Below are 57671 nucleotides of genomic sequence, written 5' to 3'. Positions count from 1 at the left end.
TGCAGGGGGGAAAGGGTCAGCTTTGCCACCAACGAGTCCAATTTTTAATGGGGAAACCATTTTTTCAGCAAGCATATAACGACTCATAGGTTTGTCGTTTAGATCGAATGTTCTGAATTGGCGCGCGTTAAATAGGTGTGTGATGTTTGCATCGCAATAAAAAGCTACGCTTGCGTTTTCGTTGCGTGAGCGCCATATGAGAGCATGGCTGGTGATATGTGCGCCAAATTCCCAATGGCCGCCGTTGCCAACAATGGGCTCAAATAACAATTGCCCGTTTGGGCGATTGCCGCTTGGAGCAGCTGCTTTGAGGCCGATACCAAGGTGATAATCTTTTTTATTAATAAAATTGTAACCAAAAATTATATTGAGATCTGCCACACGTGTTGCACTGTGGCTGCAGTTATCAATCTGTGCATAAAAAAGACCATTAAAAGTCACATCAGTGCCGGTGAAGGTGGGGTCATAGAATGTCGCCGGCGCTTGGCCTGATGCATACTCAGAGAAATTATTGAGTAATAAGTCGTTGGGCATTGCTGATGCGGTAAAATAGCCTTGGTCATAGGCATTGACACCATGAGTCACCTTTTTTTCTTTAAAATTTAAATCCCATTTTGTCCAGGTGATGGGTGCATGAGCTTTGAAAAAGAATCCGTCAATCCATTCATCCATGTTGAGGTAGAAGCTGAGATCGCCTATTACATTTTGAATTTCAGGTTTAAAATGTAAGGTGCTTGAAAAATCGGTGGGTAAGTAAAAATAATCAGCGAGCCAGTCAGAGGGATCTCTATTGATGGTGCGAGATCCAGATATTGTTATTTTTGCGCCATTATTGGTTGTTTGCGTATCTGCGTCATCACCAAATAGCGATCGAGCAATTACTTGTGAATCAAATGAGCGGGAGTACTGTATTGCGGCTGAAAAACGGCAGTAGAGTTGTTTGATGCCAAATAAATTTATTTCGTGCATGTCTCCTGCAAGTTCACGGGCGAGGTCAACTGCTTGTGAGCGGATGTTGTAGTAGGGTAATACGGGCGTTGTTCCGCACCAGGCAGATGCACTGAGTAGTGCAAGAAAACTAAAAAATAGTGTTATGCTGTACTTCATACTAGGCTTCCTTTTTGAGAATAGGCATTTTTGCCGTAATCATTATTTCAGGACAACCTACTATTTTTTAATCTCATCGTCTAGGATTAGTGCGCGCTATTAAAAAGGTTGGGAAAGCTCCGGAATCTTTTTAGTAAGTTTGGTATAGACGATCCTTATTTACCTTACGATTCAACAACTAATCGTGGTCTATATTTTAGTATGAGTTTGAGGACGCAGGGAGTTACTATGGGAGCAGGTGGGACAGGTTGATCTCCATTGAATCGTGCAACACCAAATTTAAAGATACTGTTAGTAGACATATATCCTGCGATAACTATTTTGCCATCGATTTGTAGCGCTACTGCTTGACCAAAATTAGTGATGCTATTATCAATTCTGGTGGATGTGGTACCAGGTTGGGGGCCTGCTGTATTAAAAGTTGCATCCAGTCTACCATTGGTATTAAATTGTGCTACGGCGAATTTAGTTATAAGAATAGTAGCTTCTCCTGCGACAACTATTTTGCCATCGCTTTGTAATGCTACTGAGTATCCATCAGCATTCGTACTTATACCATCAATACCAGTTGATACCGTGCCAGGTTGTACGCCTCCAGCATTGAATGTTGTTGTATCAAGTGTGCCATTGGTATTAAATCGTGCTACAGCGAATTTATTTGAGCCATCCACCGTGCTGCTTCCCGCTACCACTATTTTGTCATCGCTTTGTATTGCTACCGATCGAGCCAAATTACTGGTTCCATTATCGACAGTGGTTGATACGGTTCCGGGTTGCACGCCTCCGGTATTGAATGTTGTTGTATCAAGCGTGCCATCGGTGTTGAACCGTGCTACGGCAAATCCATTAACTCCCCCATCTCCCGCTACCACTATTTTGCCATTGCTTTGTAATGCTACCGATCTACCAAAGCTGGAGGTTTGATTGTCGATGGTGGTCGATACGGTCCCTGCCTGTGGTCCGGCTGTATTAAATGTTGTTGTATCGAGTGTGCCATCGGTGTTAAGGCGTGCTACAGCAAATTTATACCCAAATACAGTCGCTGAAGTAAAGGCAAATCCAGCGACAACTATTTTGTCATCGTTTTGTATAGTCACCGATTGGCCGACCGCATCAAAATTATCACCATCTATAGTGGTTGTTAAGGTGCCTGGTTGCGCTCCTGTTGTATTAAAAGTTGCATCCAGCGTACCATTGGTGTTAAATCGAGCTACGGCAAATTGTCTGACGCCACTGACATTGGCATATCCTGCTACCACTATTTTGCCATCGCTTTGTAATGCTACTGACTGTCCAAAACTATTTTCGACTACATTGTTATTGATGGTGGTTGACACCGTGCCCGGCTGAGGTCCAGCGGTATTAAAGGTGGTGTCAAGTGAGCCATCGGTGTTAAATCGTGCTACGGCAAATCTAAATATGCCTCCGATAGAGGTGAACCCTGCTACCACTATTTTGCCATCATTCTGCACCACTACCGATTGTCCAAAATTGTCGAGTAAGGTATTGTCAATGTTGGTTGATACGGTACCGGGCCTAATACCCGTAGGATTAAAGGTGACATCCAGTGTGCCAGAATCAGCAGTGAAAATTTGTGTAGTTGGACTACATAGTGTCATCATCAGTGCTATAAAAATTTTTTTATACATTACAATCCTCCCTAGTTTTTTTTCAAGATCTTTACAAAATCAATCCTAATGTTTTAACGTTATGGTGTGGTACGTAGTATAAGATAGGCTGATAATGATATTTTAAAACAAGGAATTCCGTGAAAAAAATATTTAACATCATACTATCCCTTCTCATGGTAAGTTTATACAGCACAAGTAGTGGTAAATGCAATAGCTGTTTTCTTTCTTCTTCAATATTTGTTCCTCGTCAATTATCGTATAATCCTATTTTAGAAAATGCATACACCCTTGATGAAACACTCAGTGATATTGGTGATTTTAAAATTTCCGTAAAGCCGTTTTATACACAAAGTGTCGGATCAACATTAAGTCAGTATTTTACTATTAATCGTGACAACCCACTTGTTGTGCAAGAAAATGGTGCGGGCAACATAAGTTCGTTATGGTTCAATGTTATATCTTCGGACAGTAATTTTTATAATTCTCTCTTGTCGTTTAGCCCAAGAAGACAAGCATATGGTGCCGTATTGTATTGCGCCATTCCATTTCGCTGTAATGTTCATCTGGCTGTCACTACAGCAGTGATGTCTGTACGTCATGATATGCATCTTTGTGAGCAAACCAATGGTAATTTAGGCATGTGTGTGGGTTACCGTACGGTCACTGAGTCGTTTGCAAATAGTGAGCGTTTATTTGGCAAAATTGATGGTGCACAGAAAAAATCTGGTTTTGATGACATACAACTCAAGGTGCTCTATAACGCATATAAAGATTACCACCTCTATTGGGATCTGTATGGATTGGTTGGTATGCCAACCGGCAGGGGATCAAAAGCTCGCTATTTGTTTGAACCATTAGTTGGCTCAAAGCATGTGCAACTTGGGTGTGGTACTGCTCTTAATTGGCGCATTAAAGAAAATGATTGTAATGCATTGTCGTTACTGGCAGAAGCAAAGTATCGTTACGCATGTGCTGCCAAAGAGTGGCGGTCCTTTGATTTAAAGAGCAATGGCCAGTGGTCGCGCTATATGTTGGCTGTTTCTGAATCGGATAAATATGCAGTGCATCCACTTATTAATGATTTAACGCTCAAAACACGGGTTACCCCAGGCAGCTCATTTGATTTGTATCTTGCAACACATATACGCCATCGGTCATTGCATTTTGAAGTAGGCTACGACTTGTGGTACCGTGGTGCTGAGAATCTTTCATTTTGTTGCAAAGAATTACCGAATGTTGGCATAGCGGACTTGAAAGGGATTGTTCTGGAAGATCCGCAAAGCGCAAGTACGGCAAATATTTGCCAGGGGTTACAGCCGGGTATTAATCAAATGACCAGCGATTTGACCTTTCAGCCGGTGAGCATTAGGAATCTGGACGTTGTTTCTGGTGCTCAGAGGGCATCATTATCAAATTCTTTATATGCTTCTATGGCCTGTGAATTTGCGGTGCGACGTTATCCTACGCTTGTTGGTCTTAATATTATGTATGAGCATGGCGAGTTCTTTAATACGCCTGATAATGTTACGCTATGGTTTAATGTTGATTTGTACTTTTAGTCCTATCTATTATTGTTCATTTAAAAAGGCCCGGGGTTTTACTCCCGGGCCTTTTTAGTACTTAGTTTGTTTGCTTAACCACATTGTTATTATGTAATTACGCTATCTGTATGGTGGACCTGTCCGACCGTAGCTTGCCGAGCCTGGAGGCCCGGATAAGCGAAGACGGATTAGTTAAATGAAACACCAGCTTTGATCCAAACTCCCCATTGTGACAATGCACATTTGTGGCAATTTGAACTTGTGTTGCAGTCAGAGCTGCTGCTTGCGCAAGTCGTCTTGCAATCAGAGCTTGAGCTTGAGCTGCAGCCTGTGTTGCAATCAGAGCTTGAGCTGCAACCTGTGTTGCATGAGCCGCTGTTGCTGCCGAATTCGCCGAATCCGCCGATGCCGACATAAGGAGCCCAATCTTCGCAATCAAGCCAGTTATAGCTCAAGTGGCCATAAACTTTGTTTGAAATGCCGCGTGTACCAACTAAATCTAGATCGCATTCTGTGATGAATTCGGTAGGAACGGATATTTGAGCATCTAATAGTGAATTAGCGCCATTGTAGCCGTTAGCTGCATGGTTAACTTCTAAATTTGCAGAGCTTGTAACAGTTCCGGAATTTATAGTTGCATTGCTATCGCTGACGGTTAATGCATCTGCATCACCAGCAGGGTTTAGATGGAATCCGAATACATGAGCTTCACCTTTAAGTGCCCAGGTGTTTTCAGCAAATGTTGCTGCGCATGCTGTTTTGCAATCGCTGCTGCTGCTGCATGATGATCTGCAATCGCTGCTGCAATCTTTTCTTGAGAACTTCTCGCAGCTACGGCCCCAGAAGTTGTAACCAAGGTCAACATTCCATCCGCGGTTAGCGTAGGTCAATTGAGCAGCTACATCGCCTTGTACGCCAATGCTTACAGACACATCGCGTGTTGTTAAGTTAGCAACAGGGCTGAATTCTCTAGCAAATTGAGTTGCAGCTAGAGTTGTAGCGGCAGCGTCGGTGAATAAACCAACAGCAGGAGCTGTGTGTTTAGCAGCGAGCATATAACGACTTAAAGGTTTGCCTTTAAGATCGAATGTTCTTGTTTGGTTATCGTTGAACAAGTGGGTGATGTTTGCATCAAGATAGAAGCCTAAGCTTGAATCTTCATCTTCGCATCTCCATAACATTGCGTGACTGGTTATGTGAGCGCCAAGTTCCCAGTGGTGGCCGTTACCAGATACAGCATCAAAAAGATGTGTTGCGCTTGGACGGTTACCTGTTGGAGCAGCAACTTTGATGCCAACGCCAAGGTGGTAATCTTCATCATTCACAAAGTTATAACCAAGGATCCATGATAGATCAGCGAGGCGTGTCTTGGTGCGACAGCATCTGTCGAACTTCGCATAGCAAAGACCATCGAAGGTAACATCAGCAGTGCCGGTTGATGAAGCATCGGTATCATTGAATACTGCAGGAGCTTTACCCGCTGCAAATTCTGAGAAGTTGTTTAGTAAATTACTACGAGGGTCTACTGAAACAGTGAAGTAACCTTCTTGATAATCAGCTACGCCTGCATCGGTTACTGTTTCACAGTAGTTTAAGCACCACTTTGTCCAGTTGATTGGCGCATGCATACGGAAGAATAATCCGCAAGCCCATTCATCTAAACCTAGGTAGAAATTCAAATCTGCTACCACGTTTTGGATTTTTGGGCTGAAATGCAAGGTGCTTTGGAAATCAGTTGGCAAGTAGAAGTAATCTGCCAACCAATCATTCGCGCCTCTTTCTGCAACGTCGCTACCAGATACTTTTATGGTTGCGCCGCAATCGTTGTTGCATGAATTGGTTCCAAATAAGCACTCAGCTATACGGCTCGATCTGAATGATTGAGAGTATTCAACTGTTGCAGATAGGCTGCCGTAGATTTTGTCTTGATCGAATAAATTAACGTGATGTGCCCATCCTGCTAATTCGCGTGCAGCATCAACTGCTTGTGAACGAAAAAGTAATTGGGGGGCTACTGCACAAGGCGTATTAGCCGGTTGTGAGCAAAATGCAGGCGTGCTTAATAACACTGCCGCGCTAAAAAGTTTTTTTAGCATTTGATTCATAAGGGAACTCCTTAAATTGTACATACTTACTGAGATTTTCGTAGAGCCGACTCTACGGTTGGTGTTTCTGCTACGGATGTGCGCTAAGAGGGGTTTGCTTTATTACCAGGTGCCTCCTTTCGTTTTTTATTTTTCTTATATTCTTTCAAATATAAGCATATTCGTTGAGAATATCATTACCAATCATGTCTAAAAATCATGCATTTATAGTAATTGTTTCACATCGACGTATTTGATAAAATGCATTATACTCACTCATCTAAAAAAAAGTAAAGAAAAATGTACGGCGATTCATCTGTGAGTGATTGTTGTGATGTTTTCATACGTTAGAAAGTGCTGTTGAATGCTGTATTTTTACTGTTGGTTGATTGTACAAATTTTGTTGGAAAGTTTTCCCATTAGTAGTTCGGGCCATTGTTATTTGGTTGAACGCATTGCGCAACAATATGGTTATGTTATTGATCATTATCATGATGTTGTTTCATATACTCATGGCATTGGGTGGGTACGTGTTGCGCTGGTGGACCATTTTGTGCATGGGGTTACAGTATTTGTTGTTGCATGGTTCTTTTTTTCACGATGGTCATTCTTGTTGTTGCATGTGCGTAGATGTTGGCGCATTATACTCAACATTATTGGCCTCACGTTTGTTGCTGATTGTATTACGGCCGCATGTTATTTTTTGATACGTGCGTATTCTATTGCCATTCCATTGAGTGTTGGTTTTATAGTAACCGCGTTAGCATTGCTTTCGTTGCGTTTTGTGTCAAGGCGTAGAAAGCCTTCTTTTAATGTTGCGCATGCCTGTCTGCTTGGTTTTGTGCAAGGATGCGCTTTGTTGCCGGGAATTTCTCGCTTTGCAACAACCTACGTGTGCGCTCGTTGGCTTGGGTTTCCTTCTCATAAATCTTTTGAATTATCATGGTTGGTGGTCTGGCCACTCATTACTGTTGCATTTTTGCATAGTGCTAGTGTAATCATGATTTCTGGTGTTCAATCACCTTTGCTGCAACCTATTACTCTGCTGGTTATGGCGAGTGCGGGCGTTGTTTCTTTTTATGCGTTACGCTGTGTTGCAAGACGTGCTGATGCACACACAATGTGGTGGTTTGGCTTGTATATGCTGGTGCCGATTCTTATCTCATTGATGATTTGATTTCTCCATATCCTGCAAATTCTTGCATCACTTCATGCGCATTATCTACACTCAACATTAAAGTATGAGAATGAATCATTAATGAGGGGTAATGCCATGTTTAAATTTCGTTCAAAAACAGTAGGTGCGCTGTCCTACAAACAAGATCTTATTGCATGTTTGCTGATAGCTGCTGCATTGTTTGTAGCAGTAGCCGTATTTTCGCACAATGCACATGACAGCTCATGGTTTTATTATACCAATATGCCAAATCCAACACGTAATTTAGGTGGCATTCTTGGCGCGCATGTGTCTGCATTCCTTTTATATTTGTTTGGGGCATCCGCATTATTATTGGCAGGGTTGTTGTTTTTTATTGCCTATCTCGTGCTTACGCGCATCTCTTATAAGCAAGAATGGGAGAGGCTTGGTGCGAGTGGGTTATTACTATTTGTGTGTGCTGCGTTGTGCAGTTTGTATCACATTGATTTTTTTGGTGCGCAATTTCCTGGTGGTTTGTTGGGCGACATGGTGCGCAAACATATGGCTACGGTCTTTGGTGTTGTTGGTGGCGGAATATTCCTCCACATGCTTTTGTTGATTTGCTTTATTTTGTTAACGCGATTTTCTTTCATGTTGCTGGTGCAAGCTCTCATGCGTGGCGTACGGGTTGTTTTGAGCAAAAGCTTTTTGCTGCCGGTTGGTCGATTTTTGTATAAACTTGGGGTGGTAGTGGTAATGCCGATTGCAGCAGCAGCTCGGTTTATAAAAAAAATGTACGATGGCGCTGTGTTAACTGATGATGACTATTCTGTGACTGATTTTGAACGAGATTTGCTTGCGTCAGCAGACTATGGCGCGATCGATTCTTCTTTCTTTGATGAGCAGGCAACCGAAAATCATAGCATGCAGACTATGGAGCATGTCTACACTGCCGGATCAATGAAGGCAGAAGTTCAGCATGATATAATGAGTGATATTGTTTATCATGTGCCGACTGAAACTCATTTATTTGATGATGTTGCTTTTGAAGAACCAGCAGCTGATCTCGTGGCGGAAGAAGATGATGGTATGCTCGAGCCGATACGAAAAGATGTTACGTCTAAGCCGTATCGTCTCCCGCAAGATGGAATTTTTACCACCGCACGCACGGACCAGCAGGACACCCGTTCAAATAGAGACGATCAACGTTCAAAAATATTAGAAGAAAAATTAGAACGTTTTGGTGTGTACGGCACCGTGACCTCTATTAAATCTGGTCCGGTGGTTACGTTGTTTGAATATCAACCAAACATTGATACTAAGGTGAGCAAGATTGTGGCGCTTGAAGACGACCTTGCCATGGCTTTGCAAGCACTGAGTATTCGCATTATTGCTCCTATACCTGGTCGTTCGGTGGTTGGGTTTGAGGTAGCCAACAAACAGCGGCATGATGTGTTATTAGCCCATACTATTTATTCATCGGCGTATAAAGATTTTAAAGGTGCATTGCCCGTGATTTTGGGACAAGATACGGTTGGTAACCATGTGGTGGTTGACTTGGTTCGCATGCCGCATCTGCTTGTTGCTGGTTCTACCGGATCAGGTAAATCTGTTGCCCTTAATACCATGCTCATTAGCCTTTTGTGTAAATGCAAGCCAGCTGAATTGCGCCTCATGCTCATTGACCCTAAGCGCCTTGAATTTGCCAGTTATGCTGACATTCCTCATTTAATATTCCCTATTATTACTGATGCCAAACGGGCGACGATGGCTCTGCGCTGGGTGGTCAAACAAATGGAAGAGCGGTACGAATTAATGGCTGGTTGCGGCGCGCGTAATATTTTTGACTATAACGCCATGGTTGGCTTGCATGAAAAGGCGACAGAGCCAATGCCGTATATTGTGGTGATCATTGATGAATTGGCCGATTTAATGATGACAGCCGGCAGGGATATTGAGGATTTGATTGCCCGCATTACCCAAATGGCTCGTGCGGCAGGTATTCACATGGTGGTTGCAACGCAACGACCTTCGGTTGATGTGATTACGGGGTTAATCAAGGTTAACTTCCCCAGCAGAATTTCATTTCGCGTAACTTCAAAAATCGATTCGCGTACTATATTGGACTGTGGAGGAGCGGATAAGTTGTTGGGTCGTGGTGATATGCTCTTTTTGGACGCAGCAGGGTCGCTATTGCGCCGTGTCCATGGCGCTTATGTGTCAGACAAGGAGATTAATGACGTGGTAGCCCATGCACGGGCTGAGCAACCACCACACTACCTTCATTTAGCCGAGCAAGTCAGCACAGGCTATGGTAATGCCGATGAGTCCCTTGACCAAATTTATCACGATGTTTTGATATTTTTGAAAGAAATTGACGAAGTTTCTATTTCGTTGTTGCAACGCAAATTTCGCATAGGTTTTAACCGATCAGCACGAATCATTGAGCAACTTGAACAGCAGGGGTTAATTATGAGCGCAGATGGCGGCAAAACAAGAAAAGTGATTCATTAGTTTTTTTTTGCTATACTTGACAAATGTACAAAAAAAAGACATTTTTTGTGTTCATATATAGATGTAGAATGCTACTCTAAAAACGAGTGTAAATAATATTAAAATTCCTGGATAGTGAGATGTCAATGCATTTTGATGAACAATTTATACGTAAAACGTTGCCTGATGTTTCTTTAATAGCCAATGCGGCGCCAAAGAGACTTTCTTTTGCCGTTGATACTCGCATGTTGCAAGAAGGTGATATATTTGTTGCTGTGCAAGGGGTTCATATTGATGGTCACGCTTTTATTGATGAAGCAATTAAAAAGGGCGCATCAGGATTGATGATTGCCGCAAGCAAACAAGAGTTATTAAAGAAAATAGATCCTAAAAAACGTGAGACATTGTTTGTGCTCGTGGTGCAGGACACCTTGCAAGCATTGTTTGATTTAGCAAAAGCATGGCGTGCTCAATTCACCTATCCTGTTGTAGGGATAACTGGGTCGGTCGGCAAAACATCAACTAAAGAAATGTTGGCTAATATCCTAACATTAAATGATATGAAGTTTATCGCATCACAGGGTAATCAAAACACCAAAATTGGTGTTGCTATTACGATCTTCAAGATGCATCCAGAATGCCAAGCCGCTATTTTTGAGGTTGGTATTAACAAGCGTGGCGAAATGGCAGACATCGTTGATATGCTGCGTCCAACAACAGCTATTGTTACCAATGTAGGGCATTGCCATATGGAAGGCCTTGGATCATTGGCTGACATTGCCTTAGAAAAGCGAGATATATTCAAATATTTCACCGAACAAAGCATTGGTATTATCAATGGCGATCAAGCATTGTTGTCGCATGTTGCCTACACTCATCCAGTGATTAAGTTTGGTGCTAAAACAACCAATCAAATTCAAGCGCGTAAAATTCGTGCTACAGGAACTGCGGTTACCTGTGTCATGAAGATTTATCGCGAAAAATACACTGTGACCTTGCCGCAACCACACGCTGGCGTTGTATTCAATGCGCTAGCAGCAACAGCAGCAGCTCTTTGGTTAGGTGTTTCCAATAAAGTCATTTTACAGGCGATTGAACAACCATTGCAGGTTGCCGGCCGCTTTGAGCAAAAACAGCTCAAAGATTTTAAAGGCGTCATGATTAATGATTGTTATAATGCCAACCCAGAAAGCATGAAAGCGGCATTATTAGCCTTCCAAAACATTGAGACGAGCTCCCAAAAGATTGCTATACTTGGTGATATGCTTGAGCTAGGCGTCAATTCTCCTTTTTGGCATAGACAGTTGGGTAGATTCTTGCGCAAGGTGTCTTCATTAAAACAGGTGATTTTAGTTGGCGATCTGGTAAAATGGACTAAGAAAACAGCTCCTATTGGATTGCATGTTGAAGTAGTTCCTACTTGGACGGCAGCAGTTGAAGCATTGCAGGGTAAACTTAAGGAAGAATCGGTTGTCTTGGTAAAAGGTTCACGCGGCATGGCGTTGAATAATCTGATTGATACTTTTACCGAAAAACAAAGTTAGAATTCCACATCACATTTCAAATCGATGGTTTTAGATGACTCATAATGATAATGACGATATAGAAATAATAGAGCCCAAGAGATTTCATAAACCAGTGTTGGTTCAAGAGGTTTTGACCTACCTCGATCTTAAACCTGGCAAGGTGTACTTGGATGTTACTTTTGGTACTGGCGGGCACACGAGGGCAATTCTTGAGCGCGAGCCTGGATGCCGGGTTATTGCCATGGATTGGGATCAAGAAATTTTGGACACCTATGGCGTGCCTATGGTAGAAGAGTTTGGCGATCGCTTACGTCTTATTTGGGGTAATTTTGCATTACTCTATAAAATCTTAAAGCAATCAAACATTAAATCTGTTGACGGTATTTTGGCCGATTTTGGTACATCCCAAATTCAGTTGATGGATCGTCCTGGTTTTTCAATGTTCAAAGACACGCCGCTTGATATGCGGATGTCCCCAGCGCACCAACAAATAACTGCTTATCAAGTTATTAATAAGAGTTCTGATACTAAATTGCGAGAAATTTTCTGGCAACTTGGCGAAGAATCTCAAGCTAAGCAGATTACTCAGGCAATTATGGATGCGCGTAAAAAGGGATGGATTTCAACAACCAAACAGCTTGTTGAAATTATTGAACGTGTTGTGCCACGACAAAAAAAATCAAGAACGCATCCAGCAACCAAAGTGTTTCAAGCATTGCGGTTGTATGTTAACAGAGAGTTGAATAACATTACTGCGTTTATGCCTATGGCATTACCTGCACTCAGCAAGGGTGGCCACTTGGTATGCATTAGCTTTCATTCACTTGAAGATCGTTTGGTTAAGACGTTCTTTAGGGAGCAAGAAGAAAAGGGTGCTGTGAAAGTTTTAACGCACAGAGTTGTGTCTGGAACGCCTGAGGAGATCCAAGAAAATCCGTCCGCACGCTCTGCTAAATTACGAGCCGTAGAAAAAATTTGAAAAAGTGAAATGATTGTTTGACAAAACCCTCAGATACCATTAAATTAAGCTTCAATTGGTTAATTTAACTAGTAAAAAAAAAGATAGTAATTCAACTTTCTCTAAGGGTTATACACATGACAATAACTGAAGTAAAAGTTTATCCAGCTAAAGAGAGTGGAAGATTGAAAGCGTACGCGACAGTGGTTTTTGATAATTGCTTCATTGTCCGTGATTTGAAAATTATTGAAGGACATAAAGGTTTTTTTGTTTCGATGCCTTCACGGCGCAGAAATGATGGCACCTTTAGAGATATAGTCCACCCTTTGAATGCTGACACTCGTAAACTTATCGAAGACAGCATCGTAAACGAATATCAACGAGTTATAGTACTCGAACAGGATCAACAACCTGACTACAACGAAGCAGAGTAGTTGATTTTTCCTTTCACATCGATCTAAGAAATTTCTTTTCTATTGGGGCGTAGCCAAGCGGTAAGGCACCGGTTTTTGGTACCGGCACGCGGAGGTTCGAATCCTCCCGCCCCAGCCAATCAGGTTGATCTGACATTTTTGTCATGCTTAAAAATGGCTCTCGCAGCTCTGCAAGCAGTTTCCCATCATCCAGTTTCAAGTTCGAATATACAAAATTCAAAAGTTGTCGTTTTTCATCAAAATTCGAACTCTCAAAAATCTCCCTAGCGTTTTTAGCTAATCCCAGCACGGTTTCTGCAGTCATTAGGCATGTTTCATCGCCGCTTACATGAGCTTGCATTTCAGAAGTGATTTCTCGTTGTCGTTTTTTATACTCATCCATTTTCGTGCGATATGATTCTTGATCTATACTTCCATCCAGATGCATATCGATTAATTTTGATGATCTGTTTTGAATGTGGTCAAATTCTTTGCGGAGCGTTTCTTGAGAGTTCTTAAAGAATGCTTGTTCATGAGCGTACGATTGCTTCAAGTACGTGATAACCTCTTGTATTTGGGTATCAGTAAGTTTAATGCGATCAAAGTGCTCAAGCAGGACTTCAAGCAGCTCCTTCTCATTCACCCATACTTTTTTACAGATTTTTTTTGAGTTTCCACAGGTGTAATATACATATCTTTCTTTTTTGATATCGCCTGAAACGGTACATCCACAATACTGACATTTTATCAGGCCGCGCAGGAGTATTAGTTTTCCTGCATATTGAACAGGCGCTTTGTTATGACCCGTCATGACCTTCTGTGCTTGGTAGAATAATTCTTCAGCAATGAGTGGCGGATACTTATGTGAATGCAATTCACCTTTTATGCGCATGACACCATAATAAAAAGGATTTTTGAGAGTTGCTTCTATTCTGCTGGGTAGTATTTTTCGACCATGAGCATTTTTGACGCCAACTCTATCCATTTCATTGGCAACTGTCTGAAATGAATGGAGCCCCGTAGCATAGAGCTCAAACATTTTTATCACGTAGGGAGCATTTTGTGGATCGACCTCGATGCTTTTTTTGCCTGAAGGTAGATCAATGTTTTTATAACCAAAAGGTGCCTTTGCGCTCCATTCTCCATTCTTGATACTTTGCTCTTTGCTTCTTTTTACATTGTCGCTGAGTTGTCTTACATAGCTTGAGGCAAACAGTACACCCATGTCCCATTGCATGAGCTGAGAGCTGTTGGCGTGTTGATTTACAATAAGATTCTCGCGTAAGAAATGTAGTTCCAATTTTCCTTCTTTACGCAGTTCATCAAATAGTGGTGTTTCGCGAAAGCTTCGTTGTAAGCGATCAACCGTATCGGTAACCAGAGCTACTGGTTCTTTTGATTGCTTGATAAGTGTAATGATGTGATCGAATTGTTTGCGTGTGTCTTTAGTTGAAGATTCGGCTATTTGGAAAACGTGCTCAACGTGCAGCTTTTTTTTAGCAGCATATTCTGTGAGCCTTCTGACTTGCGCTGGAATTGATTGTCCTTCTTCTTGTTGTTCCTTGGTTGATACCCGGGCAAGTATGATTGCTTTCATAAGTTTAAATCCTTATTTTACGGTTAATGTATGATAATTACGGTTAAATACTACATTAATTATGCGCGAAAGCAATATGATTTTGAATAATTTATGCGCGAAAGATTGAAAATATTAAACAATGGGCTTGCATTGGAAAAAAATCTGGGTTAGTATGCTTCTCGTCAGGTTCGTTTATTAATGATTATGATAGAAGGTTTCCCCTAGTGGAAGATAAAAATAAAAAAGATATTTTAAGAAACTTAACTGAGGATGAACTTGTTGAACGACAAGAACAAAATCTTGATGTTGTAATTCCTCCCATGAGCGACAAGCAGTTTGAGGCTGGGCGAGAGCACTTTAGAAAGCTTCGTGAAGAAGAAAAAGAAGAAGAAAAATTTTCAATTCTTAGGCGTACTGAAGAAAGTAAAAAGTTATTTGCTCTTAAAGAAAAGTTGCGTAGCCATTACCGTGATATTGTTAATGAACTAGAATATTTACCTTTGTCGGCAGCAATTAATGATTGGTTATTGGAATTCGAGCATAGCACGCGCCTCAAATATGCTGAGTATATGACTGACATGATTAAGCGCAAAATAATTCACGAATATTTTGCGGACGGTAAAATTTTTACTGTCGGTGGTTTTCGTCATATGCGTCATGAACAAGCGCTTGAGTATATAAAAAGCGTGCAAGATTGGACTGAGGGCTCACGGCAAGCACGGGCTGCTTGTTACATCTCATTTACCTCATATCTTCATTGGATTAGTGATAGATGGTTCAGGCGCGCTGTTCCCTCCAAAATGGACGAAGGTAAGACGTTTTATCGTCTGAGTTCTAAGACCATTACTCAAGCTCTTAGCTTGGAAGACTGGCACCATTTTCTAGATGTTCTTGATGCAAATAACCAAAGGGATTCCCTAATTGCACGTTGCATGTTGTATGGTGGACACCGTGTTTCAGAGATATTAAATATCAAAGTTGCTCAGCTTGATCTTGAAAAAAATATTATACGATTTGCGCGAGGAAAAAATAAGAAGTTGGAGCTTCCGGTTGTTTATCCAGCGCCTTTTATTGATGAGCTGAGAGCGTATATTCAAGCTACTGAAAAACAAAGAGAAGATTCAGATTTTGTTTTTATTACCAGAAAAGGAAAGTCATTGACGCGATCACGTTTAAATTATTCCTTTGCGCATGCTAGTGCTCAAGCGGATATAGAGAAAGTGACGCCTGAAATTTTACGGGCAACATGGATCAGATTTAATAAGGAAGATGTTGTTGATGAGAAAATTTTACAAGTTAAACGTTATAATTTTAAACCAGGTTCCAAGGGGAATCAAGAATGACAGAATGGATTAAGAAAGTGAAACCGGAAAGCGCGAACTCCCCGGTTTCGTAAAGAAAATTGAGAATAACGACCCTCAACTCATCTTTAATCTTAATACTTTTTATGGATTTGTATACCCTTCAAAAAAAGGTACATAAATTCATAAGTCTATCATATGACCCTATGGGATCTCCTTACATAAGGAGACTCTATGTCACAAAATTTACATAACACCTTGAGTGATTTGCCCCAATTTCTAAGCTCTCACCATCTGGTTGAGCTTGGTCTATATCCAAGCCTAGATGCTGTGTATTTGGCCCGCGTCCGGGGTCATAGTCCTGATTTTATAAAACTTAAGCGTAAAGTGCTGTATCCCAAAAATAGTGTGCTTCAGTTCATTGAACAGCGCATGAAAAAGGGAGGCTCCTCCGGATCCGATAGTGATAGTCCACAACAAGGACAATAAATCGCTTTAAGGAGAGCATGATGCACAAACAAGAACAACGTGGCAGTGAAGTAAAATCAATCTGCCCCAATGATGACATGAAGCAACTGTCGGGGTTCTTCCTAGTTCTTTTTAAAGTCTTTCTAAGAACGAGACAAAAAGACACAGAGGGGCTCAAAGGACAGCCAAGTTTTGATACTCATAAATAATTAAATGTAAAAAAAGGCCATCGAAGCATTTTCTGTATTTCGATGGCTCAAATTAAATAGGAATTTATATGGATAATCATATCACAAATATCAAGGATGAGCAAAAAAATCAAACTTCAAAACATCTATCCTATCAGGATATCCGCAATGAAGATCTTGAGGGCTTAGAAAAAGAAGAAAAAGAACTTAATGAAAAAAAATCAGGGCTTGACCATGCCGATACTCCATGGAAAAACTTCCTAGAAATATCAATTGAAGACTTGGATCAAGCAGAGGCATCGCAAATCCTTGCTTTACAAGAGTCTTATAAGGCATTTCAGATACAACAACAATTGTTTGAAAATACGATATATCTTGAGCCTTCAAAGTTACCGGAGTCTGTGGATGCCGCAGAAAAATTACTCCTCAGGAGGTTGGATCATATCTATCAACGATCGGGAAAATTGGTTCGTGTGACAAAAATCTCCAACTCACCGAACGATAAAAACACTTTGATAAAAAGATCCCCTGATGCGATAGTTATCAAGGAAATCGATCAGTCATTTTTAACAGTCTATCTGACCAAAGCCGGAAGCTTTATAAGTATGGAGGGACGCTCAGGTAATCCTAAGAAAATCGATTGCCCAGAAAGAATTTCTAAATATTTGATTGCAAAGCAGGAATGGAATATACCGGTCTTGGTAGGCATAATTAACGCACCAACATTACGAATTGATGGTAGCATTTTAGATTGTCCGGGCTATGACGCTATTTCGGGTCTTTTGTTTTTTCCGGGTGAACATACTTTTGAGAAGATTCCTCAACAACCAACATTCGAAGATGCTATACATGCTAAAGATGAGTTGCTGGAGCTCTTAAAAGATTTTCCTTTTGAAGATGAAGCAAGTAGATCAGTTGCTTTGGCAGCAATTCTTACAGCCCTTATTAGAAAATCCATAGAAACAGCACCTTTATTTGGTTTTACTGCTCCTAAAATGGCAAGTGGAAAAACTCTTTTGGCAGATGTCGTTGCGCTCATTGGTACTGGAAAATCTAATAGCGTTATTTCCCAAGCTGAAAATGAAACTGAGGAAAAGAAACGCATCCTAGCGGTGTTAATTGAAGGTGATTCTATCATCTGTTTTGACAACATAGAAAAGACTTTTAAGAGTGCATGCTTGTGCTCTATTTTAACACAGCGCGAATATAAAGATCGTTTGCTGGGGGGAAATGAAACAAGAACAGTATTGACCAATGCAACTTTTTTAGTGACGGGCAATAATTTGATTTTCATGGGTGACATCTCAACCAGGTCATTGCTGTGCAAGCTTGATGCACAAGTTGAGCGTCCCGAAGAGCGATCTTTTGCCTTGGATTTACGAAAACATATACCTCAGAATCGTAGTAAGCTTGTGAGGGCTGGATTAACTATTCTTCGTGCTTATTATCTCGCTGGAAAACCAACACAGGACATTAAACAATTTGGACGATTTGAAGAATGGAGCGATTGGGTTAGATCTGCAATCGTATGGATTGGTATGGCTGACCCATGCGAAAGTAGAAAAGATATAGAAAATTCAGATCCGGTAAGGATATTGCTCAGTTCATTATTTACTGCATGGCACGTACTTGTTGGAAGCAAAGAGGTTAAGATAAAAGACCTTGTAGAAGAAGTGGCTCCCTTAAGCGCCAATACGGAAGCAAGCACCAATACGGAAGCACATGAAACACTGCGAGAAATTTTTCTTGAGTGGGCTCCTGACAACAGAGGAGGTATTAATCAACGTAGTTTAGGCAAGAAGCTTGCTTACTATAAAAATCGCATTGAAAGCGGCTTTCGCTTAGAACAAAGTGGTACCCATCAAGGAACTTCTTTGTGGCGCATGAAAAAAATAACCGTGTAAATGGTGGGGTTGGTGGATATGGTGGATTTGTTTTTGTTTGTTCCTAAAAATGTTGTTGCTTGTTTTCTTGCCACCTTTTGCACAGAGCGCAAATGAAATCCACCATATCCACCATATCCACGACCTATAAAAATAGAAGGATAGCAATGATACTTCTTAATCTTGTTCATGAAAAAGGACTTACTCCAAAATGGGTTGCCAGCACAGAAGGTGGCGAATATCATTCATCGTGCCCGTCCTGTGTCGGCACTGACAGATTTGTTATACAGCCAAGCAAGCAAATGAAAAAATGTGTAGGCTCCTATTTTTGTCGTCGATGTGGTGCAAAAGGTGATTCTATCCAGTTTTGTTTGGAGTATCTCGGTTTAAGTTTTAAAGAGGCAGTAGATCGCGTAGGAGCAAAGATGCCTGAGAAAATCCCAAATATTTTTGCCAAGAAAAAAAGCAACTCAGCCGGTGCGACTATTAATAAGCCTTCTGCTATGTGGAGTCAACAAGCACGCAAACTCGTTGATGAAGCGCATGAAAATCTACTATCTCAGAAAGGTATTTTAGCCCTTCTCAATAAACGAGGCTTGCCTATTGATGCCATCCAACAGTACAAAATTGGATGGATAGAGCAGAGTAAAAATATGGAAGGTCATCTTTGGGGATTAGAAAAAGAAACAATCTGGCTCCCTGCGGGAATACTTATACCGACAATTGAGAAAAGCCAGTCTGTTATTAGATTCAAGATCAGGCGTAAAGATTGGCAGCCCAATGATCAGTATCCTAAATATATTGCACTATCTGGAAGCATGAGCGGTCTTAATATAATTGGCGATAAGAATAATCCCATCATGATAGTCGTCGAGTCTGAGTTGGATGCATATGCGTTGCATCATGCTGTACGTGATTTTGCAGTTGTTGTAGCTGTTGGCGGCTGTACAAAAAATCCTGACTCAGTAACCGATTATCTTGCCAAAAATAAAACTGTTTTACTGATTTGCCATGACAACGATGACGCTGGCAAAAATATGCTTACCAAGTGGAAGGGGCTCTATAGCCGTGCTCAGGGCTATCCAACTCCAATCGGCAAAGATATTGGAGAAGCCATAGAACAAGGGCTTGATCTTAGAACTTGGATTATCGAAAAGTTACCAGTGCAGATGCAATATGACTTACATTTAATAAATCAGCCTTGGAGCCAAGAAGATCAGTCTTTGACTGACTGGGTGCTGCATTACATTAACGAACGCACAGTGACACGGTATACTTATGATAAACTTGAACAAGAGATAAATCTGGGTGCAAATTCACCACGCGCTAAGATAGGGGAACTTCAGAACTATTTAAAATTTATGAAGCGATTGATTGAAGGTGAATATGAAAACAAGGAGATGGTATGACTAAAAAAACGAACTTCATAACACCGCCGAGCACAATATCTTTCTTGGTTGGTGCAATTAAATGCAATGATAACCCCGCAGCTGCCCAGTTACTCATAAAAAGTGCGATTGCTGCTGTGTACGAAAAGCCAGAGGCGCAAGTCACCAAAGAAGAAGTTGAGGCTGTTGTTGGTTTAATACAAACGCTGGAGCCAAAAGATACAATCGAAGCAATGTTAGCGGCGCAGATTATTTGTGCGCACATACAAGGGATGAATTCAATGAGCAAGAACTATCTGAATTCCAAGGGACATGGGTTGATGTTACTCAGATTAAGTCATCAATCGTTGGAGCAATTGCAGCGTTACCGTGGTAAACTAAGTCAGAATATTAATGTAACGTACAACACCCTTATTAAGGGGGTGGCAAGCTAAAAAACGGAGGATAATGCATGAGATTCAGGATGGATTTTTCTAAGCTTCCCCGTTGTGGTGCAAAGCCCAAAGTAAATTCTGCTAGAACACTACCATGTCGTCACGTTGCTCTTAAAAATGGAAATGGTAGATGTTATTATCATGCAGGCAGGCCGCTTAAACATGGGCTCTATACTAAAAAATCATACAATGAACGAACAGTACAACGTTGTTTAATTAATGATCTACGACACACAGCTGAATCATTGAAAGAATTTATCAAGTCACAAAAGGAGGTAAAGTAATGGTGCGCAAGGTAAAAAAGACGAATGATATAGTAACAGCATCTTGGAATAAAGAACCACAATCAGAAGCTGAATATATTTGTATGGGGAATGAATTGCTTGCATGGGTGCAAGAAGAAAGCTCGCTGGCTATAGATGGTTTTCCTATCAGTAAGATGATCGCTCCATCAATTTTTCATGCATTACCAAACAAATCAACACAATTTGCTCAGGCGTATGATATTGCTTTGGGTATTATAGGAACAAGAAGAGAACGCTTGGCTCATGAAGGAATGCTCAATGCGCATATAGTACGAGAAACCATGCCGCTATATGATCCTGTCTATAGAAAATGGCGAATTAGTGAAAAAAATAAAGAGGAGAATATGGGCGAGACAAAGTTCATTACTATTGAGATCCCTCACTGGCTCAACTGCCCTGATGGATCTCATAAAAAAGAAACCGATGACTTCTTAGCAAGAGAAAAGCTTAAAGCACAATCTCAAAGGCAATAAGGGTAAAGATCCTTATTTGATGATTAAGATTTCTTGTAATTTCTTTTGACAACTACCATTTTTTATGCGGTAATTAATAGTAGTTATCTCTACTATAGTGCTTAAACGAGGTAAGAATTCGTGGAAACATCCAAATCAATCATTTTCGTTGTAAAGGCGTAAAGCCCTTTATTATTCTTGTTGCCGATCTCAGGAACAAATTTCTATCCATTTTTTTATACCGCTACACATGTAACGCTTGCGCGCGTTAACTGAATTATGCTGGTATTATTATCCAAAGGAGATTCTATGTCTCAACTATTAAGGAGCAGCATATGATGCATAAACCTATCTTACTTAAAAACATTGGTTTTTCTTTTCCCCACAAAATTTGTTTTGAAGACTTTACTGGTCAGATTAGTTATGGAAGCCGCATTGCCATTATTGGACGCAATGGGAGTGGCAAATCGACCTTGCTCAATATATTACGGGGGATGGTAGAGCCTACGAGTGGACAACTGGTAGTGTCTTCTGATGTTGTGTGTGGTTATGTGCCACAAATTGTTGAGGACTTTGATTCTTTAAGTGGTGGTCAACGTTTTAACCAAGCTCTAACAGGTGTGTTGAGTGAAGATCCCAATGTTTTGTTGCTTGATGAGCCAACTAACCATTTGGACCAGCATAATCGTAAATCGTTGATGCGCATGTTGCGTGCATATCAAGGAACATTAATTGTAGTAACACATGATGTGGAATTACTACGCACTTGTATTGATACGCTGTGGCACATTGATAATGGTCGCGTTCAAGTTTTCTCAGGAAATTATGATGATTATATCCGGGAAATAAAAGCTAAAAGAATTTCCATAGAACAAGAGATCTCCAGGCTTAATCGCCAAAAGAAAGATATGCATGAAAAATTGGGGCAGGAGCAACAAAAGGCCTCTAAAAGTAAAAGCATAGGAGAAAAAAATGTCGCTAATCGTAAATGGACAAAAATGACTGGCGACCTTAAAGCTATGAAAGCTGAAAAATCGCAAGGAAAAAAGTTTCGGACCCTAGAGGATACAAAACAGGATCTTCAGGAAAAGCTCTCTGAGTTGCGTCTGCCCGAAGAAATTGTGCCGACATTTTCGCTCAGTAGCGCTAATGTTATGGGTCGAACTCTTATTTCAATCGTTGATGGCAGTGTTGGCTATCTTGGGCAAGAACCATTATTGAAGCAGATTAGTTTGCAAGTTGGTCCGCATGATCGTATTGCTATCATGGGTGCGAATGGTAGCGGAAAATCAACCTTGATGAAGGCTATATTAGGTGATGTGCAGGTTGCAACAGCGGGAGATTGGTACACGCCAAAACCTCAGGACATTGGTTACCTTGATCAACAGTATGGCACGTTGAATGCTGACAAAACAGTGTTCGAGACTATTCAAGATCTCGTGCCTACGCACTCTCATGCAGAAATCAGGCGGCATTTGAATGATTTTTTATTTCGAAAAAATGAAGAAGTTAATACGTTGGTTACTAATCTTTCTGGTGGTGAAAAGGCGCGGTTAACATTGGCGCAAATTGCAGCTAAAACACCAAGGCTTTTTATGTTGGATGAAATCACCAACAACCTTGATTTGGAAACACGTGGGCATGTCATTGAAGTGCTCAAAGAATATCCTGGTGCTATGATTGTTATTTCACATGATGAAGATTTTTTAAAAGAAATTGGTGTTACTGATGAATATTATATTGAAAACGGTTCTATGGTGAGGCGATGAATATGCTGCCTACACATTTAGGGAAATATTTTTCAATTTTTGTTCTTATGATAATTATTGCTCTAGGGAGTTTTTACATGACCAATAAATCTATACAATTGCCGGCACCTACAGGATCTTTTAATGTTGGCACAACAATGTATCATTTAGTTGATACGTCTCGCAAAGAAATTTACTCGTACGATCCTGAACATCCGTTTCGCGAATTAGTAATGCACATGTGGTATCCTGCGAAACTTCAAGGAAACGAAACCTTTGCTCCGTATATTTCTTCACGCTTAAAATTTCACATACAAGAGATGCTTGCAAAAAAAGAGCCCTTTTTATTTGGGGGCAGCGGCTATATTGGTGCTGATGTTATTACGCATGCATATCTTAATGCTTCCGTAAGTGATAAACAGCTCACATACCCAATCATCCTTTTTTCGCCCGGATTTGGCGGCCCTCATTATCTTTCCACAAACTTATTTGAAGAACTGGCAAGCCACGGCTACATCGTGGCCGCACTTAATCATACGTATATTTCCGAACCGACTGAATTTCCTGATGGCAGAATAATCAGAGGCTCTACCCAGTGGGCACAATTTGCTCAAAACAAAGAAGAACTCGAAAAAGCCCATAATCGTGAATTAATCACCTGGGTAAAGGATTTACAATTTGTTATGGATCAGCTTGCTCTAATTAATCAGCAAGATCCACACCATAGATTCACCAATAAGCTTAATCTTGATCATATCGGCATTATGGGTCATTCATTTGGTGGTGCCGCAGCAGTTTCTTTGTGTCGAATCGATCCTCGCTGTAAAGCCGGGGTAGATATAGAAGGCCCGCTTTTTGGTGAAAATCAAGACATTGGCTTTGATAAGCCATTTATGTTTCTTTTTGGCCAGCCATTTACTGTTCCGGCCGGACATCCGAATGAAGATTATTACAATAAGGTAATAAAGGATAACCAGGAGCGAATCGCCAAGCTTTATGAGAATCTTACCAATGATGTATATCATATTGTTTTGAAAGATGCGGATCATATGTCTTTTAGTGATTGGAATATTATTACACAGGCGAAAGAACCGGGCAAAATAACTCATAAAGAGGTAATTAAAATTACCCGAGCTCTGCTGGTTGATTTTTTTGATAAATATCTTAAGGGTAAAACATCTGTTGAGCTGCTTGATAATACAAATCAAGAGGTTAAAATTGCGTTTAAGGCCAGGAAATAAGAAAGGTTTAATCATGTTTTATCGAAATATTTTTTTGTTTATAAGTGTAACCATCTACGTGCAAGGATTATCAATGAACAAACATGGAGACCAAGAAACGGTCACCTTCAAGAAAATCACAGAAGATGATGTGCCATTACTGCGTACATGGTTTCAAGAACCTCATGTAGAGCAATGGTGGCCAACACCAGAGGCAGAAGAAGACTTTATTAAACACTTTGTTACTCGCAGTCGCTCAAAAGATACTTTTGCCTACATTTCAAAACTTAATGATGTTCCTTTTGGTTATATCCAGTATTATTACTTCAATCGCGATGATCAAAACACGGGTGGCATATGGGCGCCAGGTGATTTGCCTGAAACCACGGTGGGCATTGATCAATTGATAGGTGATCCACAGTATCTGGGTAAAGGTTACGGCACACGTATGCTTCAAGAATTTATTACCTATATAACACAAGTTTTGGAGCCACATATAACAACGATTATTCTTGATCCTAAGCCGACGAATACTGTTGCCATTAAGTGTTATGAGAAAGTTGGTTTTAAGCGTGTTGGCGTTGTTGATGCTCCATGGGGCCCAGCACTCTTTATGAGATATGATGTTAAATAGGGTAAAATTATAAGGAGCGATTTCATGGCAAATCCTTGGCAAGCAGAGAATATTATTGAATCAGAAAAAGCATTAATGCTCATAAAAAGTCAATTTCCTGAACTTAATGCTTCGACTATTACTTTATTTGGATCGGGTTGGGATAATACTGCTTACTTAATCAACAATGAATATATCTTCAGGTTTCCACGAAGAGAAGTTGCTGTGAATTTGCTGATGCATGAAATGGTTGCATTGCCACAATTAGCCAATAAGCTACCGATCGCTATTCCTAATCCTCAGTGGCAAGGTGAGCCAACTAAAGAATACCCTTGGCCATTTCTTGGCTATCGAATATTGCCCGGTCATACAGCATGCAACGCTAATCTTTCAGATGAGCAACGTGTAGCGTTCGTAGAACCACTGGCGCAGTTTTTAAAAGTTCTACATCATGTTCCAATTCAAGCATTTGAAAATATTATTCCAGGAGATGTGATAGACAGACTTAATGTTGCGGTTCGTACTTCAAGAATTATAGCATTAATGGAAGAGTTAGAATCGTTAGGGTTACTGCCACACAAAGATGCTCTATGTAACATTATTGAATATTCGCAAAAATTATCGCTGCTTCAAGAAAAAGTAATTGTTCATGGTGATTTATATGTGCGACATTTCCTCATCGATGAGTACAATCATCTTACGGGAATTATTGATTGGGGAGATATTCATTTGAATTCACCCGCAGCAGATCTTGCTGTTATTCATAGTTTTTTACCACCACATACTCATGTGCGCTTTAAAGAAATCTATGGACCAATCTCACAAGATACATGGGATCTTGCACGATTTCGAGCGATTAATCATTGTTTGAACCTCATTAATTTTGGACATAAGTCTGGTGACCATGCTCTTGAGCGCGAGGGCAAACTGGGCATCGATTACATTGTTAAATCTTTTGATAACAATGTGAAGAAGCAATGATTAAACCATCTCATAGAAAAATAGTTATTATCGGTAATGCTGGCTCGGGTAAGACAACATTGGCACTCCAGATTCAAGAAAAGCTCCAACTGCCACTATACCATCTTGACCAATATCAGTGGAAGCCTCATTGGGAAAAACGTGATTTGGAGGAGTTTCACGCTATACATAATGATTTATTGGAACAGGAAGCATGGATTATAGAAGGGTTAGCTCTTAAAGTTCTTCGTCATCGTGTTCTATGCGCGGATGTTGTTATATTTTTAGATATTTCACGTTCTCGATGCATCTACAATGTGTTTAAACGATTAATTGCCAACTATGGCAAAGTAATTCCGGGTAATTCTGAAGATTGTAAGCAATGGTTCAATTTCAAATTTTTTACGTTCTTGAAGTGGATTTGTGATTTTAATAAACGGCATAGAAATCTGGTTGTTGATACCCTTGATCAGTTCAAAGATAAAAAACAGATCTATATTCTGAAATCACCAAAAGAGATGGATGATTTTATAAAGCAGATAACCAAAGATATTTAAAAATGTTTTTACTTACGTCGCAGGAAAAATAATGCTTGAATTGCGTAGAAGACAATTGGAAATTATTTGTGAAACAGTAAATGTAGGCCATATAATTACTGACCCAACGCCTGTTGCTGGCGGATTATTACATGAAATGTGGTACGTAACCACAGATAGAGGACACTATGCAGTTAAAGTATTAAGTCCTAAAATTATGCAAAAAATGGGCGTGCTGGATCGTTATGAAGCAACGGAAACCATTGCAAGAATGTTCTTTGAAAAAGGAATTCCAGCAGTAGTCAGCATCACAAATGATAACAAATCAGTCATTGAATTGGATAATGCATTTTTTATTATTTATCCCTGGATGCCAGGTACTATTCTGAGTCAAAACTTAACGAATAGAGAATACGCAAAAAAAATAGCTACAATTGTAGCACAAATGCATCAGCTCAACTTGCAACTACCAAAACTTACGCAAGCAACGTGGGATATTCACGCTAATAGTTATTATGAGAATCTCATAGCAAAAGCAATAAAGAGCAATCTGCCATTTGCCAGCGCCTTGCATGATTTGACTGCTGATATTTTCACCTGGAATGAAAAATACAGCCATGCAATTACCCAACTAAACAAACATACTCTCATAAGCCATGGCGATCTTGATCAAAAAAATGTTCTGTGGACAGATGATGGCAATCCAATGATTATCGATTGGGAGGCTGCGCGACTATTAAATCCGACTCAAGACATTATTTGTATAGCACTTGATTGGAGTGGTTTTCCATCTGGAACTATTAATATTGAATTTTTCACCTCTATTATTAACGCATATAAAAAAGCTGGTGGTACCATTAATAAAGATGACATTCAAGCATCCTTTGATTGTATCAGGGGCAATTGCCTCAATTGGATGGCTTACAACATTGAACGGAGCTTGGATGGTGATGATGAAAAGAATAAGTTAGGCATTGCGCAGGTACAACAAACATTAGATTTATTAGTGTATTTAACATCTCATATTCAAACACTAGCTTCTTTATTGTAATTGGGAAAAAACTAAAAATAATTATGTATAAGGTGTAGTATGATGCTGTTGATGATAGATGAAATGCTCGTTTATTGAATGATTTTTTAAAATTTGCTGGGCAAGAGCCCTGCTTGCTATTCACCTTTTACTGATAAGTCTTCACTATGATAGAAAAACAATCTCTTTCAAATCAATGCATTATTGATTGCTTAAATACCGATTACGGCATTAAAGTTGCTACCCTGACATTCATCCCTTTAGGCGCTGATATGGATGCGTCAGTATACAAAGCTCAGACGCATGACCAGGCATCTTATTTTGTAAAGCTAAAACGTGGTTACCATCATGATATTGGCGCTATTGCTTGTTGTAGTAGGAACTAAAGATCCTCTCCTTGTATCATGCGATGCATTTGTAGCAAAAGCCCAAGAACATGACATGCCGATCACCTATTGGCGCTTTGAGGGTATAGGGCATGGCTTGCAGAATGCGCGGCCAAAAACATTTACGGAAGCCGCTCAATGGTTGCAACATTTTTTAACAAAATAGAGATTGCTGGACTTAATCTTCATGAATGTGATTATCTTTAAATAAGATGACAATAATATTTATCTCGAAAAAAGGACACGTATGAACATTAACCAAAAAGGCCTGAGTACTCTTGCAATCGCATTATTGATTGCCGCCATTGTTGCACCATTAACCTATTGGATTATCAAAAGAATTTATACCAAGACCAAAGAAGTAACGATTGATTCACTTGTTGTAAAAGAAGCTGCCAAACTGCTTTCTTCATCTTTCCATAAATCAATTCAAATACAATCTATTGTTCGCCTAAGTGAACCAGACAGACGAAATCTTGTCTTAAGGCTTATGATTAAAGATGCGCACAATGATATTCCGAAGAGTGTAATTCTAAAACAAGCATTGCCTGTAAAAAATGGACAAGATCAAGAAGCGTTTGATCGATTTGCTCGAGATTGGGCTGGTCTTGAATTTGTATCCACATTAAACACAAAGATAGCAATAGCGCCACGCTTCTATGGCGGCAACAAAGAACATCGCTTTATTCTGCTTGAAGATTTAGGTAAACCTCATATTAGTTTAGTTGATAGTTTAACTACGATAGACAACTCTCAAGCAGCAACTGATACCTTGCAGCGATTTATGATATGTCTTGGACAATTGCATGCATATAGCTATCAGCATACTGATGAGTACCTTAAAATTTTGCACCGTATAAACCCTTCTGTAATTACAGAACAAGACAAATCAACCGATATAATGTCGCGCCTAGAATCTATTTTAAAAAATTTTAAAATACCTTATACGGCTCATTTACTAGACATTATAAACACAGTTTTGAAAGGAGTTACAGAACCTGGTTCTTTTACAACCTTTATCCATGGTGATATTTGTCCAGACAACACATTTGATAATCCAAACAAGAAAACCTTATTATTGATTGATTTTGAACATGGCAAAGTGCACAGTGCATTATTAGATGCAACCTATTTACGAATGAGCATGCCAACTTGTTGGTGCGCCAAGGCTCTACCAGAAGAGTTAATAGAATCAGTTGACTTGTTATATCGCCAACAACTTATGGAAAAAATTCCAGCAGCAAAAAACGATGATGCTTATCATGCCGCATATGTTAATGCATGTGCTTACTGGATGATTGGCTCTGTGTCGATGATTGGATACATTCCCAGCTTTTCTGTCTAAATGAGAAATGTTAAGGGGCTGCTAAAGGTGTAGCTTGCGCTTTTCGATAGTCATTTACCATCTCACGAATGGCATCAACAATAATTTCTGGCTGCTCAAGGTTAATCATATGCCCGCTGTTTTCGGCAATTACTTGTTTAGATACCTTAGAGAGTTGTAAAAGTTCCTTCTGAAAAATATGAAATATCTTTCCAACTTCATTTGCTTCCTGTTTGAACCCTTCAGGTGCATCAAGCTCTTTGCCCCCAGTAATCACTATTAAGGGTTTATCTTCTAAGGCGTTATGCGATTGTTCAATCTGTTTTAAAGTTTCCTTAAATGGTGTGAATTCATCTGTTGTTAAACTGTTGGTGCTTTTCATTTTTGCTATAAGAACATCTTTAATTGATGTAGGAAAAGGGGGTGCATCTTGCAATGTAAGATACAAACGCGTTATTCCCAAATAAATCGCAATCCTACTTGTCAATATATAGCCTTTGATTCGGTCTAATATCGGGCGAGGAAAACGTTTTTGAACTTCTTCAAAACGTTCTTCTTGCTTTTCATGGGAAGAATCTACTAATACAATGCCAAATACTTCATCAGGATAGGTATTAGCATATAGACGCATGTTAATGCCTCCTGAAGAGTGGCCTACAAGAATATACGGTGGTTGAGCATGCATATTTTGCAACAGTGTATGAAGTTCTTTTACTATAAATGCACCTGTGCGTGGATTAGGACTTTTTTCGCTCCAGCCACGGCCAGCCCTATCATAACTACATACATGGGCAAATTGCTCAACTCCTTTTTGAACAAATGTCCAATAAGTTGAAAAGTTTGCCAGTCCCGATTCTAAAATGACCGTTGGTGTCCCAGTTCCTGAACAGTTAATATGTAATTTAAATCCATCAACAGCAACCATTTTCCCCGGTGCTGGATAACGACAATCGTCTATTTTCGTGCTTATAAATTGATAACTAAGCCCAACAAGAACTAAAAGAGTAAAGCTTGCAATAACTATGAGTAAGATTTTTTTAAATTTCATAAAACCTCGGTTAAAAATAATCCTTATAAACGAGAATGCTTTATTAAAATTAGTAAGTTATCTCAGGTAAAGTCAATAAGTAGAAGCAATTTTTTTAGCTTATTTAAAAATTCCCATGTTTGTTGTGGTAGGAACAAATGATCCATTGCTTGAATCATGTGATGCATTTGTAGCAAAATCCCAAGAACATGGCGTGCCTATTACCTATTGGCGCTTTGAGGGCATAGGACATGGATTGCAGAATGCACGGCCAGAAACATTTACGGAGGCTGCCCGATGGTTGCGCCAGGTGCTAGGGGCTTAATTTCCCCCCTGTTCTATGAAGTACATCAGAAACCGAATTAATGTCACTATAACAGTTTCTTTGCATTCATGAAGCATTTCCAACAGACCAGGCTGTCAGACTATCCCCTGTTTGATCAGTACACATAGCTTGCAAGAGATTAATCCATTGGCACGACCCTGCAAACAGTGTCTGATTGTATGAGCTATCTATGCGATTGAAGGGACAATATATAGCCGAGCCGTGAGCCATACCGTGTGTTGCCGATCCGCCACAACGAGCAACAATCATTGTCGCATGTGCATTGCGCAAAATCTCTATTGCTTGCATAACGGCAGTGACTTGGTCTGATTCTTCGCTGGGGGCTAATTGATTGCCTAAAATAGTAAAAAATTCCATGGTGTCGGTATACATTGGCCACATGCAAAAACGTGGCGAAGCATCACGGACTGTATTCAAAATATTTGTGTAATCTGGAAGATTAAGTACCTGTTCAATGAGGAGGTTGAGCGCTATGCGCACGTCATCCACACGGTTTAGATCGAAGGCGGTATGAGTATAGATTCCTGAATCATCATGGCGAGTATAATAATCATCAAATGCATTAACCATACCAGCAGCAACATCCAATGGTGTATTGTTTTCTTGATTCAAGACTGTCGTGATACCTTGATAGTCAAAGCCATCGGGTAATGAACAACTTTGGCTGCCCACCATATAGCGAGCAAACGGGGCCACTTGATAAGCAACCTCGAGCATTGCTCCCATGCACGTATCAAAAGCTACAATATCAATCTGTTGGCCAGACAGGACTTCATCTTTAATGGTGTTGAGGCCTGAGATGAGGTCATCGTTGGTTAGATAGGTTTTTGTTGTATGGTTAAACATGTAGCCTTTGTGTCGTTGTTGGTGATGAGCAAGGGCTGACCGTTTGGCGGTGCAGGATGTTGCCAGTTGATCACTATCGACTTCGTATTTTTGTGTTTGTTCATTCCAGCGAGGATCTAGAATTCCCCAACCATGGTTTGACATGATCATCATAGTGTGGTCAGCATTATTACCAGAAAATCCCCATGATGCAGCATCAATAAAATCTTGTTTGTTATTGCCAGTTAACGTTACTTCTTCCAAAAAGACTAAACCTTGATTGGTTACTCGATACCGTAAGCCGGCATTGTAATAAGCATGTAGTTGAATAAAAAGCTCAATGGAATCATTGGGTTTTCCACGAACCATATCAGTAATATTTTTAAATGCCATATCACTGAGGCTATCACTTGAATCCATGTAGAACAGTATGCGCCAACTGTTGGCTAGCAGAGATAATGAGCTACATGATAATGCAACAATCAGACATAAGGAATAGAATTTTTTTGCAAACATGATGGCTCCTTTTTTGAAGTTTTTTATTTTCTAGAAGGATACATCAATGAAACAGCTTGGAGCAACTTTTTTTTAAATGAATAAAACTCTTACCTCTGTTCTATTACGGTTACAGTGTTGCCGCTTGTTGGCCCTTGTCAATGAAGAAGTGCATCAGAAACTGACTCTTAATAAGAGTATGTTTGATGCCTGAATAATTTCAGGATATGTGTGATGCTGTTCCAGTTAAAAGTTCGAAGTGTAGACAGCGTCTCCAGCCATTCTTCGCTCTTTAAGGAGCTTCGAATGGCGGGCCATCTTCTTCAAATGATTGGTATACAAATTAAAATAAAGATTGATAGAACTGAGCGAAGAATGCCCTTCGTAGCTTGCGAAGTAGGGCATAAAGTTCATCCGATTAAAATTACATTAAAATTGTTCCGGCTCATTAAGTTTCGCTCTCGAGCGAGTTTGTTATTAATTTTTTTGTTTCCACATTTCTCCACCATAAAACTCTTCTGATTCACTATGTACTACGTTTATCTCATCAAATCATTAAAAGATCCTAGCAAAACCTACATAGGATATACTGTTGATCTTGAACAGCGACTTGAAAAACATAATTCTGGTGGATCAATATATTGATCTGACTTTAGGCCATGGAAAATAGTGACATACGTTTGTTTTGATGATGAAGTGAAGGCAATACAATTTGAGCGGTATCTAAAATCCGGTTCCGGGTATGTATTTGCTCATAGAAGGTTGTGGTAAATTCGCTCATGATCCGCCGGTTATCAATGCAAAAAAATTAACATAGGTTGCAAACAAAAACAGCTCAGAAGGTTTTTATCGCCTAAGCTGTTTTTTTATTTTAGTGCGAACGATTGTTGTTTCTTATGTTCTTCTAATAGTTTTTTTATGTCATCTGATATGGCCAATCTAATGCAGCGCGGCTCCATTCGCCTTTCAAGTGTACATCGGCGCCAGCTTTGAGCAAAGCTTTGATTATATGTATATTGCCTTGCTCAACAGCTCTAGTTAGTGCGCTTGAACCCGTATTAGTTTGAATGTTTATATCGGCACCTGCTTTGATTAATTCCTTAATAATACTTGGATCGTCTTCTTTAGAGGTTTCAGGGGCAATTATCAGGGCTGCGTCTCCAAGTGACTTTTGGGCATTGATATGGGCACCTGCTTTGATGAGGGAGATAGTAATATCTTCATAGCCATTTTTAGCAGCAAGCATAAGCGGCGTATGTCCATACTCTCCTTTAATGTTGACATCAGCGCCCGATTTAATTAATTCTTGCACAATTTCTGTGTAGCCATAGTTGATCATCCGAACTTTTTACTATCAAATCAAATGGCGAAAGCACTTCACAGACGATGTTTTCATCCTTCAGCATCAAGTTCGATAGTACCAGCTTAATAAGTTGCCTTCTTCCCCCAACTTCAGAACTCATAAAATAGTTATCGCTAATCTACAATCTGCGCATACATTTGTTTCAAAAAGAGAAAGTTATCAATTAATTAAGATAGCTCAAATATAGGGTTTGTAGTGCGGTTACCTGTGTTAAGTGGGCCCATTTGTTGACTAAAGCTCACAAATAAAGATAAACATATATCAAATGAAGAATGTGATATTGGTCCCATTTCGCCTGAATTTTTAATTTATAAGGATAAAAACAATGCAGATGGAATGCACATGGTTAACAAAAGCGATACTCGTTAGTTGCTTGATACCATTCACTGCTATTGGTGAAACCCTTGATATTACTTTTAACCCTAGCGGAACGCCACCTGGCACCGTAACGACACCTATTGATAGTATAAGCGTAGCTAATGGCGTTGCTGTACAACCCGATGGCAAGATAGTTATCGCCGGGTTTGCTGTTAATATGGGAGGCGATTCCCTATTTGCATTAGCACGGTACAATACGAATGGGACACTTGATACTTCATTTGGCGTAGCTGGCATAGCAAGGACATCATTTGGTGTCGGTAGCAATAGTTCAATTTCTGCAGTAGTACTACAACCTGATGGCAAAATAGTTGCTGCAGGTACGGCAAATGTTTCGGGAACTACTTACTTTGGATTAGCCCGATATAATTCTAACGGCACACTTGATACTTCATTTAATCCTTCTGGTACTATACCAGGTACAGTAACAATATTTATTGCTGATGTAAGCGAAGGCCAAGCAGTAGCTTTACAAGCCGATGGAAAGATAGTTGTTGCGGGCTTTACCATTACTATACCAGCGGTTGTTTCTTATGGGGCATTAGCTCGATATAACTCTGATGGAACACTTGATGCTTCATTTGGCATAGGTGGCAAAATAACAATGCTGATTGATACGGGAACTCGTTTTTTTGATGTAGCTTTGCAGACCGATGGGAAAATAGTTGCTGCTGGATTTTCTGTTTTGGCAGGCGTTACCTATATTGCATTAACCCGATATAACGCTAATGGAACGCTTGATACTACCTCATTTGGTACGGGCACGGGCATAGTAACAACACTTATTGGCACAAGAGCAGCAGCAAGCGGCATAGCTCTACAAGCTGATGGCAAAATAGTTGTTTCTGGCAATGCTACAGTAACCGGCATTATTCAATCCGCATTGGCACGATATAATTCCGATGGCACACTTGATACTAACTTTAATCCTAGTGGAACTCCATTAGGCACCGTAACAACACCGGTTGGGACAACTAGTCAAGCAACAAAAATTGCTCTTCAAACTGATGGTAAAATAGTTGCCGCCGGGCAGGCTACAATAACAGGCATTACTCAATTTTTGTTAGCACGATACACCTCTGACGGAACACTTGATGCTACATTCAGCCCCTCCGGAATGCCTGCAGGAATCATTACAACCATATTTGATACAAGCACTAATGGCAAAGCCCAAAGCCTCGCCATACAAGTCGATGGAAAAATAGTTGTAGCCGGCCAAACATTAATAGAAGGCGCTTATCGATTTGCCATAGCCCGTTATGGAATACTGTCATCGTTAATCGAAAGCGCATTAACCGTGGCCATTCAACAAAAATATTGTCTCTTTATGTGATCATATTTAATAAAATTATTTTATTAAAAGGTGGAGTAACGTACAAAAATGATAAAAGTTATTTTTTATACCAAAGGAGAATATATGAAGTCTTTACAGTTATGTATCTTTTTTATCCTTATATCTGGATGTTGCGCGGCATATGGCGCAAGTCACACTTTTTTTACACCTCGCCAAATCACCACTGACCCAACATTTGAACTTGCTTTAACCGATTATGATATGTATCACGGCGATAAAAACGATTTCCAGCTATCCGTCAAACCATTTTATCAACGATCAACACAAGGAAAAAAATCAGCCGCATTCTTTTTGCCGCACAACAAATGCTGTGTTGCAGTACGCGAAAATGGCACGGGAGATATAAACCCTTTGTGGTTTAATGTTATTTCTGCTTCAGGAACACTGTACAGTTCAACATTGTGCTGTGCTCCTCAACGCACTACCTATGGAGGAGTGCTCACCTTCTATGCGAATTTTAATAGATGGTTAGATGGTTTATGGTTGCTTGCTAATACTGCAATTATGGGCGCTACCCATACTATGCATGTAAGAGAAACTGATAGAACTGAAAATGGGACCATACCAGATTTTACAAACATGTGTGATGGATTTAATAATCCAGACTGGTGTGCTGGCAAAATTAAATGTTGTGGGGAAAAAACTAAAGCTGGCCTTGATGATATTCAGATAAAAATTGGTTATGATTTTGATTGTCCCAAAGTAGATCACATTGCTTTGTACGGTGTGCTTACTATTCCAACAGGCAATCGTCCAACTTCATATTATTTGTTTGAACCACTTGTTGGCTCTAAGCATGTAACTCTTGGTGTAGGTTTGAATGCTGACTATGTTTTGTGTGAGCGAGAAGATAATTCATGGACTATCTTGGGCGATTGTAAATATCGCTATGCTTTTAGTGCTCATGAAAGACGATCGTTTGATTTGTGTGATAATGGTGACTGGTCTCGTTATTTATTAGTTGTAGATCAAAGTCAACCCTTGAATTCATTGCCTGGAATTAATTATTTTACATTGCCAACAAAAGTAACCCCACGCAGTACTGTAGATTTTTGGCTTGCTCTGCACCACCGCCATTGCAACTGGGATATAGAAATTGGTTATGATTTATGGTGGCGTCAAAAAGAAAAAGTTGCATTGCGATGCTGCAATAATGCTTTATCGAACAATACTATAGGTATTTATGATATGAGTGGTGTATGCGGCACCAATCAAACATCTGCAAGTACGGCAACTATTGCCCAATCTTTTGGAACCGTTGTGAGTGATGCAATATTTGTGCCTTTAACAGTGAGCGATCTTAATCTTTCATCAGCTGCTCATCCCAATGTTCTGACCAACAAAATATATGCTGCCATTGCAAGGCCCTACGCATTCAGATGTTTTGCAGGTCTATTTGGCTTAGGCGGATCGTATGAATTCGCTCAGCACAATGCCGCATTTAATCAATGGGCGCTGTGGGCTGATGTTGGTTTAGCTTTTTAAATCAAATTTAAAAAGCTAGAAGGCATTACTGCAATATTTGGCGATAATTGCGAGTGATAAAGCGCTACCATTTTTAACTACTTCAGAAGAAGTAACATTATAAATAGCAACATTGTTATCAGTTTGGCTTGAAACAAGAGCAAACAAGCCTCCTGATAGTAGTGGTGAAAATCCCACTGCAGCTGGGTAACTTGCTGTTGCAAATGGAGATCCAGTTGCGGGTGTAAATGCGCCCGTTGTTTGGTTGATGGTATACACTGAAACATTATCACCGTGATTATTGGTAACAGCGGCAAATAAGTTTCCTGATGAGAGTGGTGAAAACCCTACAAAATAAGGGGTATTCCCTGTTGCAAATGGAGATCCAGTAACAGGTGTAAATAAACCAGTTGTTTGATTAACCTCATACACTGAAACATTATTGTCGCTATTATTGGTAACAGCAGCAAATAAGTTTCCTGATGAGAGTGGCGAAAACGCTATAGAAAAAGGTGTGGTGCCTGTTGCAAATGGCGATCCCGCAACGGGAGTGAATACTCCGGTTGTTTGATTGACGCTATACACTGAGATCGTATTACTGCTTCCGTTGGTAACAGCAGCAAATAAATTGCCGGATACTAGTGGTGAAAATGCCACAGAAATTGGGCCTAAGCCTGCAGCAAAAGGTGACCCTGCAACAGGGGTGAATACGCCTGTTGTGGTATTAGCACTATATACTGATACAGTACCCGATGCGTTTGCAACAGCAGCAAATAAATTTCCGGATGCTATTGGTGAAAAGGCTACAGAACTAGGAAAATTTCCGGTGGAAAATGGAGACCCTGCAACAGGGGTAAAAGCGCCTGTTGTTGTGTTAATGCTATATACTGAAACCTTATTGTTTCCATTATTTGCGACAGCGGCAAATAAACTTCCTGATACATCTGGAGAAAATGATACTGATTGGGGATAACTTCCGGTAGCAAATGGAGACCCTGCAACAGCAGTCAATGACCCAGTTGTTTGATTAACACTATACATTGAAACTGTGCTGTCATTTGCATTTGCAGCTGCAACAAATACATTGCCCGAAATTACTGGTGAAAATGATGCAGAAAAGGGATTGCTTCCTGTTGCAAAGGGTGAACCAACAATGGGGGTAAATTCACCCAAATTAGACGTCGAATACACCCAGCTTGTTTGATTGATAAGGATAAGAAATAATGGAATGTACATTCTTACTATTTTCATAGGGATCTCTCTTGTAAAATATTTTCAATACAACTTAAGCAGTTGAGATACTACTAGATCGTTTTTACAACTGTCAATGGATTAAGCAATGCGGATACATTGTATTTTTCCTGTAAGCTGTTCCAATTAAAAGTTCGAAGTGTAGACAGTATAGTGCCACCCGTTGTCACATTAATTAACAATCGCTGCATTAAAACGGCATAAATTTTTGAGTCGTAAGTCTTTGCATTGCAATACGTTCTTGTATAATTTTTTTAAAGATAGTTTGGGATTCCGAAGTTTTAAGGAGAGGAATCATTCCTTGGATTTCCTGAATTGATTTTTTCAATTCGACGGTTTTATTTTTTAAGGTAGATATTCCATCAAACTTATTATTATAAAGTCCTTGAATAGGCATAAATTTTGGATGCATAAAGAGCGTATCAATAGCAGTTTGAAGTTCGTTTATTTGATCTTTCAAAATAGTGTTATAGATTTTGAGGTCTTCATCGTTTTGTGATTGTATCTTTCCTGCAGAGCGATTTGCCCATTCCATTTCTATGGTCAACAACGAATACAGGTCATTGCCTTTATAAGAGGTCGTGAGCTTTTTCATCAACTCTTCTTTCCAGACCTTCTTTTCGATATTTTGCTCCAAGTCGGGATGCAAAACACGTACCAATTGTTTATAAATACTGCTCAAGCTCTTTGATTGTATTTCTTCAAACGCCTGCTTCTTTAGCTCTTTTTCGCGTTGCTTTTTTGATTGTGGAGCTTTGCAAGAAGAGTCTTTTTTGCTGGCAGTAGCTTTGCCCATTTTTAGAAATATGTTTCGCATAATTTCTTCATGTGAGTCCTGAAGATCGATATCTGAAATATCTATATCCATGCCAAATTGCTCTTTTATCGCCTTTTTCAGCGTATTTAATTGTTCAGCAAGGCTTTCTTCATAACTGATGCCATGTAATTCTTTGAAAATCTTTTGAATTTCAGCGGGAACTTTGAGTGAATTGTGCATAACGCAAACTTGATTAACTTCTTGTGTAAGCCACTCTTTAAATGCTTTGAGCTCATGTTTTGAGAAGTTTTTTGAAGTTCTATAGCATTGATATGCGATCGTGAAGCGCTCCATAAGAACCTGCAATAAAACTGATTCATGAGGCCTCATGGTTTCATGATAAAATTGCAAAGCAAGGTCAAGATCACGATTTGTCGTTTCTTGTTGATTGTGAAGATCCTGTACTGTTTTTATTAATTGATCAAATGTTTTTTGATGGAATGTTGCATTAGGTTTTTCTTTTTTGGTACTTACATTAAGTTCGGTATTAATCATGATTGTCTCTTTAGTGGGGAATGAATTTCTTACTATGTATCCATTTGCTTAACTGTCATTAATACATTATACACTTTTTCTCATTGTTGGACAATTAGCGTTTCCCTTTGTTCTCAGGGTATAAATCATATATACTGGTTATAGCAGTGCGTTTAAAGATACATCGTGCTACGCAAGACCTTTTGAGAGACGGAGTCTTTTATGGGTGAGTAATGCAAAAAAATGATAAAAAAATAAGGATTTTTTCATGCAACACATTAAACACACACTTCTTTTAGGTTCAAAGTCGCCATCGCGGCAATCATTGCTTAAGGGAATTAAGCTTCCTTTTACGCTGGTTGGCCAGGATGCAGATGAATCAGTATGCGATTGGGGATTGACCCTGCCGCAGGTAGTTGAATCAATAGCCCTACATAAAATGAAACATGTGGTCTTGCCGCAAGGAAAAGAGGGCGACATTTGTTTTGTGTTAACGGCAGATACCTTATCGCAAGACCTTAATGGTCGCATCGAAGGCAAACCAGTTGACCGTGCGGATGCAGTTCAAAAGATTCGAGATGCTCGTGCGGGTGCTCGCTTGGCAACAGCATTTTGTCTTGATAAAAAAATATGGAAAGATGGTGCATGGCAGATCGAAAAACGTATTGTGCGCTGTGAACAGGCTGAATATATTTTTGCTATTCCTGAGCAGTGGATTGATATTTATATCGATAACAGTATTGCGCTTGAAGCAGCACATGCAATTGCTATTGAAGAATTTGGTGCGCAGTTTTTAAAAGTTATTCATGGTTCATATTCAACTATTGTTGGATTGCCACTGTTTGAATTACGTGAAGCATTAGAGGAATTAGATTTTTTTAATCTATAAATTTGTAGAGCACGAAAAAGTTTCAAATAAAAAGGCCCCAGAAATTTCTGGGGCCTTTTTATTTAATGAATCATTTAAAGATGTCACCAGGTTTACTGATGAAAAAAATTCAAACAATTGGACGCATAGTACTTTTCAATAAGGAAAGTATCATCCTTGTTTCTCCACCAATAAGCATCTATCTTGTCAGGATGCCTCTCATATTTCAGAAATTTCTATTGATAAAAACCCTTTTTTAGTTGAGTTAAATCATTAAGTTTTTCTATTTGACCATTGATTTAAATGTTGTAGACTTTCCTATACAAGCATTAATCAAAAGATACTACCTAATGGGGTTGTCATGGATAAACATATATTTATTAAAAATATCATTCTACGAGGGGTGATCATTACCCTAATTGGATCTTTTATTTCCATGCATGGTATGGAAGAAAAGGCCACCAAAAAAACAGATAGTGTGGCCTATACAAATGATGAACTTGTGCAAGAAGTTATCAGAAGAAATAACGGAGATCCTAAAAAGGCACTCATGTTTGCTGTAAATAATAATCTTTCAGGTATGACTCGCTCGTTGCTTGCATTAAAAGTTGATCCAAATGTGAAAGATTACAGCGATCACAGAATTGATCATGTTTTTCCTTCAGGGGAGACGGAATTCGTTACCCCTCTGATATCCGCTGTGCATAACAATAATGCTGAAATGGTAAAAATATTGCTTGATACAAATGCTTGTGTGACTAATGACTGTTTTAATAATAATAGTGTATTGACTTATGCATAATTTTGGGGCAGAAAAAATATAGTTCAACTTCTTCTTGCAGCAAAAGCAGATGTAGATTTTCAAGAGCCAATTCTCAAGCAAAATTCCTTGCAAATCGCTTCTTCTAATGGCCACGCGCCTCTTGTTGCATTGTTCTTAAAGAGTCCTCATAAGCAACTAGAACTCGCAAAATTTAATGCGCTTACAGCAGCATTGAGCTTTGGTCGTCAGTCCTGTGCACGCTTATTGTTAGAAAATAAGGCATCGTTCAACACTGCGGATTGGTCAACCGTAGATGGATGCACAAAAATTTTCATTTTACAGCGCTATAAAAATGAATGTATAGGTATTGTTCGTGAAGTATTAGACGGATCTTATAGGTCTCAAAAGAATGAACTTATGAACAATTTGCCTGTACGTGTTATCAATCAATATAAAGATCAAGCAATCATGCCATCTGAATCTATAGAACTTATTAATGAGTATGCGAATCTGTATGGGAAAGATGCAAAGCGCGCTACACTTAAACAGGCTATTGTAGTAGCTAAGCAGTTAGTAGGAAACAGTAATGGTTTTTTTGATAATGGAATTGATGATTCGTCGCATAATGGCGTGTGTGTAGGAGATATGTTAGTGCCTCAAAAAAAGGTGCGTGATAAGGATCTGTGTATCATTGCTTAGAATTGCGCTTGAAGCAGCGCATACAATTGCCATTGAAGAATTTGGCGCACAGTTTTTAAAAGTTATTCATGGTTCATATTTAACCATTGTCGGATTGCCGCTTTTTGAACTCCGTGAAGCATTAGAGGAATTAGATTTTTTTGATTTATAAATTTGAATGTTTAATTCAACAAAAAAGGCCCCCAGAATTTTCTGGGGGCCTTTTTGCATACTAAAAAATAGCTTGATTAATTAAAAGCGTTTTTATTGACTGGCTTCCAACGCTTAAGTAGTTCTTTGAAAAGAATATCTTTTGGATTTTCTTTTGAATTATGTTCTATTTTTGCCGTTGCTCGTTCAATGCTGGTGCGGACGGTAGCGTCATCGCAAATGGTAGCATCAATTTGATCAATTGCGGGCATAAGATTCTTTTGCATTGCCTTGTGCATGGTTTGTTCGTCCATTGCTTCAGCAAGCAATATTTCAAGAAGATTAAAGAAATCGAGCATGCCGTGTTGGATCTCTTCTAAAACTTGTTCTTCATCTCTGTTTTTTCGTGCGCGATTTACATCTTCTTGTAGGCCATTTGCTAAAGCCTTGGTGATAAGCTTCTTTAATTTTTCTGCGTCATGTTCTGCTAGCCAACGAAGTAAGCTCAGTAGTTCATACGAGAGAACAAACTGTGTGTTATCATTTGAAAATTCATTGTTTTGCATAGTTGATTCCTTCTTTAATGTCCGCCCTGAATTTTTTATCACCTAAATCTAGGCTTACATTTTTTTTCACACAAATAAAACATTATTCATCATATTCCACTTCCCAGTTGTCTACATCAACGTCAAAAGTTTCTGGCTCTTGTTTTACTTCAGCCACTGGTGACACGGGTTGTGGTTTTGATTTAATCTGTTTTTCTTGTTTTAATTTCATTAATTGTTGTGCGCTTGCTTTAAACGCATGCTTTGATGTTTCTGCTTCTTTATCAAGTTCGTGTTGCGCTTCCTCAAAAGCCTTGTTCATGTCTTTTTGCATCTTGTGAATTTGTTTTTTGAGCTTGAATATCATTTCAACGCCTGCAAGATTGATGCCCAATTTATGGGTTAAATAGATTATTTCTTCTAGGCGGCTGATATCATCTTCAGAAAAAAGGCGTGTATTGCCTTCAGAGCGTTTAGGGACAATTAAGCCCTCTTTTTCATACAGCCTGATGGTTTGTTGGTGTATTGAAAACATTTCCGCTACTGCAGATATAGAAAAGTATCCCTTTTTTCTTTGTATTTTCATGGTATCTCTATAGTTATTTTTTCAGAATTCGTCTGCCTACATACAATTTAGGTTACCATATTTTTTAAAACAAGGGAATTTTGCCAATAATGATTTAGGTGCTCTTTATAGGTTTTTTAGGTTAAAAGCCTATAAAAACTGGGTAAGCATTGCATCTTGTTTTGCGCTTATTTTACTATGGAGCAAAGAAAATATCTTACCTAGGAGCAGTTTTATGAACAAGAATATAAGTCAGTCAGTCTCAAGAGTCCTGTTGTATGGTGTAATTATTGCCTTATTGCCTACTATTGGGGTGCAGGCTTTCACTGGCCAATCCTCTTATAACCCTCGGTCTCAGGGAGCCCAGGTTGCCCGGGACTTGGTAGGATGGCAGACGCTCATTAATCAACCGTCAGAGGGTTGTTTTTATGGCGCCTTCGCCATAACGCCAGCCTATGCCCGGTCGTTTGAGCCAAAAGAGATGGCAGAGCTGTTGTTAGGGTCCTGTTCGTTGCCGGTTTCGGGAAGCAGAGTAACAGATCGCGGTCCTCGCGACATTTTGGCCGATTACTTTGGGTTGCCATCTGATTATAAAAGTACGTTATGCTTCAAGCCTCAGATTAAGAATTTTATTTTAGATCTGCAGTGCTATCTTGGGTTGGACCATATCTGCGATGGGCTTTATCTGCGTTTTGATCTGCCGATAGTCAATACGACATGGGACTTGGCTTTACGTGAATGTATTACGGTAAAAGGGGTGGCATCGTATCCTGCAGGTTATTTATTTACTGATACGTTGACGCGCAAAAATTTAACAGAAGATGCAGATGATTTTTTTATTGGTAAAGAGCCTTTGCCGGGAGATATTAGAGAGTCGCTCGAGAATGGACGCATTTGGGGTCGTGCGGTGAGTAATGGTATTGCTGAATTGCGTGCTGTTGTTGGCTGGAACTATGCCGGGGACCATCATCATGCTGGGGTTAATTTCCGTGTTGCAGCGCCAACAGGCACAAGGCCTTCTTCTGAGTTTTTATTTGAGCCTATTATTGGTAACGGAAAACACTGGGAAGTTGGTGGCGGGGTGACTGCTCATGGTTATCTATGGTGCAATGAGGATGCCGGCAGTTCTCTGGCAGTTTATCTGGATGCCAATGTGGTTCATTTGGCCCGCGCATCACAAAAACGTTCTTTTGATTTAGTCAATAACGGTCCAGGGAGTCGGTATATGCTTTTGGAAGCTTTTGCTGACCCATCCCATGATTTGTTTTTCGGGCCTATGGGGCCGGCTGCACCAAATCAATATAAACGTTGTTTGTTTCCGGCTATCAATAAAACCACCCTTGATGTAAAGGTGTCATTTGCTGTGCAAGCAGACCTTGCTCTCAAGCTATCATACCATTATCGTGGGTTAGAGCTCGATTGTGGCTATAATTTCTTTGGCCGCACGGCTGAAAAGTTGCATTGTCGTGAAAGATTCCCTGCGGGGCTCTACGCAGTCAAAGGTGATGCGCAGGTATATGGCTTTGATGCAATAACCAATAACCCGATTCCTTTAAGTGCAACGCAAAGCAAGGCAACCTTGCACGGTGGTCAAGGGCTTGGTAATAGTAATTATCGTAACTTGAATGCCGATTCTTCTGTTGTTGCGTATGACAGTAATGGAACGTTGAATCAGCTCCAGGGAGAATTTGGTATGATTCCAGTTACAACGGTACAAACATCAAATCCAGCTGTTTTGTTGAGCGATGCTGATATTGATACACGCGCAGCGTTGGTGCCGCATGCGATGAGTCATGGGGTATTTTTCCATGCGGGCAATGTGTGGTGTGTTATTGACAATTGGCAGCCATTTTTTGGGTTTGGCGGTAGCGTTGAATGGGCTAGCGGTTGTGCTCGCAAGAACAGCACTTATTCCCAATGGAGCTTGTGGCTCAAAGGTGGAGTAGGGTTTTAGTCTCTATAGCATTGTTTTGGGTACTAATCTAAGCATTGCTCTTCGGGTTCGGCTGATGCATATACAACTGGTCCGGACATGCATCCTTGGCTATTTTTTTGTTGATCAAGTTCTTGTGACAAGTGCTTGAAAAGGCCATGTAATTCATAAACTTCTTGAGTTAGTGTTAGGTTATGCACAATAAGGTCATGCATCTTTCTTTCGTAATTTCTTTGCCCGGCAACCAATGTAGTTAATGTTTGTTCTTGTGATATGAGTTTAGGTATCGTTGTTTGCGCATAGCGGCTTTCTAGAGTATTTATTTTTTTTTGTTGGCTTAACAAGGCCTGGGTTATTTGTGCATTGAGCATTCTTAGTATAACGGTCTCATTCTCTAGCTTATTTATTTTATCATAGAGAGCTGTTTGGGAGGGTAATGAGGGAAGTGCATGAGAAGGAAATGAAGATCTTCTTATTTGAGATGAAGGTGTGTTTTGTGTTATGTTCGACGACGAACTGCTAGCTGAACTGGATGAGAGCTGCTGGTTATTTTCTTGAGCCATTGCGGTAGGACTTGAGTTATAAAGATAATATGGTTCTGCTTTAGCAGATAAACAGTTATTTTTCATGGCATGTGCTGCTATTGTATATAATATAACGTGTGTGATGAGTATCATTTTTTTAATGGTCATGATAATTCCTTTTATGATAGTTCTAATCTTGTATTAAAGCATTCAATCATACTATATAAAGGACGTGTAATGCAAAAAAATCAAAAACTACTTCGTAAATTTATTTTTTTGTTTCTCTACTAATTGATGATTATGTGAAGTATAGTGGCTGCGTCGTGGTTTTCTGTTCTGGACACTGCGCCATGAGTTTTCTTGTCCGTTGGTCTCTTGCGTTACCTCTTGCGCTTCTTGTGTTGGTTGACTCATGTTTGCGAGTGATATTGTACCTTTATGTTCATCTGTTGTATCGTTTTTTTGTGCTTGTGATCGCGTCAAGAGATCTATGGCTGACTTTAACGTACTAACTTCTGTAGTAAGATTACTCACTTTTGCTTCTAATAAGGCGTATGCTGCTTGAAGTTCAAGCATTTTTCTGTGGGATACTATGCTTGGATAGTGCCAGTATGAACTGACGGCGTGTCATCGTCGGCCAAAAGATACCCAATTCAGGATCATTCCATACTTTTTCAAATTCTATTCGCAAAGATTCAATTGCCTTAGAACTATGCAAATGTATCGCGTTTACAAGTAATTTATAAAATTCTTACCCAAAAGCCTTGCTTTTTGGGGGGCATACGAAATAATGTAGTGAGTAGTTGAATGTTTTTATGGACCCCAATACAGGAGATTGAATGATGAAGTCAATTTTAATGAAAATATTAGGTTTTGCGTCATGGTTAATCACTGGCGTCGTATCCCTTAACTTCGGCCTTAAGCTATGGGCTCATTATGATTTGTTCCAATTGCCTTTTCTTGCTTCAAATGCAGAGGTAGTTAATCATGTTATTGGCGGCGCAGGTGTTGTGAGTCTTATCATGATGTTGCTCATGCTTGTTTCAAAAGGCTGTCATTGTTGTGGGCACCAAGAATGCCATAGTGGCGAGTGTCACGAGGGCAAACCGGCTCAAGCAGGTGCTTATTGTTCAAAATGTGCGAGCGCACCATGTCGTTGTCCTAAGGCTTAATGCTCTAAGCGATATATAGTTCTGAGCCGTAAAGTATACAATCTCGGGTCTGACAGAAAATAATACCTCTGTCAGACCTGAGATTTTTTTGTTTTTTAATATAGAGTGTGATAGCTCATAAAGTTTGACAAATAGAAAAAAATATTATATCTTTTATTTTTGATTACTGTACTATCTTTAACAATATATATATGTGAGGTTTTTATGAAAAAGTATACAAGTTTAGTGTTATTATCGGTTTTAATCTCCATGAGTTCGTTGGCAATGAAGGATGGTGCGCATAGTCGTAATCGCGGTATGTCCCTGAGTTCTGTGACTTCTGAGCTCTGTAGTATTCCAGAGGGTCAAGAGGTAGACGTCAAAAAAGGGCAAGCTTTATTGAATCAATTGAGATCTATGTCTGTACCTGTTGTGAATGATCTTGTGGGGCAAAAAGTATCTGCTAGTTCTGTAAGCGCTCCTGTTTTTGGCAATTCTATGGGAATGTCGGCATCAAGTGGCTTTATGAGTATTTCTGCATCGAGGAATTCTTCAAGTTCGCCGACATCGGATCATTCGGCAAGTCAAGGATCTTTTACTGCTTCTATAGTTAAGCCAACGCCTAAAAAACAGGGTCAAATTAGTGCTTTTGCAAGACTATTTTGCTCTAAGAGTACGTATTCGTCATTGATGACGGCGGCGGCTTTTGGCGAGTTAGAAAAAAGTAAACTATTACTCGAGGGCATGAGAGAGCAAGATGCTTGTATTGAGCAGAATTCTATGTCTGGTGCTGCAGGAAGCGGTTTTCGTGAGTTGTTTGCAAGTGGCTTTCTTGCACCTACTTCTATACGTATCAATGATTTTAATGAAGAAGGGGAATCGGCTCTTATATTGGCTGCAACCTATGGCCATGACAAAATTGTACAGCTATTGCTTGAAAGTAAAGCGATAGATAAAAAAAATAAGGCTGGCTTCACGGCTCTTGATGAGGCATTGAGTAATGGTCATCAACCATGCGTTGATTTATTGAAAGATCAACAAGAAGAAAAAAATTAAGTTACTCATAAGAGTGGTGGCCCTAAAAGCCAATGTCTTGGTAACACTTTTTTAATTGCTCTTGTTGTTGTCGTTATCACCTGTTGGGGCACCAAGAATGCCATAGTGGCGAGTGTCACGAGGGCAAACCTGCTCAAGCAGGTGCTTATTGTTCAAAATGTGCGAGCGCACCATGTCGTTGTCCTAAGGCTTAATAGGGCTCTAAAGGGCTCATTTTAGTGAGTTTTTAGGTGTGCGTGAGGTCAAATATGGTTAAAATTCTTGATTAACTCTCGTTTTCTATAACTGAATCTATTGACAATTTGAATAATAATGGTAATCTTGTCTTTATAATGGCTATATAATATATAATATCGTTAGATACAAAAGGATATATATGAATTACAAATCAGTACGTTTTTTGACCTTGGCAGCTATAATTATGGCATCTGGTCTGTCTTATGCAAGTCAAACACCTGAAAAGAATTCGACACCAGCTTCTACTGAAGAAGATCAAGAAATCAAAAATGATAGACCCTCATTTTTTGAAAGTGGTTATAAAACTCCCCCAAGAAAGTCTAAGGCTGGTCAGGGTGGTTCAAATTCAGCTCCCTGCACGCCGCAACGACTTAAAGAATTTAAGCTAGCGCTTGCTAAACGTGAAATAAAAGGTGAGAGAAGTCCGGCACTAGTTTTTTTAGATCAATTCGATCCTCAGATTGAATTGCCTCAAGGGCAATCTCCATTACGTATTGCAGCAAGATCTGGATCATTAGAGGTGGTTCAGGCTTTGATTAAAAAAAATGCTGATCCAAATTCTTATGATGGGCATGGCGACACGCCTGCCATAAGCGCTTCGCGTCATGGTAATGTAGGAGTTTTACAATGCTTACTTGAAGCCAAAGCAGATAAAGATCATGCAAATAGAGGCGGTGATACTTCGCTTATATGTGCTGCTCGAAATGGACATGTTTCATGTCTTACTTTACTTATTCAGCAAGGTGCTGATATCGATTGTATGAATGAAAAAGGGATTACCGCTTTTGGTTATGCTAACAAATATAAAAAGGGCAAGTGCATTGAGGCGCTTAAGGCTGCCGGTGCGCAGAGTGCTGGCGTTACGTGCTTAAGTCAAGGCTTTGATTTTTCTTGCGATGGTATGAGTATGGCATCCTTTGATAGTCCAGAATTGGAGTATAGCGATACGGGATGGAATGTGCCAAAAAAATTAGAAGGCAATAAAAAATCATCTTCTTGTTCCAGTTTAGATAGCGAAAAATTAAAAAGCTTTTCAAAATCTAAGCCAGCTCGATCGGATCTATTGCAGGTTCCTTCTGTACTGTCATCTGCGTATTTAAGAGATCATATCAAGTATTTACATCCAGAAATTTATGTTGATAAGACTTTGTTTGCAGATTCAGATGATGAAAGTTCGCAAGGCTGTTCAAGTTCTATCGCTTCTGGAGCAGGGCGATCAAAAAATTTATTTGGAGATTTGTCTCAGTTGGAATCAATGACTCAAAAAATATCTGCTCGCCGAGTTTTATTTCCAGATTCTGGTGATACGTCACAAGATTGTGTAGCAGAGTTATTGAAAGCTTTTCAACAAATAGTAGGTAAAAAAGAATTGGCTGACAACTTCTTGTTGGTGCCAGGATTTAACGAAAGAAAACTGATCTCAAAGTTAGCTGAAATTACTGCTGAGTATGCCGTTGAAATTAAGAAATGAGAGGGTTTAAAACTCAGGAATTAGCTATTAATGATCTGATGGGGGAAAAAATTATGAAAAGAATTTTATATAAAATATTAGTAGGAATTGTGCTTTGTTTGGCTACTCCTTCTGTTGTTGCAATGAAGCCTGGCTCTTGTTTGGCATGTAAAGGCACTGCAGCAGCATCGACTGCTTGCAGCGCTCTACAATGTACATGTGGTAATGCGTCGAATAATACATCGCATTCTTCTTCTTCGTCATCATTGAGCTCTTCATCGTCATCAATGGTCATTAAAAGCCCGGGTAATGATAAAAAAATTGCGCCATCATTGATCGAAACCCTTCTAGAGATTGAATGTCTTAAAAGCTGTCTCCCATCTGATGAAAAAAATGCAGCTATTTTGGATCAAAAAAAATTAATTCGTTTTATTGATGGGTATTGTGGATCTAATAAAGTAGAAAAAACTTCAGCTAAAGCTGTTTCAAAAAATATTAAATTGCCCTCATCTCAAACTAATTATTGTAGTGGGGATCCTGACGATTCTTTATTGAAATTCATTAAGTCTTCTATCGCAGATGAGTCAATTATGGAAGCAATAATTGCACGAAAGGCTAATGTCAATAAAGTTGATACCACAAGTCACCTTTCAGTTTTGATGGAAGCTGTTCGTCATGATGGTAAAGAAAAAATTATTGATAATCTTATTATGCATGGTGCTCAGCCGTGTGCCAAAAATAATAATGGGCTTGCACCATTAATGGTTGCTGCATCGAACGGTAAGGCAGCTTATTTGCGGAAATTAATTGAGGCAAAAGCAGACGTGCTTGATGAGGATGGGCGGGAAGAAACAGCATTGGATATGGCAGTCTGCAAAGGAAGTTTTCTTTGTGTCAATGATTTGGTGGCATTGTTGCCCCATAATGATCAAGCTAAAAAAGTTCTCGTGCGGGCCTTTGATAAGGCAGCACAGACATTTTTGGATAAGGAGAGTGCTTTCAGAGATAAGTATAAAGCTGATATTGAAGGTTTGCTTAAAAATGATAAGGCTTCCACTCATAATCTTAAATCTAATGATGTAGAACAAAAAATTTTGCAATTTTGGAATAATGATGTTCACCTTCCATGCGCTCGGTTTTTACGAGAAAAAACTGTAGGTATGGATTCAAAGGTGGCACAAAAATTTGATGAAGTAATCCAAATAGGTTTGCAACAAACGATAGTGAAAAGAAAAATACAGGCTAAAATGGATGCAATTCCCAAAGAAATAAGAGAATCAAAACCCGAAATTTATAATTTAATAGAACAGTTCAAATTTACACCAGGGTTTCTTGGGACTGATGACGGTCCAGGAAGAAAGCTTTACCTCTCTTTGTTTTCGGATGATTTGAATGAAAATAATGTTGAGGGTGCTATTGGCGAAGCGTTGGCGGCGCATGCATTTAGTAAAGCTAAGTGGGAGATAATGGCGTTTTCAAGAAAAGTGATTGATCCAGTGGAAAAATGTGAAGACGGCGGAGCAATTATTCATGAATTAGATTTATCAGTAAAGGATCCAGATGGCAAAAAAGGTATTATAGAAGTAAAAACATTGAAATTTAATAATTATGTTAATGGGAACTGGAACACGTGTGCTTCTTTAAGTGCGCAATCTTCTAAGCAAAGAAGATTGATTAAGTCTTGTAGCGCATTAAATGGCTTGAAGCATGCTGTTTGTTTTGTTGGCGATACGCAACCACCTACTGATCTTTTGTTTGCGCTTGATCTTGAAAACAAAGGTAGCGAAGTTTTCTGGTGTAATGATAGTGGCACATTAGAAAAGATTAATCTTAATCCTGATCATAAAAGGGATGCTTTTCCTGTGCTGAATTGTGAAAAAAAAGGTCGTGCTGCTGGCTTATTACACGAACAGCTTGTGTTTCCAAGTTTTATGCGTGCTGCTTTGTCTGGAGCTAGTGGCGCTTGTGTTTCGTATACTAAAGATAGAGAGACTACGACTTCTAAGGATTTAAGGTTAGCTTGTTTGGTGAAAGTATTAGAGGCCCGTGTAGTTAGAGAAAAAAAAGAAGGATCGGTTTTGCCATTCCCTCGAGTTTCGGGATATTCTACATTGTTTGATATTGTTGCTGAATACGCTGATTCTGAGAATGGTTATACTGTAGATGTGTTGCAGGCATATGAAGCGAGTCTTGGTGTTGTTAAGCAAAAATCATCAACAAAATTATTAACGCAGGGGCGCGCTAAAGATCATGCCAAACTATCTTATCAACCTGTGCATTGTGCGCTGTCATCTTCTAGCTCATCAACAAGGTGTCCAGAGTGTAATGTTGCAATAGGAGCAGGAGCGCAGCATCTTTCTTGGTGCGGAGCTGGCGGGTCATCGTTATCACATGCATTTCCTTTGTCCCAAAGTCAAAGAGATCCAAATGATGATGGTATGGATTTAGATTCTGATTTGAATTCTACAGAGCATGATATTCATAGATCTGGTTGTTCAGGTTGTCTGGGTAAATCATCTCAGCACGCTAATGATGGTAGGTGCAAGCGCACTTTATCATCAAATTCATCATCTTCATCAAGTTCAAGTTCCCCCGCTTTCGTTGTTGCTGAGCGTAGATCGCCGTCATCTTATTCGACTGCAAGTTCTTCTTTGTCATTAAGTTCTTCATCGAGCCCTAGTCCATCATTAAGTTCTTTTTCATCATCAAGCCCATTGGCAAATCAACCATTGAGCACAAGTCAATCACCATGCTTTGTATGGGAAGCAGCTAGAGAAGCTAGTGATTGGGTTCCTGGCCAAGATTCGCATGAATTCGAGGATAAATAGTAGAAACAAAAATAATAAATGCTAACAATCGGCATTTATTATTGAAAAAATGAGCATGAAGCAGCTAGTTTTTGGGGTGGGTATTACCTTAGTTAGCTCGTGACAATATGTGTAATTTTGGTATGATAATAGTTATTAGAATAGATATATGATTTTTTATAATATATTAAAAAGGGTGTATATGAGTTACAAAAAAGCAGGCTTAGTCGTTCAAGTCATCACAATTATGGTTTGTGGATCTTTGCATGCAAGTCAGACTCCCCAAAAAAAGTCTAATGCAGAGCGGCTCGAGCAAAAAAATGGTCATGATATGAATGGTTCTGATGATATAGACTTGGAATATTCTGATCTTGGACTTCCAAAGCCTGATTTTTCGGCTTTTGATATTAAACCTTTTGTAATCGCTTCATCGTCTACAGCAGCTGGCGCTGGGAGTTCAAGTTCTTGTAAGAATTCTCCACATGTTATCAAGAGTATTTTCAAAGCAGCAAAAAATGGTGATTTTAGGACGGTTAAAAATGCTCTTGATAAGCAAGTGATTGATATTAACAGCTGTGATAGTTTTGGAGAGACATTGCTTTTAAAAAGTTCTCGTCATGGGCATGAAGATATTGTTCGGCTAGCGCTTGAGTCTAAAGCAGAAGTTGATCATGTTAATAATCACAGTAATTCGCCATTATATTGTGCCACGCTTGGTGGTCATAGTGAATGTCTTGGTTTATTAATTAAATCTGGGGCAAAAATTAATAGTCCTAATAAAGTTGGTAATTTCCCATTAGATGTTGCTCTTGAAAAATCACCGAAATGTGCTCGTGTATTGTTTGAGAATGGAGCATCTTCCGACAGAGTGAAGCGAGACAATAAAAACAAACCAGTTCTTTGTAGCTTGGTTAGAGAAAAAGAAGAGCGATGCGCAAAAATTGACATGACATTGCAAGAATTAAATGTTTCTGAGCCGCTGATATTGCAGTTAGTTTCTGAGTATGAGAGTGTTGGTGGTCCTAGTGCGACGGACAAGTTAAAACGTTTACTCATGTTGCGTAAATAGTTAATAGTGATATGAGGATTTTATTTGGGGCTTGTTATGCATTATAAGAAAATATTTTTTAATTGTATGATTACCTATGCTTTAATGCATGGTTGCATGCTTGCAATGAAAAATCAAAATACTGATTTGTTGTCATCGGCTGCAAGTGGCGATCTGAACGCGCTACGCAAAGTGCTGAATGATGCTTCTGATTTGAGTGCGGTTGATAAAAATGGTCGATCTGCATTATTTTTGGCTGCATCTAGAGGGCACGTCGCTTGTGTTACTGAATTGGTTGATCATGCAACAAATAATAATATTGTACCTGTCGATGGCATTAAGTCTTTTGAGATTGCATGTACTAATGGGCATGTTCCATCGGCTGAAATTTTGTCTACGTATATGGAAGCTGTCAAGGGTAAAAGCGCGACAGAATTACAGCTTCAATTTGCTGAGAATGTTCATTTTATGAGGGAGGAGGAAAAATTAGCAAAGCAAAGAGCGGCTCAAAAAAATAAAAATGATATGGGTGGTTTTCATGCAATAAGTAATCGCATTGGCCTGGTGGAACATAAAAAATATCAGCGACAAAAGGCCGCTATCTTTTTGGGTGATGTTCCTCGGCTTTTGAGTCTTTTTGATTCAGAAAAAAGTTATGAAGTGCTTGGTTTAATTAAGAGGTTTAAGGATACGCCTGGCGCCATGAGTGCTTGTGGGCCAGTAATTAAATTGCGTGATTCTTTACGTGCGAAAAACATATTGGACTCGGGTTCTTTTTGGGAATTAAAAGGTGCTGCGGAACTTTGCGATACTCACGGTCATACCATAAAAGAGTTTGCAAAAATTGTAGAAGATAAGGATAAGAACAAGCACGAATTGGATTGTCTAACAGAAAAAAACAAGCAAACTTTTGTTGTTGAACTCAAAGATTATGGCTTTAGAGGTGCTTCTAGCATAAGTAATAAGAATTCTGAGGCTTTAAAGATTCAATTTGCCAAACAAAGAAGTTTGATTGGATTTTGCCCTGAATTGTCTGGTTGTCAGCATGCGGTGATGTTTGCTAAAATGCCCCCTAAAAAAGTTTTGTGCGCTCTTGATCTTGCAAAAAATGGCAGTGAACTTTTTGTTCATGGCGACAAAAAATAATAGATTAATCGGTACTATTTCTATTGTGTTCTTCGATTATTTCTTTGTAATGAATGCTTCCTGGTTTTAATGTTCGTTCTTGCGTGGCGCGATCAACATTATAAAGCCCATATTTTTTCTTATACGTTCCCCATTCATAATTATCAAGCAATGACCAATGAATATAGCCGCGGACATCGTGGCCATCATTGATTGCGTGTGAAAGTGCGCATAAGTATTTCTTTAAAAACTCTTCTCGTAATTCTTCGTTTTCTGTAGCAATGCCATTTTCGGTAACATACATTGGAATGTTTAATGGTTTTGCCATGCTGTCAGAAACCTCTTCGATAGCACGATAGAGCCCTTCTGGATAGACTGTATAATTTTCGTTGTCAGTTTTTGGTTCATCTGGATGCGGGATGAGTTCAAAGTTTTTCATGTAGCGGTGTGAGTAATAATTGATGCCGACAAAGTCCAGTGCGCCGATAGCCTGCTCGTTGGTGTGTGTAACATTGACCTTGAACGGAATGTAGCTTGTGAAGATTCCTTGAGTAAAGAAATCAAAAAAACATGAGTCGGTTATTTTTGTTGCAAATTTGCTGGCAATGACGTCCAATGGGTTCCAGGCGTTCCATGGGTCAATTTGATGCATATTTTTTAGAATTCCAATCTGTGCTTGTGTGCCATGTGGTGTTTCTTTAATGGTGCGATAGGTTCTGACGTGTGCCTCTAATATATTTTTATATACTTCGGCCATGAGTGCAATGTTTTTTTTGCCGGGAGGAGCATTGCCGATAAGCCATCCACGCGATGCGTAGCCATCGGGTGAATTGAAAGTGAACCATATATGGGTTGATTCATGTAGCTCTTCGAAAACCTTTTGTGCAAATCTGACAAAGTAATCGATATTTTCTTTTTTTTCAAAACCACCTTTTTTGACAAACCAAATTGGGTCGGTGTAGTGGTGTAGTGTGATGCAGGGTTTTATGTTTTGAGCGACCAATGTTTTACACACATTTTTGTAGTGGTTGATAGCATCTTGATCGAATATTCCTTCTTGGGGTTCTATGGTACTCCACTCAACGGAAAATCTGTATGCGTTTGCCCCTATATCGTTTAAGAGCTTTATGTCTTTTTTGTAGACATTCCATTGATTGCATGCAATGCCGGCTGGTTCTTCTACGCGTTGTTTTCCTGTTTTTTTATCCGGTTTCTTTTCCCACACTGACCAGTTATTATTATCGTTATTTCCTTCAACTTGTTGCGCAGAAGTGGCAGCGCCAAACAGAAAGTCTTGAGGGAATTGTGGAAGGCAGACGACAGAATTCCAGTCCCAGTGGAGTGGCTTTTGTGGTGCGTTTGTTAAAGTATAATAGGCTATGCCAGCACAGATTGAGGTTGCGAGTGCTATTTTTTTATGGTTGAGAATTGCGTTTTTTGTTGTGTTAAAGCTTTGTTTGAGGTGTTCTATGACTTGCGCTGTTGGAGTGTTAGCGTTGCCATAAAGTGCTGTGAAAGCGAATAGAATAGTGGCTAATCGCAATGATTGTATGTCGGCCATAGTCCCACCTTTTTTTGTAGAGTGTCATTACTGCATTTTTTTAATGATACTCTATTCTGGTGTGGCTGAGCTATGCTTTATGTTATTTTTTTAAATACGAAGAAGAAGAAGAAGAAGAAGAAGAAGATGATGATGATGATGATGATGATGATGATGATGATGCGTTAGCTTGTTGTATAAATCTATAATGTTCCAATTGTACTCGTTTTGCTGTTTGATGGTTCTTGAGGTGATCTTCTGTTGTGGGAGTATAAGCATTCATGATATCAATAATATCCAGATATCCAGCATGAAATGGTGTTGCATGATCATCATCAGTGAGGTTCTGAGTATCTTGTAGTGCCTTTCTGATAGCTTCTTTTTTTGTTGGGTCAGCTTCTTTTCTAAGGTTGTCGAAAATCTCTAGAGTTTTGCCTGTTGCCATGTCTTGCGCTGTATTGTTTTTATTATTTTTTTTGGTGACGTCAGCTCCTGCGTCAATGAGTACTTGTATGCTTGATGCATGATTGTGAGTAACTGCCTCCATAAGTGGGGTTAATGAAGATTGATGCGAAATTGCATGACAGCGTCTTAACTTGTGTGGAATTAGGGGTATTTTTGTTTTGCTATGGTTTGAGTCGATCGTTTCACTTGAATCACTAGCGTGTCGTAGTTGTTGATGATTAATAGATGCGCTTGCTGCGATTAATCGATGTAGTATAGATGTGTGTCCATAGCGAGCGGCTAAATGTAAACTTGCTTCGCCCATATCATTACTGGCACTACTGTTGGCATTACGATTCAATAATAGCTCTACTATATTTTCATAACCATTGGCGCTTGCATATATAAGTGCAGTAAATCCTACGCCGTTGTCTTTGGTGTTTACAGCTTCATCTTCTAGTGCTTTTTCAGCACCATTACGATCTCCATTGTATGCAGCATTGAGGAGGGGTGAATCAGATTGGACTCTATAGGGTAGTTTGTTTTGTTGTGGATTGCCAGCATCAGCAGCGGCGTTGTTCATGCCGAAACTGTTTGCGTTAATGGTGAAAAGTGCAAGGAGGGTGATAATAGCATAGGTGTTTTTCATGATAAATACCTTGTGAGATTGTATGTTTAGGTTATTACATTATTACGCATGAGCATTTTGCAGTAACTTCGAGTTCAATCAAGTTTTTTGGTTCGATTTCAATGGGAGCGTGCTTTGGGAGTGGTATATTGGTTGTTTTATTTTCTGTTAATGCGGGCTGTTTTGTTTCTTGGGGTTCCATGATTTTCTTTTGTTCTTCTTCTCTTAATTGTTCTTTTCTTACTATAAGTGCAGCGGTTTTTTTTGCAACTGTTTGTTTGATTATAATTTCGTCTATCATACAGCCAGGCAGCTTTTGTAAGACTCTGTGGGCTTGCTCTGTTGAACAACATTCCAATTTAACAGTCACTCTAGTATTTTTGTTAGCAGTTTGTTGTTGCATTGCCTGCTGCCTGCTGTGTTTGATTTCTTGTGTTTCTTTTGGAAACCATGAGCATGAATTTCCGCTTTCTTTCACGAAATGATAGGGCGATATTTTGGGTGAATTCATGGCGCGCATCTGTTCGTTTAGCTGTCTCATTAATACATGCGTAGACAAATATACCGGCATTCTCTTGTGGTTACCTACTTGGTTTAATTTTAGTGTGAAATCCATTGCTTGCATGTTGGCGTAGCCTATGAGAGCTAATGTTATGAATAATAAGATTTTTTTAGTCTGTATCATGGTAATTCTCCAAAGTTTAATATAAAAAATTTTAGAATCTTTAGAAGGTGCTTACATTATTACGCAGCATGAGGCTGGCGCTTGCTTGTTATGTTTTTCGTTTTTTTGGTGAATATTCTGCTTGCTGTCTTGTTGTACTGAATTATCTGTCGATGGTGCAATCTTTTTCTCTTCGGTGACAGTCAATCTTACTGGTGTTGGTCGAAGTATTTGGCTTTTGGTTTTATTTGCAAAATTTGGGAGTGTTCGATCTTGTAAATTCTCAGTGTCTAATAAGCGGGGAGAAGTTTGGGCATATGTTGAGCTGAACGCTTGGGTCTCTGTAGGTGTAAGTATCTCGACTTGGTTGATTGGCCACTGCTGCATCCATATTGTATTTGTTGGTGAGGGCGTAGATGATGGTGATTGCTTTGCTGATCGCGATATTGATCGAGAGGATGGCTTGAATTGTGTTGGTGGTGTTGATTGTTGTGATTGTTGATTGCTGAGATCTACATCAATTTTATGGCCTGATTTTTCAAACCCCGGATACTTTTTTATATCTTTGTTGATTTCTCTCATGCGTGATGGTGATGATGATCGCGATGATGATTGAGAAGATAATTTCGCAGTCGATGCAGTTGACTGTGTAGTTTTTTCATTTTGATTTTCTAGTGAGGGCGATGTGCGTAGTGAGTCTGGTGAAACTCTTGTGTGATTATTGTTGTCCATTGCTTGCATATTGGTGCAGCCTATGAGTGCTAAAGCACTGAAGAATACTATTTTAGTTTGTGTCATGGTGAACCCTCCAAAAGTTTACTATAAAATATTTATGGTCTAGATTTTTTCTCTTTTTGTTGATTGACTATCTTCTTCTTCTTCTTCTTCTTCTTCTTCCTAATCATTTTATGAATTTACAATTTTTTATTTTTACATTATTGAGCAGCATGCTGGTTGGCATTTTGTAGCGACTTCAAGTTCTGGTATAGTGCCAG

Annotated in this window: 54 protein-coding genes, 1 tRNA gene and 1 pseudogene (1 of these 56 running past the window's edge); 39 read left to right on the top strand and 17 right to left on the bottom strand. The window is 39.5% G+C overall.

Features of this window, described 5'->3' with window-relative positions; genetic code table 11:
• Positions 1–1107 carry the 5' portion of a hypothetical protein gene (locus NTX86_02410; GenBank protein MCX5922155.1) on the bottom strand. The gene continues 843 nt to the left of window position 1, outside the view, so the window shows 1107 of its 1950 coding nt (coding positions 1–1107); the start codon lies at positions 1105–1107; its stop codon lies off the left edge, out of view.
• A gap of 164 nt (positions 1108–1271) precedes the next feature.
• Entirely contained in the window at positions 1272–2756 is a 1485-nt protein-coding gene (locus NTX86_02405) for a delta-60 repeat domain-containing protein (GenBank protein MCX5922154.1), read from the bottom strand.
• A gap of 119 nt (positions 2757–2875) precedes the next feature.
• Here NTX86_02405 and NTX86_02400 point away from each other — a divergent pair, with 119 nt between their 5' ends.
• The gene (locus NTX86_02400) at positions 2876–4297 is read left to right on the top strand and encodes a hypothetical protein (protein ID MCX5922153.1); all 1422 of its coding nucleotides are present in this window, start codon (positions 2876–2878) and stop codon (positions 4295–4297) included.
• Positions 4298–4467: 170 nt separating this feature from the next.
• Here NTX86_02400 and NTX86_02395 read toward each other — a convergent pair whose 3' ends face one another.
• Positions 4468–6384, bottom strand: coding sequence for a hypothetical protein (locus NTX86_02395; GenBank protein ID MCX5922152.1), 1917 nt, complete (start codon positions 6382–6384; stop codon positions 4468–4470).
• Positions 6385–6727: 343 nt separating this feature from the next.
• Between NTX86_02395 and NTX86_02390 the strand changes: the two genes are divergently transcribed.
• The 23 genes from NTX86_02390 (at position 6728) to NTX86_02280 (ending at position 28727) form a co-directional block, all read left to right on the top strand.
• Complete coding sequence (locus NTX86_02390) at positions 6728–7540, top strand: undecaprenyl-diphosphate phosphatase (GenBank protein MCX5922151.1); 813 nt, start codon at positions 6728–6730, stop codon at positions 7538–7540.
• 96 nt (positions 7541–7636) lie between these two features.
• Positions 7637–10015, top strand: a complete 2379-nt coding sequence (locus NTX86_02385; protein MCX5922150.1) for a DNA translocase FtsK — start codon at positions 7637–7639, stop codon at positions 10013–10015.
• Positions 10016–10134: 119 nt separating this feature from the next.
• Positions 10135–11538 (top strand): UDP-N-acetylmuramoyl-tripeptide--D-alanyl-D-alanine ligase, encoded by a 1404-nt coding sequence (locus NTX86_02380; GenBank protein ID MCX5922149.1) that lies wholly within the window; start codon positions 10135–10137, stop codon positions 11536–11538.
• 34 nt (positions 11539–11572) lie between these two features.
• Positions 11573–12499, top strand: coding sequence for a 16S rRNA (cytosine(1402)-N(4))-methyltransferase RsmH (gene rsmH, locus NTX86_02375; protein ID MCX5922148.1), 927 nt, complete (start codon positions 11573–11575; stop codon positions 12497–12499).
• 116 nt (positions 12500–12615) lie between these two features.
• Positions 12616–12912, top strand: coding sequence for a septation regulator SpoVG (spoVG, locus tag NTX86_02370; GenBank protein ID MCX5922147.1), 297 nt, complete (start codon positions 12616–12618; stop codon positions 12910–12912).
• A gap of 43 nt (positions 12913–12955) precedes the next feature.
• Positions 12956–13030 (top strand) — tRNA-Gln (locus NTX86_02365).
• A gap of 1664 nt (positions 13031–14694) precedes the next feature.
• Entirely contained in the window at positions 14695–15813 is a 1119-nt protein-coding gene (locus tag NTX86_02360) for a site-specific integrase (GenBank protein MCX5922146.1), read from the top strand.
• Positions 15814–16005: 192 nt separating this feature from the next.
• Complete coding sequence (locus tag NTX86_02355) at positions 16006–16260, top strand: hypothetical protein (protein MCX5922145.1); 255 nt, start codon at positions 16006–16008, stop codon at positions 16258–16260.
• Positions 16261–16277: 17 nt separating this feature from the next.
• Positions 16278–16448: a hypothetical protein gene (locus tag NTX86_02350; protein MCX5922144.1), complete on the top strand. Its 171-nt coding sequence runs from the start codon at positions 16278–16280 to the stop codon at positions 16446–16448.
• 68 nt (positions 16449–16516) lie between these two features.
• Positions 16517–18331, top strand: coding sequence for a hypothetical protein (locus NTX86_02345; protein MCX5922143.1), 1815 nt, complete (start codon positions 16517–16519; stop codon positions 18329–18331).
• A 92-nt stretch (positions 18332–18423) separates the two neighbouring features.
• Complete coding sequence (locus NTX86_02340) at positions 18424–19719, top strand: toprim domain-containing protein (GenBank protein MCX5922142.1); 1296 nt, start codon at positions 18424–18426, stop codon at positions 19717–19719.
• On the top strand, positions 19716–20132 hold the full coding sequence (locus NTX86_02335; protein ID MCX5922141.1) for a hypothetical protein: 417 nt from the start codon (positions 19716–19718) through the stop codon (positions 20130–20132). The genes NTX86_02340 and NTX86_02335 overlap by 4 nt, the downstream gene beginning before the upstream one ends.
• A 17-nt stretch (positions 20133–20149) precedes the next feature.
• A complete protein-coding gene (locus NTX86_02330) occupies positions 20150–20416 on the top strand; it encodes a hypothetical protein (GenBank protein MCX5922140.1) in 267 nt (88 codons plus the stop codon).
• The gene (locus NTX86_02325) at positions 20416–20910 is read left to right on the top strand and encodes a hypothetical protein (GenBank protein ID MCX5922139.1); all 495 of its coding nucleotides are present in this window, start codon (positions 20416–20418) and stop codon (positions 20908–20910) included. Before NTX86_02330 ends, NTX86_02325 begins: the two co-directional genes overlap by 1 nt.
• A 314-nt stretch (positions 20911–21224) precedes the next feature.
• The gene (locus tag NTX86_02320; GenBank protein ID MCX5922138.1) at positions 21225–22658 is read left to right on the top strand and encodes an ATP-binding cassette domain-containing protein; all 1434 of its coding nucleotides are present in this window, start codon (positions 21225–21227) and stop codon (positions 22656–22658) included.
• A 77-nt stretch (positions 22659–22735) separates the two neighbouring features.
• A complete protein-coding gene (locus NTX86_02315) occupies positions 22736–23878 on the top strand; it encodes a hypothetical protein (protein ID MCX5922137.1) in 1143 nt (380 codons plus the stop codon).
• 73 nt (positions 23879–23951) lie between these two features.
• Positions 23952–24491 carry a GNAT family N-acetyltransferase gene (locus tag NTX86_02310; GenBank protein ID MCX5922136.1) on the top strand — a complete coding sequence of 180 codons (540 nt, stop codon included), beginning with the start codon at positions 23952–23954 and terminating at the stop codon, positions 24489–24491.
• A gap of 24 nt (positions 24492–24515) precedes the next feature.
• The gene (locus tag NTX86_02305) at positions 24516–25451 is read left to right on the top strand and encodes a phosphotransferase (GenBank protein MCX5922135.1); all 936 of its coding nucleotides are present in this window, start codon (positions 24516–24518) and stop codon (positions 25449–25451) included.
• Positions 25448–25987, top strand: a complete 540-nt coding sequence (locus NTX86_02300; protein ID MCX5922134.1) for a topology modulation protein — start codon at positions 25448–25450, stop codon at positions 25985–25987. Before NTX86_02305 ends, NTX86_02300 begins: the two co-directional genes overlap by 4 nt.
• Before the next feature lie 31 nt (positions 25988–26018).
• The gene (locus NTX86_02295) at positions 26019–27017 is read left to right on the top strand and encodes a phosphotransferase (GenBank protein MCX5922133.1); all 999 of its coding nucleotides are present in this window, start codon (positions 26019–26021) and stop codon (positions 27015–27017) included.
• 146 nt (positions 27018–27163) lie between these two features.
• Positions 27164–27382, top strand: a complete 219-nt coding sequence (locus NTX86_02290; GenBank protein ID MCX5922132.1) for a hypothetical protein — start codon at positions 27164–27166, stop codon at positions 27380–27382.
• The gene (locus NTX86_02285) at positions 27345–27548 is read left to right on the top strand and encodes a hypothetical protein (protein ID MCX5922131.1); all 204 of its coding nucleotides are present in this window, start codon (positions 27345–27347) and stop codon (positions 27546–27548) included. Before NTX86_02290 ends, NTX86_02285 begins: the two co-directional genes overlap by 38 nt.
• Positions 27549–27629: 81 nt before the next feature.
• A complete protein-coding gene (locus tag NTX86_02280) occupies positions 27630–28727 on the top strand; it encodes a hypothetical protein (protein MCX5922130.1) in 1098 nt (365 codons plus the stop codon).
• Between the two features lie 10 nt (positions 28728–28737).
• On the opposite strand, the gene NTX86_02275 is transcribed toward NTX86_02280, so the two are convergent.
• Positions 28738–29754: an alpha/beta hydrolase gene (locus NTX86_02275; protein MCX5922129.1), complete on the bottom strand. Its 1017-nt coding sequence runs from the start codon at positions 29752–29754 to the stop codon at positions 28738–28740.
• Positions 29755–29869: 115 nt separating this feature from the next.
• On the opposite strand from NTX86_02275, the gene NTX86_02270 reads away from it, so the two are divergent.
• Positions 29870–30058 carry a hypothetical protein gene (locus NTX86_02270; GenBank protein ID MCX5922128.1) on the top strand — a complete coding sequence of 63 codons (189 nt, stop codon included), beginning with the start codon at positions 29870–29872 and terminating at the stop codon, positions 30056–30058.
• A gap of 66 nt (positions 30059–30124) precedes the next feature.
• On the opposite strand, the gene NTX86_02265 is transcribed toward NTX86_02270, so the two are convergent.
• A complete protein-coding gene (locus NTX86_02265; protein ID MCX5922127.1) occupies positions 30125–31420 on the bottom strand; it encodes a clostripain-related cysteine peptidase in 1296 nt (431 codons plus the stop codon).
• Between the two features lie 507 nt (positions 31421–31927).
• Here NTX86_02265 and NTX86_02260 point away from each other — a divergent pair.
• Positions 31928–32170 (top strand): annotated as a pseudogene (locus NTX86_02260) (GIY-YIG nuclease family protein).
• 145 nt (positions 32171–32315) lie between these two features.
• Here the strand turns inward: NTX86_02260 and NTX86_02255 are convergent.
• Complete coding sequence (locus tag NTX86_02255; protein MCX5922126.1) at positions 32316–32738, bottom strand: ankyrin repeat domain-containing protein; 423 nt, start codon at positions 32736–32738, stop codon at positions 32316–32318.
• A gap of 349 nt (positions 32739–33087) precedes the next feature.
• On the opposite strand from NTX86_02255, the gene NTX86_02250 reads away from it, so the two are divergent.
• Both NTX86_02250 and NTX86_02245 read left to right on the top strand, forming a co-directional pair.
• Positions 33088–34473: a delta-60 repeat domain-containing protein gene (locus NTX86_02250; protein MCX5922125.1), complete on the top strand. Its 1386-nt coding sequence runs from the start codon at positions 33088–33090 to the stop codon at positions 34471–34473.
• An 84-nt stretch (positions 34474–34557) separates the two neighbouring features.
• Positions 34558–35979 (top strand): hypothetical protein, encoded by a 1422-nt coding sequence (locus NTX86_02245; GenBank protein ID MCX5922124.1) that lies wholly within the window; start codon positions 34558–34560, stop codon positions 35977–35979.
• 15 nt (positions 35980–35994) lie between these two features.
• Here NTX86_02245 and NTX86_02240 read toward each other — a convergent pair whose 3' ends face one another.
• Together NTX86_02240 and NTX86_02235 are read right to left on the bottom strand one after the other, a co-directional pair.
• On the bottom strand, positions 35995–37209 hold the full coding sequence (locus tag NTX86_02240; protein MCX5922123.1) for a beta-propeller fold lactonase family protein: 1215 nt from the start codon (positions 37207–37209) through the stop codon (positions 35995–35997).
• 190 nt (positions 37210–37399) lie between these two features.
• Complete coding sequence (locus NTX86_02235) at positions 37400–38521, bottom strand: hypothetical protein (GenBank protein ID MCX5922122.1); 1122 nt, start codon at positions 38519–38521, stop codon at positions 37400–37402.
• A gap of 247 nt (positions 38522–38768) precedes the next feature.
• Between NTX86_02235 and NTX86_02230 the strand changes: the two genes are divergently transcribed.
• The 4 genes from NTX86_02230 (at position 38769) to NTX86_02215 (ending at position 40981) form a co-directional block, all read left to right on the top strand.
• On the top strand, positions 38769–39389 hold the full coding sequence (locus NTX86_02230) for a Maf family protein (protein MCX5922121.1): 621 nt from the start codon (positions 38769–38771) through the stop codon (positions 39387–39389).
• Positions 39390–39729: 340 nt separating this feature from the next.
• Positions 39730–40170 (top strand): hypothetical protein, encoded by a 441-nt coding sequence (locus NTX86_02225; GenBank protein MCX5922120.1) that lies wholly within the window; start codon positions 39730–39732, stop codon positions 40168–40170.
• A gap of 18 nt (positions 40171–40188) precedes the next feature.
• The gene (locus NTX86_02220) at positions 40189–40830 is read left to right on the top strand and encodes an ankyrin repeat domain-containing protein (protein ID MCX5922119.1); all 642 of its coding nucleotides are present in this window, start codon (positions 40189–40191) and stop codon (positions 40828–40830) included.
• Positions 40823–40981: a Maf family protein gene (locus tag NTX86_02215; GenBank protein MCX5922118.1), complete on the top strand. Its 159-nt coding sequence runs from the start codon at positions 40823–40825 to the stop codon at positions 40979–40981. Before NTX86_02220 ends, NTX86_02215 begins: the two co-directional genes overlap by 8 nt.
• A 76-nt stretch (positions 40982–41057) precedes the next feature.
• Here the strand turns inward: NTX86_02215 and NTX86_02210 are convergent, their stop codons facing one another.
• Both NTX86_02210 and NTX86_02205 read right to left on the bottom strand, forming a co-directional pair.
• Positions 41058–41525 (bottom strand): hypothetical protein, encoded by a 468-nt coding sequence (locus tag NTX86_02210; protein ID MCX5922117.1) that lies wholly within the window; start codon positions 41523–41525, stop codon positions 41058–41060.
• An 82-nt stretch (positions 41526–41607) separates the two neighbouring features.
• Positions 41608–42090, bottom strand: a complete 483-nt coding sequence (locus tag NTX86_02205; GenBank protein MCX5922116.1) for a MerR family transcriptional regulator — start codon at positions 42088–42090, stop codon at positions 41608–41610.
• A 214-nt stretch (positions 42091–42304) separates the two neighbouring features.
• Between NTX86_02205 and NTX86_02200 the strand changes: the two genes are divergently transcribed.
• The gene (locus tag NTX86_02200) at positions 42305–44023 is read left to right on the top strand and encodes a hypothetical protein (protein MCX5922115.1); all 1719 of its coding nucleotides are present in this window, start codon (positions 42305–42307) and stop codon (positions 44021–44023) included.
• A gap of 23 nt (positions 44024–44046) precedes the next feature.
• On the opposite strand, the gene NTX86_02195 is transcribed toward NTX86_02200, so the two are convergent.
• Both NTX86_02195 and NTX86_02190 read right to left on the bottom strand, forming a co-directional pair.
• Positions 44047–44694: a hypothetical protein gene (locus NTX86_02195; protein ID MCX5922114.1), complete on the bottom strand. Its 648-nt coding sequence runs from the start codon at positions 44692–44694 to the stop codon at positions 44047–44049.
• An 87-nt stretch (positions 44695–44781) separates the two neighbouring features.
• The gene (locus NTX86_02190) at positions 44782–45102 is read right to left on the bottom strand and encodes a hypothetical protein (protein ID MCX5922113.1); all 321 of its coding nucleotides are present in this window, start codon (positions 45100–45102) and stop codon (positions 44782–44784) included.
• A gap of 263 nt (positions 45103–45365) precedes the next feature.
• Here NTX86_02190 and NTX86_02185 point away from each other — a divergent pair, with 263 nt between their 5' ends.
• On the top strand, positions 45366–45698 hold the full coding sequence (locus tag NTX86_02185; protein ID MCX5922112.1) for a hypothetical protein: 333 nt from the start codon (positions 45366–45368) through the stop codon (positions 45696–45698).
• Positions 45699–45902: 204 nt separating this feature from the next.
• Positions 45903–46733, top strand: a complete 831-nt coding sequence (locus tag NTX86_02180) for an ankyrin repeat domain-containing protein (GenBank protein ID MCX5922111.1) — start codon at positions 45903–45905, stop codon at positions 46731–46733.
• A 51-nt stretch (positions 46734–46784) separates the two neighbouring features.
• Here NTX86_02180 and NTX86_02175 read toward each other — a convergent pair whose 3' ends face one another.
• Entirely contained in the window at positions 46785–46907 is a 123-nt protein-coding gene (locus tag NTX86_02175) for a hypothetical protein (protein ID MCX5922110.1), read from the bottom strand.
• 202 nt (positions 46908–47109) lie between these two features.
• On the opposite strand from NTX86_02175, the gene NTX86_02170 reads away from it, so the two are divergent.
• The 4 genes from NTX86_02170 (at position 47110) to NTX86_02155 (ending at position 53421) form a co-directional block, all read left to right on the top strand.
• A complete protein-coding gene (locus tag NTX86_02170) occupies positions 47110–48441 on the top strand; it encodes an ankyrin repeat domain-containing protein (GenBank protein MCX5922109.1) in 1332 nt (443 codons plus the stop codon).
• Between the two features lie 53 nt (positions 48442–48494).
• Complete coding sequence (locus NTX86_02165; GenBank protein MCX5922108.1) at positions 48495–51248, top strand: ankyrin repeat domain-containing protein; 2754 nt, start codon at positions 48495–48497, stop codon at positions 51246–51248.
• 181 nt (positions 51249–51429) lie between these two features.
• Positions 51430–52296 (top strand): ankyrin repeat domain-containing protein, encoded by an 867-nt coding sequence (locus NTX86_02160; GenBank protein MCX5922107.1) that lies wholly within the window; start codon positions 51430–51432, stop codon positions 52294–52296.
• A 36-nt stretch (positions 52297–52332) separates the two neighbouring features.
• Positions 52333–53421 (top strand): ankyrin repeat domain-containing protein, encoded by a 1089-nt coding sequence (locus NTX86_02155; protein ID MCX5922106.1) that lies wholly within the window; start codon positions 52333–52335, stop codon positions 53419–53421.
• A gap of 4 nt (positions 53422–53425) precedes the next feature.
• Here NTX86_02155 and NTX86_02150 read toward each other — a convergent pair whose 3' ends face one another.
• The 4 genes from NTX86_02150 to NTX86_02135 all read right to left on the bottom strand — a co-directional run bounded on the left by NTX86_02150 (position 53426) and on the right by NTX86_02135 (position 57474).
• Entirely contained in the window at positions 53426–54961 is a 1536-nt protein-coding gene (locus NTX86_02150; GenBank protein MCX5922105.1) for a glycoside hydrolase family 1 protein, read from the bottom strand.
• Between the two features lie 82 nt (positions 54962–55043).
• Positions 55044–56033 carry an ankyrin repeat domain-containing protein gene (locus NTX86_02145; GenBank protein MCX5922104.1) on the bottom strand — a complete coding sequence of 330 codons (990 nt, stop codon included), beginning with the start codon at positions 56031–56033 and terminating at the stop codon, positions 55044–55046.
• A gap of 34 nt (positions 56034–56067) precedes the next feature.
• Complete coding sequence (locus NTX86_02140) at positions 56068–56697, bottom strand: hypothetical protein (GenBank protein MCX5922103.1); 630 nt, start codon at positions 56695–56697, stop codon at positions 56068–56070.
• 51 nt (positions 56698–56748) lie between these two features.
• Complete coding sequence (locus tag NTX86_02135; GenBank protein MCX5922102.1) at positions 56749–57474, bottom strand: hypothetical protein; 726 nt, start codon at positions 57472–57474, stop codon at positions 56749–56751.
• Positions 57475–57671: the final 197 nt, after the last annotated feature.

This window comes from Candidatus Dependentiae bacterium, assembly GCA_026389015.1.
Lineage (GTDB): Bacteria > Babelota > Babeliae > Babelales > Vermiphilaceae > JAPLIR01.
Note: the sequence above shows the minus strand (reverse complement) of the source record. Positions and strands in the feature narration are given on the sequence as shown.

Coding starts and splice junctions, on each gene's coding strand:
- NTX86_02405 (MCX5922154.1), bottom strand. CDS start 2,756: ATGTATAAAAAAATTTTTATAGCACTGATGATGACACTATGTAGTCCA.
- NTX86_02395 (MCX5922152.1), bottom strand. CDS start 6,384: ATGAATCAAATGCTAAAAAAACTTTTTAGCGCGGCAGTGTTATTAAGC.
- NTX86_02390 (MCX5922151.1), top strand. CDS start 6,728: ATGCTGTATTTTTACTGTTGGTTGATTGTACAAATTTTGTTGGAAAGT.
- NTX86_02385 (MCX5922150.1), top strand. CDS start 7,637: ATGTTTAAATTTCGTTCAAAAACAGTAGGTGCGCTGTCCTACAAACAA.
- NTX86_02380 (MCX5922149.1), top strand. CDS start 10,135: ATGTCAATGCATTTTGATGAACAATTTATACGTAAAACGTTGCCTGAT.
- rsmH (MCX5922148.1), top strand. CDS start 11,573: ATGACTCATAATGATAATGACGATATAGAAATAATAGAGCCCAAGAGA.
- spoVG (MCX5922147.1), top strand. CDS start 12,616: ATGACAATAACTGAAGTAAAAGTTTATCCAGCTAAAGAGAGTGGAAGA.
- NTX86_02355 (MCX5922145.1), top strand. CDS start 16,006: ATGTCACAAAATTTACATAACACCTTGAGTGATTTGCCCCAATTTCTA.
- NTX86_02350 (MCX5922144.1), top strand. CDS start 16,278: ATGATGCACAAACAAGAACAACGTGGCAGTGAAGTAAAATCAATCTGC.
- NTX86_02345 (MCX5922143.1), top strand. CDS start 16,517: ATGGATAATCATATCACAAATATCAAGGATGAGCAAAAAAATCAAACT.
- NTX86_02340 (MCX5922142.1), top strand. CDS start 18,424: ATGAAATCCACCATATCCACCATATCCACGACCTATAAAAATAGAAGG.
- NTX86_02335 (MCX5922141.1), top strand. CDS start 19,716: ATGACTAAAAAAACGAACTTCATAACACCGCCGAGCACAATATCTTTC.
- NTX86_02330 (MCX5922140.1), top strand. CDS start 20,150: ATGAGATTCAGGATGGATTTTTCTAAGCTTCCCCGTTGTGGTGCAAAG.
- NTX86_02325 (MCX5922139.1), top strand. CDS start 20,416: ATGGTGCGCAAGGTAAAAAAGACGAATGATATAGTAACAGCATCTTGG.
- NTX86_02320 (MCX5922138.1), top strand. CDS start 21,225: ATGATGCATAAACCTATCTTACTTAAAAACATTGGTTTTTCTTTTCCC.
- NTX86_02315 (MCX5922137.1), top strand. CDS start 22,736: ATGACCAATAAATCTATACAATTGCCGGCACCTACAGGATCTTTTAAT.
- NTX86_02310 (MCX5922136.1), top strand. CDS start 23,952: ATGAACAAACATGGAGACCAAGAAACGGTCACCTTCAAGAAAATCACA.
- NTX86_02305 (MCX5922135.1), top strand. CDS start 24,516: ATGGCAAATCCTTGGCAAGCAGAGAATATTATTGAATCAGAAAAAGCA.
- NTX86_02300 (MCX5922134.1), top strand. CDS start 25,448: ATGATTAAACCATCTCATAGAAAAATAGTTATTATCGGTAATGCTGGC.
- NTX86_02295 (MCX5922133.1), top strand. CDS start 26,019: ATGCTTGAATTGCGTAGAAGACAATTGGAAATTATTTGTGAAACAGTA.
- NTX86_02290 (MCX5922132.1), top strand. CDS start 27,164: ATGATAGAAAAACAATCTCTTTCAAATCAATGCATTATTGATTGCTTA.
- NTX86_02285 (MCX5922131.1), top strand. CDS start 27,345: ATGATATTGGCGCTATTGCTTGTTGTAGTAGGAACTAAAGATCCTCTC.
- NTX86_02280 (MCX5922130.1), top strand. CDS start 27,630: ATGAACATTAACCAAAAAGGCCTGAGTACTCTTGCAATCGCATTATTG.
- NTX86_02275 (MCX5922129.1), bottom strand. CDS start 29,754: ATGAAATTTAAAAAAATCTTACTCATAGTTATTGCAAGCTTTACTCTT.
- NTX86_02270 (MCX5922128.1), top strand. CDS start 29,870: ATGTTTGTTGTGGTAGGAACAAATGATCCATTGCTTGAATCATGTGAT.
- NTX86_02265 (MCX5922127.1), bottom strand. CDS start 31,420: ATGTTTGCAAAAAAATTCTATTCCTTATGTCTGATTGTTGCATTATCA.
- NTX86_02255 (MCX5922126.1), bottom strand. CDS start 32,738: ATGATCAACTATGGCTACACAGAAATTGTGCAAGAATTAATTAAATCG.
- NTX86_02250 (MCX5922125.1), top strand. CDS start 33,088: ATGCAGATGGAATGCACATGGTTAACAAAAGCGATACTCGTTAGTTGC.
- NTX86_02245 (MCX5922124.1), top strand. CDS start 34,558: ATGAAGTCTTTACAGTTATGTATCTTTTTTATCCTTATATCTGGATGT.
- NTX86_02240 (MCX5922123.1), bottom strand. CDS start 37,209: ATGAAAATAGTAAGAATGTACATTCCATTATTTCTTATCCTTATCAAT.
- NTX86_02235 (MCX5922122.1), bottom strand. CDS start 38,521: ATGATTAATACCGAACTTAATGTAAGTACCAAAAAAGAAAAACCTAAT.
- NTX86_02230 (MCX5922121.1), top strand. CDS start 38,769: ATGCAACACATTAAACACACACTTCTTTTAGGTTCAAAGTCGCCATCG.
- NTX86_02225 (MCX5922120.1), top strand. CDS start 39,730: ATGGATAAACATATATTTATTAAAAATATCATTCTACGAGGGGTGATC.
- NTX86_02210 (MCX5922117.1), bottom strand. CDS start 41,525: ATGCAAAACAATGAATTTTCAAATGATAACACACAGTTTGTTCTCTCG.
- NTX86_02205 (MCX5922116.1), bottom strand. CDS start 42,090: ATGAAAATACAAAGAAAAAAGGGATACTTTTCTATATCTGCAGTAGCG.
- NTX86_02200 (MCX5922115.1), top strand. CDS start 42,305: ATGAACAAGAATATAAGTCAGTCAGTCTCAAGAGTCCTGTTGTATGGT.
- NTX86_02195 (MCX5922114.1), bottom strand. CDS start 44,694: ATGACCATTAAAAAAATGATACTCATCACACACGTTATATTATATACA.
- NTX86_02190 (MCX5922113.1), bottom strand. CDS start 45,102: ATGCTTGAACTTCAAGCAGCATACGCCTTATTAGAAGCAAAAGTGAGT.
- NTX86_02185 (MCX5922112.1), top strand. CDS start 45,366: ATGATGAAGTCAATTTTAATGAAAATATTAGGTTTTGCGTCATGGTTA.
- NTX86_02180 (MCX5922111.1), top strand. CDS start 45,903: ATGAAAAAGTATACAAGTTTAGTGTTATTATCGGTTTTAATCTCCATG.
- NTX86_02175 (MCX5922110.1), bottom strand. CDS start 46,907: ATGGTGCGCTCGCACATTTTGAACAATAAGCACCTGCTTGAGCAGGTT.
- NTX86_02170 (MCX5922109.1), top strand. CDS start 47,110: ATGAATTACAAATCAGTACGTTTTTTGACCTTGGCAGCTATAATTATG.
- NTX86_02165 (MCX5922108.1), top strand. CDS start 48,495: ATGAAAAGAATTTTATATAAAATATTAGTAGGAATTGTGCTTTGTTTG.
- NTX86_02160 (MCX5922107.1), top strand. CDS start 51,430: ATGAGTTACAAAAAAGCAGGCTTAGTCGTTCAAGTCATCACAATTATG.
- NTX86_02155 (MCX5922106.1), top strand. CDS start 52,333: ATGCATTATAAGAAAATATTTTTTAATTGTATGATTACCTATGCTTTA.
- NTX86_02150 (MCX5922105.1), bottom strand. CDS start 54,961: ATGGCCGACATACAATCATTGCGATTAGCCACTATTCTATTCGCTTTC.
- NTX86_02145 (MCX5922104.1), bottom strand. CDS start 56,033: ATGAAAAACACCTATGCTATTATCACCCTCCTTGCACTTTTCACCATT.
- NTX86_02140 (MCX5922103.1), bottom strand. CDS start 56,697: ATGATACAGACTAAAAAAATCTTATTATTCATAACATTAGCTCTCATA.
- NTX86_02135 (MCX5922102.1), bottom strand. CDS start 57,474: ATGACACAAACTAAAATAGTATTCTTCAGTGCTTTAGCACTCATAGGC.